Source organism: Pseudomonas sp. AC070 (genome assembly GCF_979258635.1).
Map to the genome: position 1 here is coordinate 5218829 of NZ_OZ409871.1, position 57671 is coordinate 5276499.

A 57671-nucleotide genomic window follows, 5' to 3' on the forward strand; every position below is an offset into this window, starting at 1 on the left:
TTGATCACCTCGTTGCTGATCATCCCGGCGGCCGCTGCGCAGCGTCATTCGCGCACGCCCGAACAAATGGCGGGCGGCGCCAGCGTGTTGGGGTTGGTGGCGGTATGCGCCGGGTTGTCGCTGTCGTGGTTTAAAGACACGCCGGCCGGCCCCTCTATCGTCGTCAGCGCCGCTGCGTTATTTCTGCTCAGCTTCGCCCTTCCCCGTCGCCACGCCTGAAGCGGCCTGTCGCTCAGGCGCGCCCGGCGGTGTAAACTCGCCGGTTTTTGCGCACCCCGAGACTTGCATAGATGAAGCCGTTCGCCTCCCGTTACCTGCCCGTTCTGGCGATTTCTCTGCTGTTAGGCGCATGCCAGAGCCAGGCGCCAAAAGTGGCCAGCCTGCCGCCCGACGAGTTGATCGTGGCCTTCCGCCAGGTTGAACAGAGCCTTAACGACGGTCAGCTTGGCGCTGCTGAAAGCCAGCTCGCCACCATCGCTGCGCGTGCCCAGGGCGACACGCGCCTGGAGCAGTACCAGCGCCAGTTGGCCGATGCTTACCTGAAACAAGGCAACGACGCCCTGCAGCAAGGCGATCTCGATACCGCCACCAAAGCCCTCAGCCACGCCCGCAGCCTGATGCCGCAAGCGCCAGCGCTCACCAAAGGGCTGGATAATTCCATTGCCCAGGCGCGTGCCGCCGAACTCTCGGCCGCTGACCAGGCTCGCGCCCGCGCCGCCGCTCAGACCGCCGCCAAAGAAGCTGCGGAAAAAGCCGAACAAGCACGCCAACAACGCCTGGCCGCCGAGCGTCAGAGCAAAGCCGCCCCGGCCACGGCCGAAATTGCCCCAGCGGCCGAACCGGTGGTTGCTGCGGCCAAGCCCAGCGCGCGCGTCATCAACCCAGGCGCCGCTTCCAGCGTGGTGCCGATGCCCATGCTGGACAACCAGGACAACGAACGCCTGCGCAGTCTGCTCGATGCCGTGGCCGCCGATGTGGTGACCTTCGACTGCGACGTACGCATCGAAGTACGCCAGAACAAGGACTACCCCTGGGTTGCGTCCCTGTTGCTGGCGCGGATCAAGCGCCTGGATCCGAGCTACAGTCCACGCCTGTCCCAAGCCCTCAAGCTGGAGCAAGTGCCGCGCCTGTTGCTCACTCCGCAAGCCAAGGGCTGAGGCCGACGCCCGGCTGTTTGAGTGCCGGCCGGGCGGCACCGCAACATCGTCGACCGCAGCACCTTCTAGACTGTGGCAACGGCTTCGCTCGCTTAGAGCTGAAAGCTATAACCATAGGATTACAAAGATTTTTGCGGTCTATAGAGCGCCGGGTAGACTAGCGCCACTTATGCCTATCCGGCAGACCGCCAAACCCAAAAGGTTTAACGAGTGATCGACTTTCATCACGTCCACAAGGCGTATCGCGTCAACGGCCGCGACATCGCCGCCTTGCAGCCCACCGACCTGCGCATCGCCAGTGGCGAAGTGTTTGGCATCATCGGCCATTCCGGCGCCGGCAAAAGTACCCTGCTGCGTTTGATCAACCGCTTGGAAGAGCCTTCGGGCGGGCGAATCGAGGTAGACGGCGAAGACGTCACCGGCCTCGACGCCAATGGCCTGCGCCGCTTCCGTCAGCAGGTCGGCATGATCTTTCAGCACTTCAACCTGCTGTCCTCGAAAACCGTGGCCGACAACATTGCCCTGCCGCTGAAGCTGGCAGGCGAGCTGTCTTCCAGTGCCATCGAGCAGCGTGTTAACCAATTGCTTGAGCGGGTTGGCCTGACCGACCACGCCAAGAAGTTTCCGGCGCAGCTGTCGGGCGGTCAGAAGCAACGCGTCGGCATTGCCCGCGCCCTGGCGACACAGCCGAAAATTCTGCTTTGCGACGAAGCCACCAGCGCCCTCGACCCGCAAACCACTGCCTCGGTGCTGGACTTGCTGGCGCAGATCAACCGCGAACTGAAGCTGACCATTGTGCTCATCACCCACGAAATGGACGTGATCCGCCGCGTCTGCGACCGCGTTGCGGTCATGGATGCCGGCGTTATCGTCGAACACGGGCCGGTGACGGACGTGTTCCTGCACCCCAAGCACCCGACTACCAAACGGTTCGTAATGGAAGCCGAGCAGATCGACGAAGACGAGCAGCGCGACGACTTCGCCCATGTGAGTGGCCGTATCGTGCGGCTGACATTCCAGGGCGAGGCAACCTACGCGCCGCTGCTGGGCGTAGTCGCGCGGGAAACCGGCGTCGATTACAGCATTCTTGCCGGCCGTATCGACCACATCAAAGACACCCCTTACGGTCAGCTCACTCTCGCCCTGACGGGCGGCGATATCGAGGCTGCCTTAGCGCGCTTCGGCAGCAGTGACGTGCATCTGGAGGTGCTGCGCTAATGGACGCCCTACTCCCCAACGTCGACTGGGCGGAAATCTGGCAAGCGAGCTTGGACACCCTGAGCATGCTCGGCGGTTCGCTGCTGTTTACCGTAGTTCTCGGCCTGCCGCTTGGCGTGCTGCTGTTTCTCACCAGCCCTCGGCAAATGTTCGAACAGAAAGGCTTCTATGCCCTGCTGTCGCTGGTGGTCAACGTGCTGCGCTCGGTGCCCTTCGTCATTCTGCTGATCGTCATGATTCCGCTGACCGTGCTGATTACCGGCACCTCGTTAGGCGTGGCCGGGGCGATTCCGCCTCTGGTGGTCGGCGCTACCCCATTCTTCGCGCGCCTGGTGGAAACCGCGCTGCGTGAAGTCGACCGCGGCATTATCGAAGCCACCCAGGCCATGGGCGCGACGACTCGGCAAATTGTCGTCAACGCCCTGCTGCCAGAAGCGCTGCCGGGCATTGTGGCGGCCATTACCGTGACCGCGATTACCTTGGTCTCCTACACCGCTATGTCCGGCCTGATTGGCGGCGGTGGTTTGGGCGACCTGGCCGTACGTTACGGCTATCAGCGTTACCAGCCGGATGTGATGGTGGTTACCGTCATTTTGCTGCTGGTGTTGGTGCAAGTGCTGCAAACCGTCGGCGACAAGCTGGTGGTGCACTTTTCCCGCAAATAGCGCCGCGAAAAATAACTGCAATTCGTTCGAACAAACCGTCACTAAACGAGTGCGGCCACTAGCCGCCAACACTGCATCCACAAGGAACCCAGAGATGAAAAAACTGCTCGCTGCCCTGGCCACCGTCGCGGCGTTTTCCGCCCACGCCGAAACCCTGACCGTCGCCGCTACCGCCGTGCCCCACGCAGAAATTCTCGAATTCGTGAAGCCAGCCCTGGCCAAAGAAGGCGTAGACCTGCAAGTAAAGGTCTTCACTGACTATGTACAACCGAACGTACAGGTTGCGGAGAAACGTCTGGATGCCAACTTCTTCCAGCACCAACCGTACCTGAACGAATTCAACAAAAGCCGCGGTACCAAGCTGGTCAGCGTGGTGGGCGTTCACGTCGAACCCTTCGGCGCTTACTCGAGCAAATACAAATCGCTCGACGAGCTGCCACAAGGCGCCACCGTGGTCATCCCCAACGACGCCACCAACGGCGGCCGTGCCCTGCTGCTGCTCGACAAAGCTGGCCTGATCAAGCTCAAAGACACCAAGAACATTCTGGCCACCAGCAAAGACATCAGCGAAAACCCGAAAGGCCTGAAATTCCGCGAACTGGAAGCAGCCACCCTGCCGCGCGTACTGAGCCAAGTTGACCTGGCCCTGATCAACACCAACTACGCCCTGGAAGCCAAGCTCGACCCGAAAAAGGACGCGCTGGTTATCGAAGGCAGCGACTCGCCTTACGTCAACAACCTGGTCGCCCGTGAAGACAACAAAGACTCCGACGGCATCCAGAAACTGGCCAAAGCCCTGCGTACTCCGGAAGTGAAGAAATTCATCGAAGAGAAATACAAAGGCGCCATCGTTCCGGCGTTCTGATGCTCCGCAGTTGAGTGTTGAGAAATGAAGAAGCCCGCTCGTGATGAGCGGGCTTTTTTGTGGGAAAGAGATTCTTGGTTGTAGCCCTGGGGCTACGAAAAACGCTATTTTGCTGTTTTCTGTAGCCCCAGGGCTACAGAAACCCAGCAGAGCAATTTGTAGTTTTGTAGCCCTCGGGCTACCATTTTGGCGAAACCACCGTTTTTTGAGGCCCAGGGGCTACAAAATGACTACGTTGCACGAGGTAGCCAATCTACTAAAAGAGGCTCGAAGCGAGGCGGGGCTGAGCCAGGAAGCTCTGGCCGCTCGTGCGGGCGTGGCGCGCTCAACGGTGGCTCGCATGGAGACATTGGCTAAAGGCGACATGAGCGTTTCAGTCTTGGTTCGTTTATTGGAGGCCGCAGGGTATGAGCTGAAAGTCATCAAAGCCGGTCATCAACGAACCCTGGAAGACATATTGGCCGAGCAGCGTTCAGGAGGGCTTGAGCAGTGATTCTAGACGTCCATGTCGGTGCTACGACCGTAGCCACGCTGTTTCGTGAGCGAGACGAATACGTCCTGAAATACCGCCCCGACACAGCACAGGAAGACTTCGTCAGCTTAACGATGCCCGTGCGCGAAGAACCCTGGCGTTGGCCCCGTGATTTGTTCCCGTTCTTCCGGCAGAACTTGCCTGAAGGCTATTTGCTCGGCGTCATCCGTGAAGAGTTTGGTTCGTTATTCGACGGCACCGATCTATCACTGCTGGGCTTGGTTGGCGGTGCCGGCATTGGCCGCGTATCTGTCACGCCGCAGGGTTTTCCGCCAGGAGTGGAATTTGAGCCTTTGGAAATCAGCCACCTGCTAAAAGCTGAAAACACCGCCGAGCATTTCGCCGATTTAGTGCGCCGTTATGCGCGCGTTGCGGTTTCGGGAGTGGTGCCTAAATTCATCGCAGAAGATCGTTTGCCCAACGATATGTCCTTGGGCAAGCCAACCCTGCGTACCGGCTTCCACATCATCAAGGGTTCAGACGAAAAGACGCCTTTTCTAGGCTTCAACGAGTTCTACACCATGCAGGTGTTGGCGCGGCTGAATGTCGTACCGGTTGCTAAGTGCCAGATGTCTGAGGATGGGCAGGTTCTGGTGGTGGATCGCTTCGATGTAGATGCCGACGGTGTATCACGACACGGGCTAGAGGACGCATGCGGGTTGCTCGGTTTGCCGCCCCATGAAAAGTACGCGCCGACCGTAGAAAAGGTATGGAATGCCACACGGGCCTACATTCGGCCCGAATTTCTGCGCGCTCAGCGTGAACATTTGGGCTGGCATCTTTTGACCAATTACGTGGTGCGCAACGCCGACTGCCATTCGAAGAACATCGCGCTGTTTTACACCTCGAGAACGGACGTGGGGTTTTCCCCTGTGTACGATTTGGTCACGACTCAGGCCTATCCCCGGTTCGCTGGCAATCCCCCGGGATTGTCGATTGGAGGGAGACAAACCTGGGCGCCGGGGAAATCGTTAGAGCGTTTTTTCAACGGTGTTCTTGGCATCGCGCCCCGCCAGTACGCAGCGATGGTCGAGCAGCTTTGCGAGTCGGCGGTAGAAGTCGGCCAGCACGTCATCGAAGCGGCGAGAAACGAGCCGGCTTGGCGAGACGTTGCCACTCATATGGTGCATGCATGGAATGCAGGAATGGAGACCTTGCGCAGCGCAAAAACGGCACCGCACTTTCGCGGGCTCCAGGCAGCGATAACCCAAGCCGGTTTGCCTGAACCTCAACAACCCGAGCGAAGCCGGGACGTTATCGGTCGCTCTGAACTGCTGGGTCGAAAAACCTAGTTATCAGCGCCGCACTTGTCGGCATGCTTTCAGGGTAGGCGACAAAAGGCTCCGAAAGCTCGCCAGGATAATCGCCCAACCCTTCAAGGCTTCAACCCATCAAACAACGTCTGCGTCATTTGCCGGATGCGCTGCGCGTGGGCGTCGAAGTCGGGCACATCGGCTTGCACCAGGCGCATGAACAGCATGGAGCTGTAGTCGTTGAGGAAGTAGGCGACGAAGTCGACGTCGACGCTGGCGCTGAGCATGCTTTTACCTTGCAGTTCGCGCAGCAGGTTGGCGATTTCGACGATCAGCCCGGCGTTCATGTCGGTGAATTGGCCGGCAGGTTCGTTGAGCAGCCCCAATGGCAGCAGCTCGCGCCAAATGGCCGGTGGCAATACTTTCAGTTCGTGCCGCACGATTAGCGATTCGAGGTGGCACATGGCGTCCACGGCGTTATCGAAGTCGGGGATCTGTGAGCGAGCGTCGATGATGGCTTGCTTGTCGGCGTGCTCGACCAGGGCCAGAAGAATTTCCTGTTTGCTGCCGAAGTAATTAAACACTGTGGGCGTCGAGACGCCGGCTTGTACCGCTATCTGTTCCACCGTCGTGGCAGCAAAGCCCTGTGTCTCGAAGAGCGCCAACGCCGCCGCGACTATCGCTTCCCTGCGCTGTTCTTTCTGTCGCTGCCGTAATCCCGTCACGCCAAGGTCCCCTGAGCACGCTTTGATAAGTGGCTGATTTTAGGCAAATTTAGATTGCGGTCAATATTTTTAGTTGACTATAAAAATTTATATGAATAAAACATGTCATCGCCAACGACGAGACATGCCCCATGAATAGCGATTTCACCCAGGCCTTATTGGGTGCTTATGAAGACGGAGCGCCGCCCGCTGCGCCCTTGATGCAAGGCTTTCCGCCTGCGGCAGAGCACCGCGTGACGTGGCACAACTTCATGAGCCCGCCGCACAACCGTTGGGCGTTTCACAACCTGGGGCGCATTCGCCCGAGCATCACCGTTGAACGCGGTGCAGCGCCCTGCTCGCCGTTGCCGGTTGCTGCGCAGGCCATCGATGGCTTCCGCTTCGAAAGCGCCGCCGGCCGACCGGTCACGCTGCAAGAACATCTGGAAGCCAGTTGCACCGACGGTTGGTTGGTGATGAAAACTGGCGCTGTGGTGCACGAGCGCTACTTCAACGGCCATGAGCCGCACAAACGCCACATCATGTTTTCGGTGACCAAGTCGCTGATCGGCGTGTTGGCCGAAGCCATGGTCGGCGCGGGGCAACTGCGCGACAGCGCCCTGGCCAGCCACTACGTGCCTGAACTCGCCGGCAGCGCCTTTGGTGACGCCACGGTACGCCAGTTGCTGGATATGGCCGTGGCCATCGATTACGACGAGGTCTATGACGACCCGCTCTCCGGCAGCTCGCAGTTCGGCTACGCCTGCGGGCTAACCGTGCCGCCGCCGGGCCTCAACGCCAGCCAGTCGCTTTACGAATACCTGCCGGCAACGCGCAAGAACGGTGAGCACGGCGGCTTCTTCCATTACGTAACCGCCACCACCGAAGCCCTGGCCTGGGTAATGGAACGAGCCAGCGGTCGCAGCTGCGCTGAGCACCTGCGCGATGTCTGGCAAGGGCTTGGCTGCGAGCGCGATGGCTATTTTGTCGCCGACCCGTGGGGCCGCAACGTCGCCGGCGCCGGCTTCAATGCCACGTTACGGGACATGGCACGCTTCGGTGCGCTGCTGCTGGCCAAGGGCGAGGCGCAGGGACGGCAACTCATTCCGGCGGCCGCTATCGACTCCGTTCTGCAAGGAGGCGACCCGGCGATTTACGCCGCCAATGAAAACTTCGCTCTGTGGAGTCCCGGCGCCACCTACAAAAGCCAGTGGTATGTGTACCCCCAGGAGGCGTTGCTGGCGGTGGGTATTCACGGGCAAATTTTGTATGTCGACTTCGCCCAGCAGGTGGTCATCGTTAAGCAATCGTCCCTGCCCATAGCTGAAAGCGTGCTGGACGTCGACACCCTGCGCCTCATCCGTTCCCTGGCCCGCGCGCTGTAGTCGCTTCGAGGAATTGCCATGAACCACGTGCTGAAACATTGCTTGATCGGGCTGCTGCTCAGCGGCGCCAGTGTGGCCGCCAACGCCGAGAAAATCGGCGGGGAGCTGCGTATCTACAACTGGATCGAATACTTGCCCAAAGACGTGCTGCAAGACTTCAAAGACCAGACCGGCATCAGCGTGCTGTACGACGTATTCGACAGCCCGCAAACCTTGGAGGCGAAGCTGCTCACAGGCTCGGCCGGCTACGACGTTGCCTTTCCCAGCAGCAGCCAGTTGCCCAACCTGATCAATGCCAAGGCGCTGCAGCCACTGGACCGCGAGCAACTGCCCCACTTCCATCAACTGGACCCCGCCTTCATGGCGCAGCGTCAGCAGCTCGACCCGGGTAGCCGCTACGCCGTGCCTTACCTGTGGGGCAGCACGCTGCTCGGCTACAACAAAGCCAAGGTTGAGGCGGTACTCGGCAAAGACGTTGATATGCGCGACTACGACCTGCTGTTCAAACCCGAAAACATCGCCAAGCTCAGCCAGTGCGGTGTGGCGATTCTCGACAGCCCCGACGAAGTGGTGCCCATCGCCCTGTACTACCTGGGCCTGAACCCCAGCAGCGACAAGCCTGAGGATTACGCCAAGGCCGAAGCCTTGATGAAATCCATCCGTCCCTACGTGCGCTATTTCAACTCCGCCAAATACCCGCAAGACCTCGCCAATGGCGATATCTGCCTGGCGCTGGGGTGGTCGGGCGGCATGCTGGCGGCGCGCAACATGGCGCTGGCGGCAGACAACGGCATCGACATTCGCATGGCCTTGCCGCGCCAGGGCACGCTGCAATGGTCGGACGACATGGTCATTCCCGCCACGGCGAAAAACATCAAACAGGCGCATGCGTTTATAGACTTCTTGCTGCAACCAGAAGTGATCGCCCGCGTCACCAACCAGATCGGCTACCCGAACCCGAATCCGGCGAGTACGCCGCTGATTAACCCGCAACTGCTGACCGAGAAAAACCTGTTCGTACCCGAAGCCGACCGCCATTTGTTGTTCCAGATCGAGCCGCCGAAAAAGGCCGCGCAGCGTTTGCTAACCCGACTGTGGAACAGGATTCGCTCAGATGCCTGAGTTCGCGCTGCGCCGACACGCTTCTTAACCTGCAACGGAGAACGCCACCACCCAACACCCGCAACCTCACCTGCAACACCGAGCGACGCCCCTTCGTATAAGAAAAATTTCGACTCGAGCCTTTCGAGCCGGCGGGGTCGTTTTGCCCAAAAAAACATAAAAGCGCCCCACAAAGCGCAGCGATGACCATCGCGAAGCTGCACCCAAAACAACAAGAGCCAGCGGTTTTTTCTGCCACATCAATCACAACAAAACGGAGCAGAAACACATGAACACCCTTATCAAGTGGAGCCTTGCGAGCGCCGCTCTGAGTTTTTCACTCACCAGCCACGCCATCGACCTGACCCCCGAGGTAATGCTGGATTTAACCGTCATCGCCGCGAGCGACTACCGCGTAGGCGGCTTCTCGCTCACCCAGGGCGACCCGGTGCTGCAAACCGTCGCCAATCTGGTTCACAAACCATCCGGCGTGTTTGCCGGCGTGTTCACCAGTAACGTCGATTTCGGTACCGACACCCGCCGTGAATTCGACTACTTCGTCGGAATTGCCCGCCCGCTCAGTGAGAACACACGGTTTTCGCTGGCATACGTCGCCTACGACTACCCGAAAGACAGCTGGGTGAACTTCCACGAATGGGTTGGCACCTTCAGCTACAAAGGCGCCACCGCAGGTTTTAAATACACCAACGACCTGCAAAACCCACCGGCTCTGGAGGCTTTGGCGAAAGAGCTGGCGCCGCTGGGCATCAAAATTCCCGAGCGCGACAACGACCGGATCATCACCTGGGTGGAATACACACAGCCGATGCCCTACCAAACCCTGCTGAACGTGCGTTACGGCTACAGCGATACCCACGATGAAATGGCCTACCGCGACGGCAGCGGCGACTATCGCAGCACCTACTACGACTGGAGCGTGGCCCTCAGCAAGAAGATGTTTGGCCTCGACTGGAAAGCCACCTACATCGACACCGACCTCTCGCAGGCTGAGTGCATGTCCGCCTTCGGCCGCGCCGGCGAGTGTTCGGCCACGGTCGTGGCGTCGGTTTCCAAAAACTTTTAATCACAGCGGGACAGTTTGCTTATGTACTCGACCTATCTAAAACACCCGCTGCGCTGCGGCGCCTTGAGCCTGGCCTTGCTGCTTGGCACCCACGGCCTGGCCATGGCCCAGGCGCCTGAAGATGAAGGCATGCCGCCGTCCGATCGCAGCTTCGAGGCGTTCTGGGGCAAACGCGTGACCGGCTACCTGAAAGCCGCCGACGGCACCGAGCTGCGCTACTCCGTGCTGCTGCCCAAAGCCGAAGGAAAATTCCCGGTGCTGGTGCGCTACAGCGGCTATGACTCCGGCAGCATCGGCGGCCCGGCGTACCTGGGCGACAACGAAACCTTCTCCGTCGCCACGGACAAAGAGCTGGTGGAAAAGGGCTACGCCGTCATGGGCGTGCAAGCTCGCGGCACCGGTTGCTCCCAAGGCACCTTCGATTTTCTCGGCCCGCAATACGGCACCGACGGCCGCGACGCGATTGAATTCGCGGCGAGCCAAAGTTGGTCCGACGGCAACATCGGCATGTTCGGTTGGTCGTGGGCCGGCATGTCGCAACTGATGACCGCCGAAGAGCAGCCCAAACACCTCAAAGCCATCGCCCCCGGCATGGTGCTCGGCGATGCCCGAGGCGACAGCTGGGCGCCTGGCGGCGTGCCGAATCAGGAATTCACCACCACCTGGCACTGGTTCGTCGACCAGCGCTGGCAAGCGGTGAAAGCCAGCGCCGAAGCGGAACATGACCAGCGCTGCCTGGCGCAAGTGGCCGAGAACCAAGCCAAAGTGGTCAGCACCTCGCTGATGTACAACCTGCTCCGCCACCCGCTGCGTGATGAGTGGACTGAGCAACGCAGCAGCCCCCGTGACCGCGCGGCGCAGATCAAGGTGCCGGTGTTATCCATGCAGGCCTGGCAAGACGAAGCCGTGCTGGCGCGTGAGGGTTACTACCAAGAGCGGCTCGCCCCCAAACAGCTGTGGATGGTGCAAGCCAGCGGCGGCCACAACCTGTACGAGTCCGAGCGTTTTCGCAAAAAGCTCGGCGCCTTCCTCGACCATTTCGTCAAAGGCGAGCGCAACGGTTTCGAGAAAACGCCACGTCTGGAAATGTGGCAGGAAACCGTGGCGGACAACCGCAGCGGTCGCCATGAACCCAACGAAACCGCACGGCCAACCTGGACCATCGAACGCGACAGCTACCCGCTCAAACCCAAGCCGGTGACCTTCGCCCTCAGCGAAAAAGGTCAGCTGATTGAAAACGGCAAAGGCAGCGGTGCGCCGGATGGCTACAACTATCCTATCCCCGGGCCAGACGTGAACACCTTCCTCAAAGACAACGCCTGGGGCCCGCAGCACCCGATCTGGCGCGAAGGCAGCCTGGCGTACACCAGCGCGCCGCTGACGCGTGACTTTCTGAGCTACGGCACCGCGAGCGCAGACCTGTGGGTTACCACCTTTCTGGCACCAGATACCGACCTGCAAGTGACCGTCACCGAAGTGCGCCCCGACGGCCAGGAAGTGTATGTGCAGCGCGGTTGGCTGCGCATGTCGGCGCGTAAGCTCGACGATGCGCGCTCCACCCCGCTGCGTCCCTGGCTGCTCGACACGCCGGACTCGGTGCAACCGATGCTGCCGAATGTGCCGACGTTGGGCCGGATGGAAATTCCGCCGTTCTCCCACCCCTTCCGCAAAGGCTCGCAGCTGCGGATCTGGATCGACGCACCGTCGCGCACCGGTGGTTATGGCTTTGACTACTTCTCCATCCCCAGCCGCAACAGCGTGCTGCACGACGACGCGCATCCGTCGCGGCTGGTGCTGGGCGAGCTGACCGGCGTCGACATTCCGAGCGCCCTGCCGGCCTGCGACACCCTGCTCAAACAGCCATGCCGACCTGATCCCCTGAAGTGAACCAAAAGGCTATCGGGCGATGGCGTCCGATGGCTCTAATTTTTGAAATCGAAGGAGCGTAACCCATGAAATTGTCCCGCACATTCCTGCACACCTGCACCGGTCTGGCCCTGCTGCTTGCCGCTACTGCCGGCCACGCTGCAGAGCTCAAAGAGAAGGTCGCCAATCGCCTGACCAACGAGCTGGTGCTGCAAATCAACGTGCAGCTCGGCCCGCGCGAAGAAATGGGTAAAGGCCCGGACGGCACCCGCGTGAACTACCCCATTGCCGGCGGTACTTTTGTGGGCAAAGACATCGACGGCAAACCCATGAAAGGCACCGTGGTGCCCGGCGGCGCCGACATGTCGGTGATGCGCGAAGACGGCGTCACCCGCATCAACGCCCTATACCGGCTGAAAACCGATGACGGCGAAATCATCATCATCGACAACGCCGGCATCTGGCGCCTGAACGAATCTGGCCTGGCCAAACAAGCCAAAGGCCTGGAATTCAAAGACATGAAAGAAACCGACTTCTACTGCCGCACCGTGCCCTCGTTTAAAACCCAACCGGGCAAGCACGCCTGGCTCAACGACTACATTTTCGTTGGCTCCATTGATGGTGTCAGCGAGCATGAGGTCTTGATCAGCGTTTACCGTATGGCCGGGGCTTAATCGCAACGGAAAGAACGCGGTTTCGACCGCGTTCTTTCCCGCTGGAATCGGCATGCAATGGCGAGGATGAGCCGACGGTTTCGGCAACGCCATTGCTTTTCGTCGCATAAAAAAGGGAAAGCGTGCCTGAGGGTACAGAGGCTTTTCCTGCATAGCTTCCTGCAGCAGACACCTAGGCTGGTCCGACTTTTAATCTAGGTCGCGGCCATGAACAAACACTGCTTTCGTCTTATTTTCAGCAAGCCTCTGGGCTTTCTTATCCCCGTCGCCGAAATCTCCACCGCCCAGCGCAAGCCCGGGCAGCAGCGAGCCACCCCGGCCGTTTCAATTCCTTCGATCGCGCCCGTTTATTCGCTTAAACGTCTAGTGCTGTCTTTGCTCTTGGCAGGCTCGCCAAGTTGGGCCGGCGCCGAGATTCTGCTGGATCGCAGCACTGGCGCCACGGTATCCAGCGCCGCGAATGGCGTGCCGGTGATTGAGATCGCGAACCCTAATAGCAACGGTCTTTCCCACAACCGTTTTGGCCAGTTCGACGTGGCCAAACCTGGCGTTATCTTCAACAACAGCATGGTCAACGGCACGAGCCAGATTGGCGGGGCGGTGCTGTTAAATCCGAACTTGAAACGCACAGCGAAAGCGATTCTCACGGAAATCACCGGCAACCAGCCCAGTTCAATCAGCGGCACGTTGGAAGTATTCGGCGATGCGGCGGACTTGCTGATCGCCAACCCCAACGGCCTGACCCTGAACGGCGTGACCACGCTGAACACGTCGCGCCTGACCGTGAGCACCGGGCTTGTGTCCGATGCTGATGGCAGCTTGAAGTTGTTGGTCGATAAACACAGTGGTCAGGTCTTGATCGGCGCCGACGGCGTCAACACTTCGGGCCTGAGTTACTTCGATATCGTCGCCCGTTCGGTGGCCTTAAACGGCGTGATCGGCTCCGAAGCGTTGCAGACGGATCTGAACATCGTGGCCGGCCAAGGCGCCTACACCACAGGCGCCCGCACCTTTACTGCAACCGCTGGTGCGCAAGGTTCTGGCGTCGCTATTGCCGGCTCAGCAGCAGGCGCCATGCACGGCCGGTATATCAACCTGATCAGCAGCGACAGCGGCGCCGGGGTTCGGCACGACGGGCTGATTTTGGCGGCGCGGGATATTCAGATAAGCGCCGATGGCGATGTCGGACTTAAAGACATTGGCGCCGGCGGCAGCATCGCTGTCGGCTCATCGAAGCGGTTTACCAACAGCGGCACGCTGAGCGCCGAGGTTGATTTACGCATTGCGGCTAGCGACCTGATTAACAACAAAGACGCCTCGTTAAGCGCCGTCGATCGGGTACGGATAGACGTCGCCAATAGCCTGAAGAACAGCGGCACGATTCGCGGCAAGAACCTTGGCGTCGCGACTCGGACATTGGAGAACAGCGGGACGTTTGTGGCTGACGAAAAGGCTGAGTTCAAGGCCAGCGGCGATCTTCACAACCTCAACGGCGGTGGCATTTACGCGCAGAAAACCGTGGCGCTGGATGTCGGCGGCAAGCTGCTAAATGCCGGATCAATAGTGGCCGGCAATCAGCTTGTTCTGGACGTCGGCAGCTACCAAAACACCGGCACCATCACCTCGTTAGACACTGCCAGCCTGAGCTTCAAAAACGCTGGCAATGCGGTCATCGACGCCGCGTTCCGCGCCCCGCAAGCAGCCAATCTTTTCACGCTGTCCGCCCACCACGTCACCATCACGCACGAGTTCAGCACTCCCGGTTCGGTACATATTCTGGCCACCGGCGATGTGCGCAACCAAGGCGCGATCATCATCGGCAAAACCTTGGCCATCAGCGCCAAAGGCCTGATCGAAAACGCTCCGGGCAAGCTTATGTGGGCGGGCGAAAACCTCAGCCTGCAGGCCGGCACGCAGTTGCTTAACGGTGTCAAAAGCCAACTCCTGGCCATGGGCGACATGAGCCTGAGTGCGGGCGAAAAAGTACAAAACAACGTCGGCCGTATCGAAGCGCAGGGCAATGTATGGATCGACACGCCGCTGCTGGAAAACCTGAGTAAAAGCACCGGCGGCGTGGTGACCGCGAGCGTGGCCGAAGAAGATGTGTGGCTCTCCAAAGCAGACGGCTTGATCGAGCGCGACTACTGGAACATCAAAATCGATCTGCCGGTTTACGCCTCCGATTTGAGCATCGAGCAGGCGGTGATCAAGGCGGGCGGCAGTTTGCTGCTCAATCAGGATACGGCCAACGGCAGCGGCGCGACCGTGCGTAACGTCGGCGGGCTGATGGCCGCCACGGACGATGTGCTGATTGACGGCAATCTGAAAAACGAGGGCATGTTTACCTCCAAAACCCTGGTCGAGATTTTGAAGGCGGCGCCAACGCAGTATTACTTCAGTAATTCCCTGATCGGCACCCCTACGGGCCAACGGGTTTATCAGGACGGTTTGTATGGCTTGCTCAATGACTTTTTGAGCGCCAAAGGTGGCAGCGGCAATTGGGTGGAGACGCTTAAGTTAGTCAACAAACCTGGCATCGATCAGGTGCTCAGCGCGGTGTTAGGTGCCGATTGGAAAGCCCTCAGCCATGACCAGCTGCGTGGGCGATGGGCGACGTTCAAGACCAGTGCTTCTGACAAATCGCAACACTACTACGCCGACACCCAGGCAGAAATTTCTGCCGGCAAAGTGTTCCTGCAAGAAGGCGGCACCTTTAAGAGCGGCGACGGGGGCACGTGGGTTGGGCAGCGGCCGATCACCGTTCAGGTGGGCAGCGAAACCGTGGAAAGTCTGGACGGCGAACTGGACGCCCAGTACAACCGCGAGCGGGCCGAGAACGCACTGCGCGATCAGCTGAAAAATCCGTTGTTCCGCCCCCGCGATCCGGCTGCCGACGGCGATGCGTTTGCGCGGATCAAACCGCTGTACGAAACCCGCGTGAGCTACATCGACCAAAGCCAGTACATGGGCTCGGACTATTTCCTGACCAAGATTGGCTACGACGCCGACAAAAGCGTGACCGTGCTGGGCGATGCTTATTTTGATCACCAACTGATCCTGCACAGCGTCGAGGAGCGGGTCGGTAATTTCTTCGCACAAACCCAGCGGTTGGGCGGAGCGCAGCTGGTTACTCAGTTGCTGGATAACGGTGCAGCGCTTGCGGGCACAGCAGGTTTTAGCCTTGGCCAGCCCTTAACGGTCGAGCAAATTGCTGGCCTGAAAACCGATGTGGTTTGGTACGAAAACCAATTGGTGGACGGCCAGATGGTGTTGGCGCCGAAGCTGTACTTAAGCCAGGAAACGATCGCGGCGCGGAATCAAGACGCCAACAGTTCGGCCTTGGTAGGCGGCGATACGGTTCTGATTGATGCGGATTCGGTGGCCAACATCAACGGCACCATTCGTGGCAATACCGACGCTTTTGTGTACTCGAAAACCGACGTCAACAACGTCTCGGTCGGCGGCGCGCAGGCCGGCATTTTTGCCGGGCAGGGCGGCGAGGGTAAACCGGCTGGGCAGCTTGTAGTCACCGCTGAAAACAAGGTGCTGAACCAGGGCGGCGTGTTGAGCGGATTCCAGCAAACCGTGGTCGGTGGCAATGGCGTAACCAGTTCAGCCACCACCGGTTATGACGAAAACGGCTACATGGTCGTGCGCGATAACGGGGTGATGGGTGTAGCGCTGACCGAGGACAAGTCGGAGAAGAAGGCGGCTGAGCCAGAGCCTCTGGCGGAGGTGCCTGAGGTAGCCGAAGTTGCTGATGCTGACGCGACAAAACCAGAGAAAAAAGCCGTTGTTGTAGAGCGTCCTGACGTACGCGCCATCTTCGAAGAGCGCCTGGCCGCAGGCCCGGTTGACATCGAACAAGGTTCGTCCCTCAGCGTGATTTCTGGTGGCGATATCGACCTGGTCGGCGCCATCACGCAATCGGACAACGTGCTGCTGCAAACCAGCGGCAACCTCAACATGAACGACTTGCACGAAGCCCGTTCCGCGTTTGATGCCGTGGGCGCCAGCGGCTTTTTATCGCAGGTCGACATCACCGAAATGGCCGCGTCCGCCAACTCGGTGGGCAATACCTTAAACGCCAAAAACCTCACCGTTCAGGCCCAAGGTGACTGGAATATTGTCGGTGGCGAAATCAATGCCGACACCAGCAACGTGCAGGTCGGTGGCGACATGAAAGTGGCCGCCGGTAAAGACCTGGCCTTCCACGAAAAAACCGTGAAAACCACGCAGCTGGTGATCAGCGCGGGGGTCGGTGCCGGCGGCTATGAAGCCAACGGCATGTGGGGCTCGGCAGCGGCAATCGACACACATCTGGCCTCACCGTTTGATGGACTTGGCGAAGATACCCAGGTCAAACCTGGCTTGCGCGGCCAAGCCAGCGCTGGCCGCTCCGCTGCCTCGCAGGCGCTGGCTAGCGAGGGAACCGGCGCTCGCACCGGCGCCAACGCAGGCCGGGGTGCCACCAGTGGGGCCAACCTTAAAGTCGGCATCGAAACGGTGACCACGACCGACACCAGCGAATCGACCACTTTCCGCAATGTTCAACTCAACCTGGGCAGCGGCAGCGTCGATGTCGGCGGCACCTTTGATATGGGTGGTGCGGACATCAATGCCGGTTATCAACTGAGCCCAGAAGAGCGGGCGAAAATGACACCGGAGCAGCGTGTCGCGGCGACGAAAAACATGCCCACGCTAGACGTGATGGCCGGCGACATTAAAACCACCAAGTACGAAAACACCGAGAAAATCACCCACACCCGCGAGGAGTTGTTCCTTGGCGTGACCGCCGAAGGCCACTCCTCGTTAGCGGACGTCGCCACGCAAGCCGCTCAGCTTGCTCATAAAAACCTCGGCACCGATGCCGTCGTCGATCCAAACGCACCGCCTGCCTCGTCGAAAACCCTGGCCACGCAAGACGGCCGCATGGAAGTTGACCCGGCGCTAACCGCGATGATGGCTGCCGGTTTGGCTACCCAAGTGGCGTTTGGCGAAGCCGTAGGGGGTTCGGTTACAGCCGGCATGCAGCACACCATCGAAACCCGCGAAAGCGAACACCGCGCGGAAAACATTAATCAGATTGGCGGCAACATCAGCCTGACCACCACCAAAGGCGACATCGCGCTCAACGGCGTGAACCTGCAAGGCGGCAAAGTCGCCATCAAATCAGCAGGCAACCTGACCCAAACGGCGGCGAAAAGCAGTAGCACCAGCAGCGAGTCGGTGACCACCCACACCTCAGGTCTCACGGCCAGTATCGGTGCGGCGCCCACGGGGGTTGGCATGGGTGTGTCTGCTGGCGCCAGCGGCAGCTATGACGAAACCACCACCAAAACCACCAGCTACACCAACGGCATGATCAGCGGCACCGACATCCGCATCGAAACCGCCGGCGACCACAACCTGATCGGCTCGAACATCAAGGGCAACACTGTCAGCGCCAAAATCGGTGGCAACCAGACCATCACCAGCGTGCAAGACACATCGGAGATGGAACACACGCGCGGCAACTGGAGCGCCAGCGTCGGCGTGGCGATAACCACGGACGGCATCATCCAGGGCACCGCCAGCGCCAGTGCCTCGGGCGGCAAGGATTTCGACAACAGCAAATTGACCGCCGAGCAAGCGGGCATCAGCGCCGACAACCTGGACCTCAAGGTGGCCGGCAACCTCAACCTGACCGGCGCACACATCACCTCAAAACCCGGGCAGGGCAGCGTCGATGTGAGCGGCAAAATCACCGCACAAACCCTGCAAGACAGCCGTGAGAAAGATGGCGGTTACGCAGGCGGTGGCGGCGGTATCAGCAAGAACGGTTTGCCGAGCGTGACGCTGGAATTTGGTCGAGTGGATCAGGTGCATTACACGGCCGAAAACGCGGCGACCATCGACATCGGTGATCCAAGCAAGGTCAGCGCTGCCGGTGGCATCAGTGGTCCGTTGAACACCGATGCCAGCAAACAGCTCACCGTCTCGCAAAACAAACGCGTGGCCGGCACCGACGTAAAAGTGGAAATTTCCATCGGCGATGCGCAGGAAATCAAAGCCGGGGTGAAAAAGCTCTTCACACCGAAGGCTGGCCGAAACGTGCACGTTGCCGATGCGCCAAAAACGCAGCCGCGCAAAGCCGACAGCGCTACCACCAAGGTCGCTCAGGCAGACGCACCGAAAGCAACGCTTCGCAGCCATGCGGACATCGATGCGCCGAAGGTCAAACAAACCTTCGACCAACGCGTTGTGGTCAACACCGACACCACCAATCCTGTCGTCACCCAGGCCGCGCAAAACCTGGCCAATAAACACCCTGACAGCGTAATCGTCACGCCCACCGCCGACGGCGGCCACAAAGTCCTGAGCGGCGCGCTGGCCGATAGCGGCAGCAAAAAAGTGGAAGTGGTGGGGCATAGCGACGGCCTGAAACTCGGCGGCATGGACGCAAAACAAATCACCGATGTGGTGCAAAAGCTAACCAACGATGGCAAGAGCACTGTCGACAAAGTGGCCTTGGTGGGCTGCGGCACGGCATGCGCCAAAAATGGCCCGAGCTTGGTGAGTGAAGTGAGTGGTTTGCTGCAGCAGCAGGGCGCGGCCACGAAAGTTAAAGGCTATGACACGCCGGCGATGGTTGATTCACAAGGCCAAAAACTCCCCACGCTTGACTCTGCGCCAGACGCGTTGGGCAAGTTGCATGTAGGAACCACCGCAACCTATACCAAACCTTCCTTGAAACCTGATACGCCAGATTTACCGCCTATTAATATTAGCAAGGCGGTTTTGCATGAGCGTAATGCGTCGACCGACAATGGGAACGCCCCTGCAAACAGCGGTATGCAAAACGTACCAGACACCCACACGGGCGGAATGCCAATTGCAAGTGAAGCAGTAAATACCTCTAAATCGGCTTTGCCGGTAGGCGAAAGTGCAGAATACCGTCCAACTCTACCGCCACCCAAAGGGCCCAAGATTGAGGTAGACAACTATTTGGTTGTTAATTTGCAGGTGGGCGACAGCATCATAGATAACCTTGAGAGGCGGGTTGCGAATCGACATCCGGAAAATACAGTAGTGGCGCACTATAATCCAAATGATGGGCTCTCCATACAGTCTGGCGATATTGAGTCGATTGCTGGAAAGAGAGTGGGCTACGTACTAGCGGGGCACGGTGATATTACGGTACCGGCTAACCCAAAAATAGGCAACTTAACTCATACGGACATAATGGACCTTCTTCAAAAAATTGAAGTAAAGGCGCCAGAGCACGAACTTAAAAAATTGAAATTGTTCGGCTGCACCACCAATTGCGAGTCCAACAGTTTGACTAAACAAGTCCAGGCCGACCTAGTCGGTGCGGGCAAAAATATTCCGGTCAAAGGTTTTGATGCGGAAATCGTTGTCGAAGAAGACGGTTCGGGCCGAAGGATGGTGAAGCAAAGAATTGAGCCGGATATTTTGCTGGATAGCTCATGGACTCGGTTAGATGACCGATCCCCTAACGGACTGGGCGACTTTTATAAGGACCGCGATGGCATTCCTTGGCTATTAACACCCGTCTCCGACGAGCATTACCGACGAGCAACTAACGAAGCATTTGTATCGAAGTTATATGCTTATACGGGTGTAGATGTACGCACCAAAGACCTGATTTGGGATAAAAGTAACGATAAAATATATTTGGGTGAAAGATACAAAAATAATTTGTCTAGGCCCTTCTTCACTGGACACGATATTGGAAAAGGTCTTGCCATGGACCTATTGATGGGCAATTGGTCTATATTGAGGCCAAAAAGCAATGACGAGCAATTACTCGCTAGAACCACGAATGAAACGTTGGAATACAGGAAAGGTGATAGCGAGGCCCGCGAGGCTTTTCCAAAAGAACTCAGCGAGGATTTTCGCCAGCTATTAATTCCAGGCAGTGGGCCGGCGGCAAATATATGGGCGGCGATGTCACCTCAGGAGAAACTTATTTCACTAAAGAAAATAGATAAAATGTCCGAAGAGTTGCTTTGCGGCGCATGTAGTATCTGGGGGCCAGGAACCTTTGACGAGCGTGAAGAGCTAGGTCAAAAACTCCTTTATCGTAAGGTACTGCTCGAGGCAGTACGTGACATGTTAGTTGGGGATGCCGATGCCGATGCCGATGTTGAATGAGCTTGTGAGCTTTCTGACTAACAGGTAGTGCATTTACTCCAGCTGCAATTCCACACCCAGTTGCTGCGAAAAACACGGCCACTTTTTCCAAGCAGCATGGGTGATGGGGTTGCTAAGGCGGCTGCGGTAAGCCTGCACCGACTCCTGTTCGAAAATGCTCGCTTCGAGCATGCCGTCCACTGCGTGGTGAACCACTTCATCCAACTCGTTGGCGAAGGGTTCGCCGATCAGTTGGTGGGCGATTACGTTGGCCAGGGTCGTGTCTAGCGGAATCAGTGGCTGGCCTAAATGGGTGATGTAACGGTCGTTCACTTCTTCAACCAGACGGTGGGCCAGGTAGGCCTCGTCGAGCATGCCGTCCAATCCTTCGTGGCCGTCCATTAGCGCTGATGGTTCGAGGAAAAACGCTTCGGCGACTTTCAGCACCGGTTTGATCTGCCCCTCTATGCCTGCATCCCGCGCCACTTGGTTGGCGGCGTCCAAAATGTCTGGCACCTGATCGATATAAGCCTTCACAAAACGCACCAGCGCCTGTTTGCCATCACCTTCGGGTAATCGAATGGTGTGGTGCAGCTCGGGTATTTTTTGTTCCAGCAGGTTGGCAAGGTTGGCGCTATCGGCTTCGTGTTGATGGGCGCGCTGGATCAGCTCGCGCAGTGCGGCGGTTTTCATGACTGCTCCCAAACAAAGGACATGGGTAAATGGACAGCCCCGTTCACGGATGAAACAGGTCGAAGACAGAGACATTAGCTGCCAGCACGGCGCCGCTAAGACCGGATTGTCATAATTACGAAACTTTTATGCTAGCCCGTTATAACGCTGGCGTTACACCTTTCTCCGAGCCAATAGAACCGGGGGCTTTAGCACAAGGCCTGGCCGGTCGCGGCGATTTTTGCCTCGACATTGCGAGGTGCAAGTCGCTGTCTATACTCCGAATCGAAAGGCTGATTCGAAACACATGACCTGATGAACCCGGACTGAGCCACGGCAAGGCGAGGGTGCGACAGCTAAGTCAGTTTTCTAGCAGACGCTCCCTTGGCCGCAGGCATAGCCGGCGGGATAACAAGAACGATAAGGGGAACCCGCAATGATGCGACATCCACGAGTTTGGATGGGCCTCCTGCTGTGGTCGGTATTCAGCCAGGCGAACGCTGCCTGGACCATGAATATGACGCAGGGTGCAACGGCAACCAGTAATGCCGTGTTCGATCTGCACATGACAATCTTCCTGATCTGCGCCGTCATCGGCGTGCTGGTATTCGGCGCGATGTTTTGGTCGATGCTGGTCCACCGCCGCTCCACCGGCCAGGTCGCTGCCCACTTCCATGAAAGTACGACGGTCGAGATTCTCTGGACCGTGGTGCCGTTCGTGATTCTGGTGGCGATGGCGGTTCCGGCCACCCGAACCCTGATCAAAATCTACGACAGCAGCGAGTCGGAGCTGGATATCCAGGTCACCGGCTACCAGTGGAAGTGGAACTACAAATACCTCGGGCAAGAGGTGGAGTTCTTCAGCAACCTGGCCACGCCCAACGAGCAGATCCATAACCAGGCGCCCAAAGACGAGCACTACCTGCTGGAAGTCGATCAGCCCTTGGTGATTCCTGCCAACACCAAAGTTCGCTTCCTCATCACCGCCGCCGACGTTATCCACTCCTGGTGGGTGCCGGCCCTCGCGGTGAAGCGCGATGCCATTCCGGGCTTCGTCAACGAAGCGTGGACCAAGGTCGACAAGCCTGGCATTTACCGTGGCCAATGCGCCGAGCTGTGCGGCAAAGACCACGGCTTTATGCCCATCGTGGTCGAGGTCAAATCCAAAGAAGATTTCGCCAAGTGGCTCGATGAGCGCAAGCAGGAAGCCCTGGCGCTCAAAGAGCTGACCAGCAAGGAATGGACGCGCGAAGAATTGGTTGAGCGCGGCGACAAGGTCTATCACACCACCTGCGCCTCCTGTCACCAGCCTGAGGGCCAGGGCCTGCCGCCCATGTTCCCGGCACTCAAGGGCTCCAAGGTGGCCACCGGGCCAAAAGAAGACCACCTGCACACGGTGTTCTTCGGCCGCCCAGGCACGGCCATGGCCGCGTTCGGCAAGCAATTGTCGGAAGTGGATATCGCCGCGGTCATCACCTACGAACGTAACGCGTGGGGCAACAACGTCGGTGACATGGTCACCCCCAAAGACGTGCTGGCCCTGAAACAGGCGAAGGAATAGGAGACCCACCATGAGTGCAGTGATTGAGCCTGGCCATGCTGGGCACGCAGACCACGACCACGGTCACCACGGCCCCGCCAAGGGCCTGATGCGCTGGGTGCTGACCACCAACCACAAAGACATCGGCACCATGTACCTGTGGTTCAGCTTTGCCATGTTTCTGATCGGTGGCTCGTTCGCCATGGTGATTCGCGCCGAGTTGTTCCAGCCGGGGCTGCAAATTGTCGAGCCGGCGTTCTTCAACCAAATGACCACCATGCACGGCCTGGTGATGGTATTTGGCGCGGTGATGCCGGCGTTTGTCGGCTTGGCCAACTGGATGATTCCGCTGATGGTTGGGGCGCCAGACATGGCCCTGCCGCGCATGAACAACTTCAGCTTCTGGCTGCTGCCGGCCGCCTTTGGCTTGCTGATCAGCACGCTGTTCACCGCCGGTGGTGGCCCGAACTTTGGCTGGACGTTCTACGCGCCGCTGTCCACCACCTACGCGCCGGAAAGCGTGACGTTCTTTATCTTCGCCATTCACCTGATGGGCATCAGCTCGATCATGGGCGCGATCAACGTGATCGCCACCATCCTCAACCTGCGCGCCCCCGGCATGACGCTGATGAAGATGCCGCTGTTCGTCTGGACCTGGCTGATTACCGCGTTTCTGCTGATCGCAGTAATGCCTGTACTGGCCGGCTGCGTGACCATGATGCTGATGGACATTCACTTCGGCACCAGCTTCTTCAGCGCCGCTGGTGGCGGTGACCCGGTGCTGTTCCAGCACGTGTTCTGGTTCTTCGGTCACCCCGAGGTGTACATCATGATTCTGCCGGCCTTCGGTGCCGTCAGCTCGATCATCCCGGCGTTCTCGCGCAAGCCGCTGTTTGGCTACACCTCGATGGTGTACGCCACGGCCTCGATTGCCTTCCTGTCGTTTATCGTCTGGGCGCACCACATGTTTGTGGTCGGCATTCCGCTGGTGGGTGAACTGTTCTTTATGTACGCCACGCTGCTGATCGCCGTGCCCACGGGGGTGAAGGTGTTCAACTGGGTGACCACCATGTGGCAGGGCTCGCTCACCTTCGAGACGCCCATGCTGTTTGCCGTCGCCTTCGTGATTCTGTTCACCATCGGCGGCTTCTCCGGCCTGATGCTGGCCATCGCCCCGGCCGACTTCCAGTACCACGACACCTACTTCGTGGTGGCGCACTTCCACTACGTTCTGGTGCCCGGCGCAATCTTCGGCATCTTCGCCTCGGCTTACTACTGGCTGCCGAAATGGACCGGCCACATGTACGACGAAACCCTGGGCAAGCTGCATTTCTGGTTGTCTTTCGTGGGCATGAACATGGCGTTCTTCCCGATGCACTTTGTAGGGCTGGCCGGGATGCCGCGACGGATTCCGGACTACAACCTGCAGTTCGCCGACTTCAACATGGTCTCGTCCATCGGTGCGTTCAGCTTCGGTGCCACGCAGTTCCTGTTCCTGTTCATCGTCATCAAGTGCATCCGCGGCGGCAAACCCGCGCCGGCCAAACCGTGGGACGGTGCCGATGGGCTGGAGTGGACCATTCCGTCGCCCGCGCCGTACCACACCTTCACCACGCCACCGCAAGTGAAGTGAGCCTGCAATGAGCGACGGCTTGCCGACTAAAACCCTGGTCACCCGCCTGCTGATATTGGTGGTGGTGATGTTCGCCTTCGGCTTTGCCCTGGTGCCGATCTACGACGTGATGTGCAAAGCGTTCGGCATCAACGGCAAAACCTCCGGGCAGTACGCCGGCGCGCAGCAACAGGTGGATGAAAACCGGCAGGTGAAAGTGCAGTTCATGGCCACCAACGCGGCCGACATGGTGTGGGAGTTCCGCCCGGTGTCGAGCGATTTGGTAGTGCATCCGGGGGCGGTCAACGAGATGACATTTATCGCCCAGAACCCCACGGACAAACCCATGGCGGCGCAGGCCATTCCCAGTATTTCGCCGTCCGAGGCAGCGGCCTATTTCCACAAAACCGCCTGCTTCTGCTTTAACCAGCAAGTGCTGCAACCCGGTGAACGCGTAGAAATGAAGGTGCGCTTCATCGTCGACCGTGATCTGCCCAAGGATGTCTTCCACCTGACCCTCGGTTACACGCTGTTCGACATCACTGCTCGCCATGCGCCGATAGCGGCCAAGTAAGCGGTGTAAAACAAGGAGAACAATAAAATGGCGACGCACGACGAGGCCCTGCCAAAGAGCCCCAACTCCACCTACGAGCACTACTACGTTCCGGCGCAGAGCAAGTGGCCGATCATTGCCACCATCGGCATGCTCACCACCATGTACGGCCTGGGCACCTGGTTCAACGACCTCAAGGCCGCCCGACCGGAATCCCACGGCCCGCTGATTTTCAGCATCGGTGGTTTGCTGGTGGCGTACATGCTGTTCGGCTGGTTTAGCGCGGTGATCAAAGAAAGCCGCTCGGGGCTCTACAGCGCGCAAATGGACCGCTCGTTCCGCTGGGGCATGAGCTGGTTCATCTTCTCGGAAGTGATGTTTTTCATCGCCTTTTTTGGCGCGTTGTTCTACGTGCGTTACTGGTCCGGCCCGTGGCTGGGCGGTGAAGGCGCGAAGGGCATCGCCAACATGCTGTGGCCGAATTTCGAATACACCTGGCCGATGCTCAACACGCCGGATCCCAAGCTGTACCCGGCCCCCAAAGCGGTTATCGACCCGTGGCATTTGCCGCTGATCAACACCATTTTGCTGATCAGCTCCAGCGTCACCGTCACCCTCGCCCACCACGCGTTACGGCACGGCAAACGCGCCGCGCTGAAGGGGTGGCTGGGGCTGACGATTTTGCTCGGCGTGTGCTTTCTGGCGCTGCAAGTTACCGAATACGTTGAGGCCTATCACGAGCTGGGGCTGACGCTGGGCTCGGGTATTTATGGCGCTACGTTCTTCATGCTCACCGGCTTTCACGGTGCCCACGTCACCATCGGCACGCTGATGCTGACCATCATGCTGCTGCGCATCATGAAAGGGCATCTGGACGAGAAACAGCACTTCGGTTTCGAAGCGGCCAGCTGGTATTGGCACTTCGTCGACGTGGTGTGGGTGGGGCTGTTTATTTTCGTGTACGTGCTCTGAGGCGGGCGTTACCAGCGCGCGTGGCTCACCAGTTGGCCGCTGTAAAAGCCCCAGGTGATCAAGGCCACGGTCAACGCCGCCAACACCACGCGAACGGTGAGCGCGTTGACCACACGAGACGATTGCCCCTGGTCTTTGACCAGAAAGAACAGACCGCTGAACAGGCTGACGATGGTGGCCAGCAACATGAGCACGATTGCCGCTTTGAGCATGGTGTGAGTCTCGCCAATGGGGAAGGGGAATGCCGTGGAGTATAGCCAGTCACCTGCCGCTGTCCGGGCACGCCGGTTGAGGCGGTTTCGCCCTGGCTGGCTGCCGACGCTGGTGGTGGCCGCGCTACTGCCGGTGCTGGTGTGGCTGGGCTTTTGGCAACTGGCTCGCGCCGAAGAAAAGCGTCACTTGCTCGCCAGCTACGAGGCACGTCGCACTGCCGCCGCCATTGGCATTCTTGAACTGGAAACCACCCCCGATGCGGCCTATCGCCGGGTGCGTTTGAGCGGTCATTTCGACGAGCAACACAGCGTGCTGCTCGACAACCGCACCCGCGCGGGCAAGGTCGGCGTCGAGCTGCTGCAACCGTTTTACGACCAGGCCAGCGATTTGTGGGTGCTGGTCAATCGTGGCTGGCTGCCCTGGCCGGACCGGCGCAACGCCGCACAATTCGCCACGCCTGCAGCCGTACAAAACCTTGATGCCTGGGTGTACGTGCCGCCCGGTGAAACCTTCCAACTGCAAGCCGACGCGCCGAGTAACCAATGGCCGCTGCTGGTCAATGCCGTGCACCCGCAAGCGCTGTGGACGCAGCTGGGCCGCGCCGGGCTGGCCTACGAAGTGCGCCTGGAACCGAGCGCTGCCGCCTACCAAGCCGACTGGCCCGTGGTCGCCATGGGCCCCGAGCGGCACCAGGCGTACGCCGTGCAATGGTTCGCCCTGGCGGCGGCGCTGTTGGGTTTATTTGTCTACTTCGGCTTTCACGCCGCCGCCAAACACGAGCCTGTTCTGGGAGAACAACAACCATGAATCCAGCCATGCCAATGCCCCATGCACCTGTGCGCCGTCGCGGTCGCCTGCAACTGATTTTGCTACTGGCCCTGACCGTGGGGCCGATGGTGCTCGCCACGGCCATGTACCAGTTTCGCTTCTGGGTGCCTGAAGGGCGCAACTACAGCGGCGAACTGATTGGTAACGGCCAGAACCGCACCGACCTCGGTGTGCTCGGCAGCGATGTCACCACCTGGCAAATTCTGGTGACGGCGCCAGCCAGCTGCGAAGACGACTGCCGGCAACTGGTGTACCTGGCGCGGCAAATTCAGATCGGCCTCGGCCGTGAAGCGTCGCGCGCCACCCATGGCCTGGCCACGGCACAACCTGTCAGCGAGGCCTATAACGCCGAGCTGGCGCGCGACTACCCGCGTCTGGATCGCTACGGCCTCGACACTCAGGCCTACAGCAAAGCCAGCCCGGCCACCGGCAACGCGCCGCAGCTTTGGCTGGTCGATCCCCACGGCAATCTGGTGCTGCGTTACGACGCCAAAACCAAAGGCAAGGCGATTCTCAACGACCTACGCCTGCTGCTGAAACTGTCGAATATTGGTTGAGCTAAGGACCTTCCCATGGCCAAACCCGGATTTCGCCTCGCCCTGCTCGCCACTGTTCTGGCCGTGGTCGTGGTGCTGCTCGGCGCCTACACGCGGTTGACCCACGCCGGCCTTGGTTGCCCGGACTGGCCCGGTTGCTACGGCTTTATCAGCGTGCCTGCCAGCGAGGCGCAGTTGGCCCACGCCGAGGCCAATTTCCCCCACGCGCCGGTTGAGGCACACAAGGGCTGGAACGAGATGATTCACCGCTACTTCGCCGGCAGCCTGGGTCTGGTGATTCTCGCCCTGGCGGTGCTCGCGGTTCGTCGGCGCGGCGAGTCTCAGCAGCCGCTGAAACTGCCGTTACTGCTGCTTGGCGTGGTGGTGGCGCAGGCCGCGTTTGGCATGTGGACCGTGACCCTGAAACTCTGGCCGCAAGTGGTGACCGCCCATTTGCTCGGCGGCTTTACCACCCTGGCGCTGCTGTTTTTGCTAACGCTGCGGTTGTCGGGCCGCCTGCCGAGCCTGCCCGCTATTCCCGCCCGGCTGCGGCAGTTGGCGGCGTTGGGCTTGCTGGTGGTGATTGGCCAAATCGCCCTTGGCGGCTGGGTCAGCTCCAACTACGCGGCGGTGGCCTGCATCGACCTGCCCACCTGCCACGGCCAATGGTGGCCGGCCATGGATTTTGCCAACGGCTTTCACCTCAGCCAGCACATCGGCCCGAACTACCTCGGCGGCCAGCTCGACAGCGACGCCCGCACCGCCATCCATTTCACCCACCGCCTCGGCGCCCTGCTGGTTACCGTGGTGTTGCTGATACTCGCCTGGCGGCTGCAACGCAGCGGTCAGGGTCGCCTGGCCGGTTTGTTGGTGCTGGCCTTGGGCGTGCAAATCAGCCTGGGCGTGAGCAACGTGTTGCTGCACCTGCCGCTTGCAGTGGCAGTGGCCCATAACGCCGGCGGCGCGCTGTTGCTGCTCACGCTGGTACTGGTGAATTACCGGCTGCGTGCGGTCGTCGACCCGGCGCGCGCAGCGGCAAAAAATTGGGTTAGCCAGTCGGCGGCCTGACCGATAAAAACAAGAAGGAGAGACGCCATGGCCACTCTACTCAGCCAAGCCCACAGCCAAGCGCTTTGGCGCGACTACCTGGAGCTGACCAAGCCCAAGGTCGTGGTGCTGATGCTCATCACCTCGCTGGTCGGCATGTTCCTGGCCACGCGTGCCGGCGTGCCGTGGACGGTGCTGGTGTTCGGCAACCTGGGCATCGCCTTGTGTGCGGGTGGCGCGGCGGCGGTCAACCATGTGGTGGATCGGCGTATCGATGCGGTAATGGCGCGCACCCATAAACGGCCGCTGGCCGAGGGCCGGGTTTCGCCCTTCGCCGCGCTGAGTTTTGCCATGGCGCTGTCGGTGGGCGGGCTGGTGATTTTGCTCGCCTTCACCAACGAGCTGACCGCCTGGCTGACCCTGGCCTCGCTGCTCGGTTATGCCGTGCTGTACACCGGCTTTCTCAAACGTGCCACGCCGCAAAATATCGTCATCGGCGGCCTGGCCGGCGCCGCGCCGCCGCTGTTGGGCTGGGTCGCGGTCACCGGCCATATCAGCGCCGAACCGCTGCTGTTGGTGCTGATTATTTTCGCCTGGACGCCGCCGCACTTCTGGGCCCTGGCCATCCACCGCAAAGCCGAATACGCCAAGGCCGACATCCCCATGCTGCCCGTCACTCATGGCGAGCACTACACCAAAGTGCATATCGTGCTGTACACCTTGGTGCTGCTGGCGGTGAGCCTGATGCCCTACGTGATTCACATGAGCGGCTTGCTCTACCTGGCCTGCGCCGTGGTGCTGGGCGCGCGCTTTCTGCAATGGAGCTGGGTGCTGTACCACGACAGCAAACCGCACGCCGCCATCAACACGTTCAAATACAGCATCTACTACCTGTTCCTACTGTTTATCGCCTTGCTCGTGGACCACTACTTCTTGCTTGAGCGGTAACAGCGGGCGGGGGCGATGCAGTTCGTTGCCGCCCTGGAGGGTGTGGTGCTGGACGCCGAGCAGGAGCGCCAGGCCGAAGCTGCTGCCCTCGCCGCCTTGGGCATGGGGTGTGGCGCGGCGTGGCTGTGGTCGCGCCCGGAACAGCGCAAACCCTGAAACGCTTGGCGGTTTCGGTGACAGGGCCGGATGGGGTACCGTTTGTCTTTCGATCTGCCGAGCTGCCCCTATGAACCGCAAGCACATCACCGTCGCAATTCTCGTCGCCGTCGTGGCCTTGGTATTTGGCCTCACCGTCAACCGCGTGCTCAGTGGCAAAGGCCACGCCGACCCCGCTGCGATGATCGACGCTGGCATCATTCTGCTGCCGCAAAGCCGCAACCTGCCGGACCTGAGCCTGACCAACCAGCTTGGCGAAGCGGTGCCGGTTAACGAATTGAAAGGGAAATGGAGCCTGCTGTTCTTCGGCTACACCTTCTGCCCCGACATCTGCCCGACCACCCTGGCGCAACTGCGTGAACTGAAAACCAAGCTGCCAGAAGAGGCTCGCAACAACCTGCAAGTGGTGCTGGTGAGCGTCGACCCCAACCGTGACACGCCGGAACAACTGAAGAAATACCTCGGCTATTTCGACCCGCAGTTTCTCGGCCTGACCGGCGAGCTGGCGAACATCCAGAAACTGGCCAATGCCGTGAGCATTCCGTTTATTCCCGGTGACACCAGCAAAGAAAACTACACCGTCGACCACAGCGGCAACCTGGTCATCCTCGGCCCGGACGGCACCCAGCGCGGCTTTATTCGGGCGCCGTTGAACAACACCAAGTTGGCGGTACAGATTCCTGAGTTGGTGAAGCAATAGCCGCCAAGCTTCGCGGTCCGTAGGAGCCAGCTTGCTGGCGAAGCTTTGAAGATTTGAGAGCTTCGCCAGCAAGCTGGCTCCTACGAGCGTTTCCCGGTCACTCCGCCCACTTACGCCCCTGCAACTCCAACAAACTCTGCGCCTGCTCCGGCCCATTGCTGCCGGCGGCGTAAGGCCGTGGATCCTGGTAATTGTCTTGCCAGCCTTTGAGAATGGGGTCGACCCATTTCCACGCCGCTTCCACCTCGTCGCGGCGCATAAATAGCGTCGAGTCGCCCTCGATCACATCCAGCAGCAAGCGTTCGTAAGCGTCCCAGCGGCGCTTCTGGCGGAAGGCTTGCGCCAGGTTCAAGTCCAGCTCAACGGGCGCCAGGCGCATGCCTTTGCCCGGCGTTTTGCCCATCAGTTGCAGGCTGATGCGCTCCTCGGGTTGCAGGCGAATGATCAGGCGGTTGGGTTGGGTGTTATCGAACAGCAGGTGGGGCACCTGCTTGAAGTGGATGACGATCTCCGAGGTCTTTCTCGCCAGGCGTTTGCCGGTGCGCAAGTAGAACGGCACGCCGGCCCAGCGCCAGGTATTAATGGCCACTTGCAGCGCCACGAAGGTCTCGGTGTCGCTGTCGTTATCGACGTTTTTTTCGAAGTAATACGCTGGCACTTCCTGGCCGCCGATTTTGCCGGCGGTGTACTGGCCGCGCACGGTTTTGTCGTGCACGTCCATGCCTTGAATCGGTTTCAGGGCCTGGAGAATTTTCAGTTTTTCATCGCGCACCGACTCGGCATCAAAGCGCGCCGGGGCTTCCATCGCCACCAGGCAGAGCAACTGCAACAAGTGGTTTTGCACCATGTCGCGCATCGCCCCGGAGCGGTCGTAGTAGGCGCCACGGTTCTCTACACCGAGGGTTTCGCACACGCTGATTTGCACATGATCGATATGCCCGCTGCGCCACAGCGGCTCGAACAGCATGTTGGCGAAACGCAGCGCCATCAGGTTTTGCACCGTCTCTTTGCCCAGGTAGTGATCGATGCGAAATACCCGCGACTCATCGAACACCGCGCCAATGGCCGCGTTAATCGCCCGCGCCGAATCGAGGGAATGGCCGATGGGTTTTTCCAACACAATGCGCGCGTTGGGCCCGGCCAGGCCGGCGACTTTCAGGTGGCGAGCGATGTCTTCAAACAGATTCGGCGCGGTGGCCAGGTAATACACCTGCACGCGTTCGCCAGCCGGGCCGAGGTGACGGGCCAGGCGGCCGAAATCGGCGCTTTGTGAGGCATCGATGGGGAAATAATCCAGGCGCTCGGCGAAGCTCGCCCAGGTGCCCGCGTCGAAATCGGCACGCGCCACCTGCGCCCGGCAGCGGCGTTCGGCCAGTGCCTGATACGCCACGCGCGCCATGGGGCTGCGGGCGAGGGCGAGAATGCGCGTGCCCTCGTGCAGGCGGCCGTCGCGGTGCAGGTGATAGAGCGCCGGCAGAAGCTTGTGCAGCGCGAGGTCGCCGGTGCCGCCGAATACCAGCATGTCGCAAGGAATGGAAAGCAAAACATCCTCCGGGGAGCAGGCCGTGTGAGAGTCGCCGCGCTAGGTTAGGCAGCCTGAGCCTAAAAAGCGCTTTTTGCCCGCCGCGTATGGTTTGGCTGGGCGTCGGGAAGGTCATGTAGTATAACTACACGCGCGCTACAACCCGGCGTCGGCCGATCATAACTCATCAAAAGAGCCAATCCCTTGAACCTCTTGCAACACATTGCCCAGTCGCGTCACCTGTTACGAAAATCGGAGCTGAAAGTCGCCGATCACGTGCTGCTCGACCCGGCAGCCGTGATGCACAGCTCCATGGCAGATCTGGCCCACAGCGTTGGCATCAGCGAACCCACCATCGTGCGTTTTTGCCGCGCCATCGGCTGTACCGGCTTTCAGGACTTGAAGTTGAAGCTGGCGCAAAGCCTGGCCGCCGGTGCCAGCTTCGGCCAGTTCGCCATTCACGAAGATGACTCGGTCGCCGACTTCAGCCTGAAAATTTTCGACACCACGCTGCACACGCTCATCGAAGTGCGCGAGAAGCTCGACCCCAAAGCCTTGCAACACGCCATCGCCGCCTGCTCGCAAGCGCAGCGCGTGGAGTTCTACGGCTTTGGTGCGTCCGGTGCGGTGGCCGCCGATGCCCAGCACAAATTCTTCCGCCTGCTGCTCACCGCTGCGGCCTATTCCGACCCGCACATGCAGGCGATGTCGGCGGTCACGCTGAAGCCTACCGACGTGGCCATCTGCATCTCGCAATCGGGGCGCTCAAAAGACCTGCTGATCACCGCCAACCTGGTGCGCGAAACCGGCGCCACGCTGATCACCCTGTGCCCAAGCCAAACGCCGTTGGCCGAACTGTCCACCGTCAACCTCGCCATCGACGTGCAGGAAGACACCGAAATCTACACGCCGCTCACCTCACGCATCGCCCACCTGGTGGTGATCGACGTGCTGGCCATGGGCGTTGCCATGGCGCGTGGCCCGACCTTGGTTAATCACCTCAAGAGCGTGAAGCGCAGTCTGCGCAGCTTGCGCTTGTCGCCCAAGTCGCTGAAATCGGCGGACGATGCGCGGGCTGACTGATCGGTAGCTTTTAGGAAAAAGCATCGCGGCTAATGCCGCTCCCACACGTTTTTGAAGTGCGCCCCAAAAGTTGGACACGTACTGGTTAAGCCATGACGGCCTTTGCTCTGTAAGCAACAGGGCTGAGGCCGCCTAGCTTCATCTTGATCCGATCATGGTTGTAGTAACGGATGTATTCGTCCAGCCCGGCTTGCAGCTGAGCGACGTTATCGAAACGCTCGCGGTAGAAGTACTCCGACTTAAGCGTGCCAAAAAAGCTCTCCATTGTGGCGTTGTCCAGGCAGTTGCCTTTGCGTGACATGCTTTGCTTCAGGCCTGCTTTTTCCAAGCGCTCCCGGTAGTCAGGATATTGGTAGTGCCAGCCCTGATCTGAGTGCAGCAGCGGTTTTGCCGTCTCGGGCAGACCTTCAAGCGCTTGCTCCAGCATGCGGCCTACCAAGGCGTAACGTGGTCGGGTGTCGGTTTGATAGGCAACGATTTCGCCGTTGAACAGGTCCAGCACCGGGGACAGGTAAAGCTTTTCGCCGGCCACTTTGAACTCGGTTACGTCCGTGACCCACTTCTGGTTTGGCTGGTCCGCTTCAAACTGACGGGCCAAAACATTAGGCGAAGCCTTGCCGACCAAGCCCCGATACGAGCGGTACTTTTTCGGTCGCACCGTGCATTTGAGATTTAGATCGCCCATGAGGCGCCGCACCGTTTTGCTGTTAACCATCTGGCCAGCATTACGCAGCGCAGCGGTCATTCGGCGATAGCCATAGCGCCCCATATGCTCCTCCTGAACGCTCTGGATAGAGGCTTTCAGAGGCGCGAACCGATCTCCGGTGTTCATCAGATTGAGCTGGTAGTAATACGTGCTGCGCGCCAACTGCGCGACTTCAAGCAGTTCTTCGAGCGAGAAATGATCACGCAGCTCGGTGATCAACTTCGTTTTTTCTTTGCTGCTTTCTCCTGCCTTTTCTTCTCCTCCCTGTGCTCCTTGAGCTTTTTTAGCCAGGCGTTCTCCACTTGGAGCTTGCGTAGCTTGAGCAGCAACTCAGCATGCGAAAGATCTTCATCGCTTGTGGTTTCAGGTGCAAAGGGCTTGGCGGGAGGTAGTGTCATAACGGCGGGCGGTCCTTTCCTGGCTGACTCCAGGGCTTCAAAGCCGCCACTGTAATACTGCTGCTGCCATATGCCCACTTGGGTTGAATTACCCAAATTGAAAGCCGCAGCCACGCAACGAAAAGAAAGATTTTCACGCCACATCTGCTGAAGAACAGCGAGCTTGAACTCTGCGCTATAGCTGACTGGCCGGGCCCGCAGGCTGGCATCGCCATGCAACCGGTAGGCTTCTACCCAACGCCGAAGCAGGGTGGGATCTAGCTGGAATTGCTCAGCAATAAAGCGAAAGCCTCGGCCTCGCTCAAGGAAGGCGGTGATAACAGACAGCTTGAACTGCGTTGTGTACTTGCTCATGGAAGAAGCCCCAAAGGTTGGATGGGTGTCCAACTTTTGGGGCGCACTTCATTTTGTAGGAGCGGCTTTAGCCGCGATGCTTTTCACCCGCCGTCACACGAAATTCATCCCGCCTGCACACAACTGTCGCTTTCCCCGCCCAGTCTGGTACTCCCGAATCCAACGATGGGAGCACGCACATGACTCGTTATCTGGATGAAGCACAGCCTTACGCCTCCTCTGCCGCGAAAACCAAACGCCAGCTTGAAGACCAGCGCCGCATGGCTTATCGCCGCGCCATCGAAGACTTCACCGAAGAGCGTCGCCTGCAACTGGAGCTGTCGGATTATCCCGATCTGGTCGCCGCCAATTACCTGGCCGCTAGCCAGGCACCGCGCCGAAGCGGGCCGCCAAGCCACTGATTTGCGCACGCTCGGCGCGAATAAAGGCGAAGAAGGTTTGCGCCACCGGTGACAGGTATTTGCCGCGCGGGTGCACCAGGCACCAGCTGCGCATCAACGGCAGTTCAGTCACCGGCAGTTCACGCAGTGCGCCGCTTTCCAGCTCGCGGCGCACGGCGTGGCGCGAGAGCAGCGCAATGCCCAGTCCGGCGATCACGCCTTCGCGTTGCGACTCCATCGAGCCCAGCTCAATGGTTTGCTGAAAGTGCGCGCGCTTTTGGTGGCAGTAATCTTCGATGGATTTTCGCGTGCCCGAGCCCGGCTCGCGCACCAGCAGCGGCCACGCACACAGGTCTTGCAGCTTGAGGCTGGCGTGCTTGAGCAGCGGATGGTCCGGCGGCGCGACGGCGACGATGGGGTTGTCGAGAAACGGGTAAAACTCCAACGACATGTCTTGCGGCACCTGCGACATGATCAGCAAGTCATCGCGATTGGCGCTCAGGCGGCGGATGGTTTGCGCGTGGTTAACCACCACCAGCTGCAAATTCACTTCCGGGTACTGGCGCTTGAACGCGGCGAACAGGTGCGGCACGAAATACTTCGCGCTCGACTCCACCGCCAGGTTGAGTTGCCCCTGCAGCGAGCCCTGCAAATCCGAAAGCTGCATATCCAGACTTTCCAGTCGGCCGAAAATGTCGCTGCTGGCGCGCAACAGCGCTTCAGCGGCTTCGGTCAGGTAGAGCTTTTTGCCGATGTAGTCGAAGAGAGGCTGGCCTATCAGCGCCTCCAGCTGACGAATTTGTAGGGAAACGGCCGGCTGTGTCAGAGAAATTTCCTCGGCGGCGCGGCTATAAGACTTGCTTTCGCACACTGCCTGGAAGACTTGCAGCTGGCGTAATGTCATACGCAGCAATGACTTACGCATGGCGTCTGGCCTTTTTGGGGTTGTCTGGTCGGCCAACTATAAGCCGTTACTTATGCCTAACCCAATAATTAATCATTTTGGGTAATCGCTGCGCGGGGCTAGGGTGTCGGGACGTTGACGCTTCAGGCGTTGCCCCGTTCAACCGGCTGAGGGCCAGCTCCGTGATCAAGAAAATTTTGATCGCTAACCGTGGCGAGATTGCCGTCCGTATCGTGCGTGCTTGCGCCGAGATGGGCATTCGCTCGGTGGCGATTTATTCCGATGCCGACCGCATGGCGCTGCACGTTAAGCGCGCCGACGAGGCCCACAGCATTGGCGAGGAGCCGCTGGCCGGTTACCTCAACCCGCGCAAGCTGGTGAACCTGGCAGTAGAAACCGGCTGCGATGCGCTGCATCCCGGCTACGGTTTTCTTTCCGAAAACGCCGAGCTGGCCGATATTTGCGCCGAGCGCGGCATCAAATTTATCGGCCCGTCTGCCGAAGTGATTCGCCGCATGGGCGACAAAACCGAAGCGCGGCGCAGCATGATCAAGGCCGGCGTGCCGGTAACCCCCGGCACCGAAGGCAACGTGGCGGACATTCACGAAGCGCTCACCGAAGGCGACCGCATCGGTTACCCGGTCATGCTCAAGGCCACCTCCGGTGGCGGCGGACGCGGTATTCGCCGGTGCAATAGCCGCGAAGAGCTTGAGCAATCCTTCCCCCGGGTTATTTCCGAAGCCACCAAGGCATTCGGCTCGGCCGAAGTGTTCTTGGAAAAGTGCATTGTCAATCCCAAGCACATCGAAGCGCAGATTCTCGCCGACAGCTTTGGCAACACCGTGCACCTGTACGAGCGCGACTGTTCGATTCAGCGCCGCAACCAGAAGCTGATTGAAATCGCCCCCAGCCCGCAACTAACGCCCGAACAGCGCGCCTACATCGGCGACCTCGCCGTGCGCGCCGCCCAAGCCGTGGGCTACGAGAACGCTGGCACCGTGGAGTTTCTGCTCGCCGAGGGCGAGGTGTACTTCATGGAGATGAACACGCGCGTGCAGGTCGAGCACACCATCACCGAAGAGATCACCGGCATCGACATCGTGCGCGAGCAAATTCGCATCGCCTCGGGCTTGCCGCTTTCGGTTAAGCAGGAAGACATTCAATACCGCGGTTTCGCCCTGCAATTTCGGATTAACGCCGAAGACCCGAAGAACAACTTCCTGCCCTCCTTCGGCAAGATCACCCGCTACTACGCGCCCGGCGGCCCCGGCGTGCGCACCGACACGGCGATCTACACCGGCTACACCATTCCGCCGTACTACGACTCCATGTGCCTAAAGCTGGTGGTCTGGGCGCTGACCTGGGAAGAGGCCATGGACCGTGGCCTGCGCGCCCTCGACGACATGCGCTTGCAAGGGGTGAAAACCACCGCGGCGTACTACCAGGAAATTCTGCGTAACGCGGAATTTCGCAGCGGCCAGTTCAACACCAGTTTCGTGGAAAGCCACCCGGAACTGACCAACTACTCCGTTAAGCGCAAACCCGAAGAGCTGGCCCTGGCCATCGCCGCCGCCATCGCCGCCCACGCAGGCCTGTGAGGAACACATCCATGTCCAAGAAAATCCATGTAACCGACACCATCCTGCGTGACGCCCACCAGTCGCTGCTGGCCACTCGCATGCGCACCGAAGACATGCTGCCCATCTGCGACAAGCTCGACAAAGTCGGCTACTGGTCGCTGGAAGTCTGGGGCGGCGCCACTTTTGACGCCTGCGTGCGCTTCCTCAAAGAAGACCCTTGGGAGCGCCTGCGTCAACTGCGGGCCGCCTTGCCCAGCACGCGCCTGCAAATGCTCCTGCGCGGCCAGAACCTGCTCGGCTACCGCCATTACAGCGACGACGTGGTCAAGGCGTTCGTGGCCAAGGCGGCGGTCAACGGCATCGACGTGTTCCGCATCTTCGACGCCATGAACGACGTGCGTAACCTGCGCGTGGCCATCGAGGCGGTGAAGGCGGCGGGCAAACACGCCCAAGGCACCATCGCGTACACCACCAGCCCGGTGCACACCATCGAGGCGTTCGTGGCCCAGGCCAAACAGATGGAAGCCATGGGCTGCGACTCGGTAGCGATCAAAGACATGGCCGGCCTGCTCACGCCCTACGCCACGGGCGAGTTGGTGAAAGCGCTGAAAGCCGAGCAATCGCTGCCGGTGTTTATCCACTCCCACGACACCGCTGGCCTGGCTGCCATGTGCCAGCTCAAAGCCATCGAAAACGGCGCCGACCACATCGACACCGCCATCTCCAGCTTCGCCTGGGGCACCAGCCATCCAGGCACCGAGTCGATGGTCGCGGCGCTGAAAGGCAGTGAATACGACACCGGCCTGAACCTGGAATTGCTGCAGGAAATCGGTTTGTACTTCTACGCCGTGCGCAAGAAGTACCACCAGTTCGAAAGCGAATTCACCGCCGTGGACACCCGCGTGCAGGTCAACCAAGTGCCGGGCGGCATGATCTCCAACCTGGCCAACCAGCTCAAAGAGCAGGGCGCGCTGAACCGCATGAACGAAGTGCTGGCCGAGATTCCTCGCGTGCGCAAAGACCTCGGCTACCCGCCGCTGGTGACCCCGACTTCGCAAATTGTCGGCACCCAGGCGTTCTTCAACGTGCTGGCCGGCGAACGCTACAAAACCATCACCAATGAAGTGAAGCTGTACCTGCAAGGCGGCTACGGCAAAGCGCCGGGCCAGGTCGACGAGAAACTACGCCGCCAAGCCATCGGCAACGAAGAACTGATCGACGTTCGCCCGGCCGACCTGCTCAAGCCGGAAATGGACAAACTGCGCGCGGAAATCGGTGCGGTGGCCAAGTCGGCAGAAGACGTGCTGACCTACGCCATGTTCCCCGACATCGGCCGCAAATTCCTCGAAGAACGCGCCGCCGGCACCCTGATTCCCGAAGTGCTGTTGCCAATTCCCGAAGCTGGCAGCGTGGCCAGCGTGGGCGGCGAAGGCGTGCCGACTGAATTCGTCATCGACGTACACGGCGAGAGCTACCGCGTGGACATCACCGGCGTCGGCGTGAAAACCGACGGCAAGCGCCACTTCTACCTGTCTATCGACGGCATGCCGGAAGAAGTGGTGTTCGAACCGCTGAACGACTTCGTCGGCGGTGGCAGCGGCAGCAAACGCAAAAACGCCAGCGCACCGGGCGATGTGAGCACCACCATGCCGGGCAACATTGTTGATGTGCTGGTGAAAGAAGGCGACGCGGTCAAAGCCGGCCAGGCCGTGCTGATCACCGAAGCGATGAAAATGGAAACCGAAGTGCAGGCGCCGATTGCTGGCACCGTTAAAGCCATTCACGTGGCCAAGGGCGACCGCGTGAATCCGGGTGAGGTGCTGGTGGAGATTGAGGCTTGATCGGCTAGTAAAGAGCACGTCCCATTGGGGGAGCCGCAGGGCTCCCCTTTTTTGTGGGGGTACGGCGCGCGTGAAACCAACCACTGTTCCCGCGAAAGCGGGAATCCAGGCGCGGTGATTGTTCAGGCAACCCCGCTCTCCTGCACAATTCTGGATTCCGAATCGTCGGACCGCCGCCTTCGCGGGAATGACGGTGGAGGGGCGGATGACGGCGTTGGAGCGATGTCGGTGTAGCAGTTTTAAGAAACCCGCTCCCCACACAAATCCAACCCAAACCACTGCTCCACATCCCGCTGCCCCAACCCCGCCCCCAGCAAGCCAAACAACTTGCCCAGCGCCGCCTCGCGCGTCATGCCACCGGCCGAAATCAGCCCGGTACTGACCAACGCGCTCCCCGCCGCGTACACGCCAAACTCCACATGCCCCTGCGGACACTGACTAATCGCCGCCAGCACCACGCCACGCTCATGCGCCGCCTTCAGCACAGCCAGCAGTTCAGCATTGTCCGAAGGCCCGGTGCCCACGCCATAGCACTCCAGCAACAACGCCTGGGCGCCGGTACTGAGCAAGGCTTGCGCATGGCTGGCGAGTACGCCGGGGTACAGCGGCAGCACGGCGATATTCACAGGCTGGCGCTTTACGTCATAAGCCAACAGCGCCGCAGGCGCATCGGCCCGTTCGCCGACGCGGTGGCGGGGCTGTTCGGTGAAGGCATCGAACGCCTCGCTGCGCAGTTTGCTCACCCGCGCGCCGTGCATCAGCTTGCCGTTGAAGTACAAATGCACGCCCGGTTTCGCGCCGGCCTGCAGTGCCTGCATGGCGCCGAGCAGATTGCCCCAGGCATCGCTGCCCTCGGCGCCGGCCGGCAGCATGGAGCCGGTAAGCACCACCGGCACGTTCAGGCCCAGCAGTAGAAAGCTCAATGCAGCGGCGCTGTAGGCCAGGGTGTCGGTGCCATGCAGCACCAGCACGCCATCGAACCCGCCACCGCTGACGGCCTCAACGATCACGTCGCGCATGGCCAGCCAGTTGGCCTGGCTCATATTGGCGCTGTCGAGCAGCGGCAGCAGTTCGTGGAACTGCCAGTCGATGTCTACACGCGGCGACAAGCTGCGCAGGTGTTCGCTCATGCGCGCCTCGAAGCCACTGGCCGGTGCCAGCCCTTGAGCGGTTTGCAGCATGCCGATGGTGCCGCCGGTATAGAGCACGAAAAGCTTCATGCCGGATTCCTTTGTTGTTATTGGAAAAGCATCTCGGCTAACGCCGCTCCTACGGTACGCACACGCTGTAGGAGCGGCGTTAGCCGCGATAAGTCGGTCGCAGCATAACGCGCTGAGCCCAGAGACAAGAATGCCGCGCCAGCATTCACGGGCGCGGCATTCAGTTAAACAATTACAGCAAATTAACGGTGGCTGGCAGCCAGGTGACCGTCAACGGCTTCGCTGCTGGCAGCGGCCTGTGGCGTGGTCGGCCAGGCGTCGCGGTCCAGGTCCAGATCAGCGAATTTACGGGCATCGAACACCGGCGTGGCGACGCCGGCTTTGCGCTGCTCGTCGTAGTCGCGCATTACCCGCAGGCCGACTTTGATCAACATCGCCAAGGCGATCAGGTTAACGAAGGCCAGGCAGGTCATGGTGATGTCGGCAAAGGCGAACACGGTCGAGAGGTTTTGCATCGAGCCCCAGCAGATCAGCGCCAGCACCAGGCCGCGATAGATCAGCAAGGCTGCGCGGCTTTTGCCGAGCAGGAACTGCAGGGCGTTTTCGCCGAGGTAGTAGTTGTAGAGGATGCAGGTGAACACGAACAGGCTCAGCGCCACGCTGACGAAAATACGGCCCCAGTCACCGACCACCGCGGCCAGCGAGTTCTGGGTCAGCACAATGCCGTCGCCTTCAAAGCCCGGGGTGTAGAAACCGGAGAGCAGAATCAGCAAAGCGGTGCAGGTGCAGATGACGAAGGTGTCGAGGAACACGCTAAACGCTTGCACCACGCCTTGCGCGACCGGGTGCTGAACGCTGGCCACGGCGGCCACGTTTGGCGCACTGCCCAAGCCGGCTTCGTTGGCGAACACGCCGCGTTTCACGCCCATCACGATCGCGCTGCCCAGCAGGCCGGCGAACGCAGGTTCGAGGCCGAAGGCGCTTTTCACGATGGTGACCAACATGCCAGGCACCAGGTCGATCTGGGTGAAGATCACGTACAAGGTCACGCCGATATAGGCGAGGGTTTTCACCGGCACCAGCAGGTCGGACACCGAGGCGATGCGCTTGATACCGCCAATGAACACCAGGCCCAGCAACACCGCCAGACCAATGCCGGTGTACTGCACCGGGAAGCCGAAGGCGTTTTGCAGCGAGTGGGTCACGGTGAACGATTGCAGGCCGTTGAAGGCGAAGCCGTAGGTCACCAGCAGTAACACGGCAAACACCATCGCCATCCAGCGCAGCTTGAGGCCGTGTTGAATGTAGTAAGCCGGGCCGCCGCGATACAGGCCGTCACCGTCCGAGCGCTTGTAGAGCTGCGCCAGGGAGCATTCGAAGAAGCTGCTGGACATGCCGACCAGTGCGGTCACCCACATCCAGAACACCGCGCCGGGGCCGCCGAGGGTCACGGCAATGCCGACACCAGCGATGTTGCCCGCGCCCACACGGCCAGCGAGGCTGAGCATCAGGGCTTGGAACGAGCTGAGTTGACCGCCGCTGCTGCGCAACGACTGCTTGAACACGCTGAACATGTGGCCGAAATGGCGGAACTGAACGAAGCGCGAGCGAATGGTGAAGTAACTGCCCAGGCCGACGATCAGTACGATCAGCAGCTTGCCGGACAGGAAGTCATTGAGCATTTCAAGCATGGGAGGTTTCCTCGACTCTTATTGTTCGAATGCAGCGGCGGGTTGTGGGCAACCCTGCGCAGTGGAAAAAGGTGCAGCGAAACAGGCACACGTTTCTGGATAGGCGGGCAGCAAAAAAACGTGTCGCGCATGGTTGGCCACTGCTTGGCGTGGAGGCAATTTCGCGGGTCGACTCGATGTGGCGCGAGTTGATGCTACAATCGCGCCGCTCGCATCACCGGAGGGCCGCGTTGTGTCGGACAATTTGGGCACTAATCTTAAACTGCTGTGCAGCCACTACCGCTCTATTGCCGAGGTTTGCCGGCTGCTGTCGATTAACCGCGCGCAGTTCAACAAGTACCTCAGCGGGCAAAGCCAGCCGACGAGTTACAACCGCAAACGCATCGGAGATTTCTTCGGCGTTGAAGAGTACGAACTGAGCCTGCCGCCGGAGCAATTTGCTCGCCTGGTCGGCGCCCGCCTGGCCGACAGCCACAACACGCCCCTCAACGATCCGTTGGCCAACCTGCTGCAACCGCTGCGCGAGCACGCCACCAGCCTGTCGCGCTATTGCGGTTACTACTTCGAATACTCCAACTGCATGTCGGTGCCGGGCTCGATCCTGCTGTCGCTGGTGCATTTGCGTGAGGAGCGCGGCACGTTTCTGTTCGAGCGCCAGGAGCGTCAGGAACGCTCGGCCAGTGCCAATGTGCAGGCCGAAGACTGGGTGCGCTGCCGTTATTTGGGCGCCGCGTTTCACCTGCAAGACCGCGTGTTTCTCATCGATTACGAGTCGCTGACGCTCAATGAAATGAGCCAGACCATTCTGATTCCCAGCTACAAAAGCCGCATCACCCGGCTCAACGGTTTGAAAACCGGCGTGTCCAGCGGCGACCGACGCACCCCGGCCTGCACCCGCGTTGTATGGGAATTCCTGGGCGAGGAAATAAACCGCGTGAGCGCCTATCGCCAAGTGATGTTGTATCGCCCGGACGACCCGCGCATCGACGAAGACATTCGCCAGCGGCTCACGGTGGGGCCGATCAGCAATGGTTTGTTCGAGATCGAATAAGGCAGGAAAACCTAAAATCCCGCACCGGCTGGATAAGCCGGCGCAGGGCACCGAAGTGCTCTAGGGAAAGCGCGCGTCGCTGGGCGGGTAGCCCTCGCAAATGGATGCGCCGCGCGTGACGTTGGCGACGGCTCGGTGAGCGCCGCTTCAGTCGGGGTCAGGCCCTTAGAGCAAAGGCCTGGGTGCGGCCAGAAGGCCGCGGGGTTCAAGCGTGAATTTTGCTGAAAGCAGCTTTCGCCTTGCTTTCAGCGCCACCCACTTTTTCACTTAACCAATGGTCATCAACGACGCGTTGCCGCCGGCCGCTGCGGTGTTGATGCTCAGCGCGTGCTCGATCAGCAGGCGTTCCAGCGGAATATCCGTCTCGCCTTTATTCAAGCCGTGCACGCCGACGATGGCGCCTTTGCGCTGCGCTGCCGCTTCGCATACGGCGCGCAGCTGGTCGGAGTCGCCGTGGTGCAGGATGGCGTCGAAGCTGGCGTCGCTGGTGCTCCAGTCGCTGACCAGACGGATGCGTTTTTGCACCTCTTTGGGCAAACCGTTGAACAGTTCCTTGGTCAGCGGCTGCTCCTGCCAGATCACCTGGCTGCCCACGGCCAGCGCGGCGGCCAGTTGAACCAGCAAATCGGTGCTGTCTTCTGCCAGGCACAGCACGTGTTCGCGCGGCAGCAAGCTGTAGGTGTTGCGCTCACCGGTCGGGCCAGGCAACACGTGCACGCTGCCGCTTTGCGCCAGTTCGTTGTATTGCTGGTTAACGGCAACCAGGCTCGGCTCTTTTTGCGCCAGCCATTCGCCAAACGCTTGGGCGGCTTTGCTCTGCCCGGCCGGGCGCTGCGGTGCGCTGGCAGCCTGGCCGAGTTGCTTGGCCACCGCGTCTTGCGGGCGGGTGGAGAGCAGGCGGTACATGTACAGCGGGCCTCCGGCTTTCGGTCCGGTGCCCGACAGGCCTTCACCGCCGAACGGCTGCACGCCAACCACAGCGCCAACGATATTGCGGTTCACATACAGGTTGCCGACCTTGGCGGTGTTCACCACCTGGGCAATCGTCTCGTCGATGCGCGTGTGCACGCCGAGGGTTAGGCCATAACCGCTGGCATTGATCTGTTCCAGCAAGCTGGCGAGGTTGGCGCGCTGGTAGCGAACCACGTGCAGCACCGGGCCGAAGATCTCCCGTTGCAGTTCGCTGAAGCTGTCCAGCTCGATCAGCGTCGGCATCACAAAGGTGCCGCGTTTGATCTCGTCGCCTTTGGCGCGGGCGGCCTGGAAGACCTTGCGGCCTTTTTCACGCATGTTCTCGATATGCGCTTCGATGCCGGCCTTGGCTTCGGCGTCGATTACCGGGCCAACGTCAGTGCTCAGGCGCTCGGAGTTGCCCAGGGCGTATTCGGCCATGGCGCCTTTGAGCATATCGATCACGCGATCGGCCACGTCTTCCTGCACGCATAGCACGCGCAGGGCCGAGCAACGCTGTCCGGCGCTGTCAAACGCCGAGCTGACCACATCGACCACCACCTGCTCGGTGAGCGCGGAAGAGTCGACAATCATGGTGTTCAGGCCGCCGGTTTCGGCGATCAGCGGAATGGTGCGGCCCTGCGCGTCGAGGCGCCCGGCGATGTTGCGCTGGATAATGCCCGCCACTTCGGTGGAGCCGGTGAACATCACACCGCGCACGCGCTCATCTGCAATCAGCCGCGCGCCTACGGTTTCACCACGGCCCGGCAGCAACTGCACGGCACCGCCGGGTACACCGGCTTCGAGCAGAATGCGCACGGCTTGGGCTGCGATCAGCGGGGTTTGTTCGGCCGGTTTGGCCAGCACGGTGTTGCCGGCAGCCAAAGCCGCCGCCACCTGCCCGGAGAAAATCGCCAGCGGAAAGTTCCACGGGCTGATGCACACCACCGGGCCCAGCGGGCGGTGGCTGTCATTGCTGAAGAAGTCGCGCGCCTGGGCGGCGTAGTAGCGCAGGAAATCCACCGCTTCGCGCACTTCGGCGATCGCGTTGGCAAAGGTCTTGCCGGCCTCGCGAACCAGCAAGCCCATCAGTTGCTGCATCTCGGCTTCCATTTGGTCTGCCGCACGTTCCAGTACGGCGGCGCGTTCGTCAGGCGTGGTGGCTTGCCAAATTTGCCCGCTTGAAACGGCGCAGAGCACGGCGCTCTTGATATCGGCTTCGCTGGCTTCGCTGACGTGGCCCACGGTGTCGCGATGGTCAGACGGGTTTTTCACCGCCTCGGCCTCACTCGGCGCCGGGGTGTCGCAGCCCAGCATCGGCAGCGCCACATAGCGATTATTAGTGCTGCTCAGCAGCGCCGACGACAACGAACCCAGGCGGTGTTCGTTGGCCAGGTCGATGCCCTCGGAGTTCAGGCGCGCTTCGCCATACAGGGCACGCGGCAAGGCGATGCGAGGGTGCGGCAGGCCCAAGCCACCTTCGGCAGCGGCCATTTGCTCGATCTGCACCACCGGGTCGAGCACCAGCTCTTTAATGGAGATGCTGTGGTCGGCGATGCGGTTTACAAACGAGGTGTTCGCGCCGTTTTCCAGCAGGCGGCGAACCAGATACGCCAGCAAAGTTTCATGGCTGCCCACCGGCGCATAGATGCGGCACGGTCGGTTCAGCTTGCCATCGGCCACCTTGCCCACAACCTGCTCGTACAAGGGCTCGCCCATGCCGTGCAGGCACTGGAACTCGTACTGGCCGGGGTAATAATTTTGCCCGGCAATGGTGTAAATGGCCGACAGCGAATGGGCGTTGTGGGTGGCGAACTGCGGATAAATCGCCTCCGGAACCGCGAGCAATTTGCGCGCGCAGGCAATGTAGGAAACGTCGGTATACGGCTTGCGGGTGTACACCGGATAGCCTTCCAGACCGTCGACCTGGGCGCGCTTGATTTCGCTGTCCCAATAGGCGCCTTTCACCAAACGAATCATCAGGCGGTGGCGGCTGCGCTTGGCCAGGTCGATGACGTAATCGATCACATACGGGCAGCGCTTCTGGTACGCCTGAATCACGAAGCCAATGCCGTTCCAGCCGGCCAGGCTCGGGTCGAAACACAGGCGCTCGAGAAGGTCGAGCGACAGCTCCAGGCGGTCGGCTTCTTCGGCGTCGATATTCAGGCCAATGTCGTACTGCTTGGCCAGTTGCGTGAGGCTCAACAGAATCGGATACAGCTCATCCATCACCCGCTCGTACTGCGCGCGGCTGTAGCGCGGGTGCAGCGCCGAGAGCTTGATGGAAATGCCCGGCCCTTCATAAATGCCACGCCCATGAGAGGCCTTGCCGATGGCGTGAATGGCCTGCTCGTACGAGGCCAGATAACGCTTGGCATCGGCGTCGGTGAGCGCGGCTTCACCGAGCATGTCGTAGGAATAACGGAAGCCTTTGCTTTCCATGTTGGTGGCGTTGGCCAGCGCTTCGGCGATGGTTTCGCCGGTCACAAACTGCTCGCCCATCAGGCGCATGGACATGTCCACGCCCTTGCGAATCAGCGGCTCGCCGCCTTTGCCGATCAGGCGATTCAGCGACGTAGCCAGGCCGGCTTCGTTGTGCGTGGCCACCAGCTTGCCGGTAATCAGCAAGCCCCACGAAGCGGCGTTGACGAACATCGACGGGCTGTTGCCCAGGTGCTGACTCCAGTTGCCGTTGCTGATCTTGTCGCGGATCAGCGCGTCACGGGTGGCTTTGTCCGGAATGCGCAGCAGTGCTTCGGCCAGGCACATCAGCGCCACACCTTCTTGCGACGACAGCGAAAACTCCTGCAGCAAGCCCTGCACCAGTCCTTGACGGCCGCCAGCGCTTTTCTGGTTACGCAGCTTTTCCGCAATACCCATGGCCAGCTTGTTGGTGGCCTCAGCCTGCTCCTTCGGCAAGCGCGCTTGCTCCAGCAGCATGGCCAGCGCTTCAGGCTCAGGGCGGCGATAGGCTGAGGTGATGGCGGCGCGCAGTACCGACTGCGGCAAAATGCTTTCGGCGAAATCCAGGAAGCACTGCAAACCTTGTTCGGTCAGCGCTTCGAGCGGCTCTTCACCCAGGGCGGCAGCAACACCGGACAGCTCGGGCGGGGTCAGACCGCCTTCGACCTGCTCCAGATAATTGAAGATCGCCTGCTTGATCAGCCAATGCGGCGTGCGGTCGATCGACTGTGCTGCCAGCTTGAGGCGCTCGCGGGTGGCGTCATCAAGTTTTACGCCAAGGGTGGTGGTGGCCATTGGTTATTTCCTAAAAGGTGCGTGCCCGAGAAAGGCAACCGAAGCGCTGGGTCGGGCGGCGCGGTGTGCAAAAATTCAGCGTGGATTAAACCCGCTGGAAGTCAAAGGTGCAACCAGGCGCAACCTTTTTCTCTTAAAGCCGTGTAGGCCTTTGCTGGCGCTGCGTGGCGGTGCGTTACCTTTATGCACTTATGCGGTGCGCCGCGGGCTGAACACGGATTGCGCTGCTACAAAACGGATCGTTTTTGCGGCGTTTCGGCAAAAGGTGCAACCCGAATTCCCGCCCTGAAGCCGACGAACGATCCCGCATTTCTTCCGCCCCGCCTGTAATCAGCCGAACCGCTGGTCGCGCTGCTTGTCTTCACTGCGGCGCCGCCTATTACTTAATCGACCCACCGTTGCCAAGGCCATCTCCATGCTCCGATCCCTGCCGTTTGCCCAATGGCCTCGTGCTGACTGGCTCTTGCTGCTGGCCGCGCTCGCGCTCACCGGCTGCGGTTCGCGCGCCGTGCAACCGCCGCAACCCAGCCCCAGCGAAATCCAGGCCAAGGTCGTGAAGCTGATGCCCGCCACAGTGGATGATCGCCAAGGCTGGGCCACCGACATTCAGGTGGCGTTCACCACCCAGAAGCTGGACGCCAATAACAGCAACCTGTGCTCGGTGCTGGCGGTAACCGAGCAGGAATCCACCTATCAGGCGGACCCGCCTGTACCGGGCCTGGGCAAAATCGCCCGCCAGGAAATCGACCGCCGCGCCTCGCGCCTGCATATTCCGGGCTTCGTCGTCAGCGCCGCGCTGCAACTCAAATCGCCCACCGGCAAGAGCTACAGCGAACGTCTGGCTGGCGCCCGCAGCGAAAAACAGCTGAGCGCCATCTTTGATGACTTCATCGACATGGTGCCCCTGGGCGCGCAACTGTTCGGCACCTTCAACCCCGTGCACACCGGGGGGCCGATGCAAGTCAGTATCGCCTTTGCCGACGAACACGCACGCGGCTACCCCTACTCCCATAGCGGCACGTTGCGCCAGGAAGTCTTCACCCGTCGCGGCGGCATGTACTTCGGCATCGCCCACTTGCTCGGCTACCCGGCCAACTACCCCGAACCGCTGTACCGCTTCGCCGACTTCAACGCCGGCTGGTACGCCAGCCGCAACGCCGCGTTTCAGCGCGCCGTGAGTCAACTGACCGGCATTGAACTGGAACTGGACGGCGACCTGCTGGTGGCCGGCTCGCTGCTGCCCAGCTCCACCGAAAAAGCCGTGCGCACGCTAGGCAAGCAACTGGACAGCAGCGACACCGCCATCCGCCGCGCCCTGGAAAAAGGCGACAGCCTCGCCTTCGAAGACACCGACCTCTACGCCGACCTGTTCGCCCTGGCAGACAAACGCGCCGGCAGACCGGTGCCCCGCGCGGTGCTGCCGGGCATCACCCTCAAAAGCCCAAAAATCACGCGCAAGCTCACCACCGCCTGGTTTGCCAAGCGGGTGGATGAGCGGTATCGGAAGTGTTTGACGCGGGCGCGGTAGAGCTGCGGCTAATAGGGGAAACGACCTATCCAGCCAGGCTGATTACTGAGTAATCACCGGCAATTCAGGCGGCGATACCTTCAGCTCTTTCTCGATGCTGTTAACCCGCTCTGGCAAGGTGGGTACGCCCTTGGGGATTTCTTCGTCGGCGTAGCGCAACTGACGCTCGCGGATAAAGTTGTATTTACCCTCGGTCAGCTCGTTGGCGTGGTCGAAGTCGTTAATGATGGTGGGCTTGATAAACACCATCAGGTTTTTCTTCGCCACTTCCTTGCGGTCGCTGCGGAACAGGCGGCCGATCAGAGGAATTTTCGACAGGAACGGCACCTTGTCACCCGAGTCGCGAACCTCGTCCGAGATCAGCCCGCCGAGCACCAGGGTCATGTTGTCTTTGATCAGCACGCGGGTTTCGATGGAGCGCTTGTTGGTCACGATGTCAGCAGCGCTTGTGTCGTTGGTGACGCTGGAGATTTCCTGGTAGACGTTGAGCGTGACTGAGTCGCCCTCGTTGATCTGCGGCTTGATTTTCAGCGTGATCCCCACGTCCTGACGCTCGATGGTCTGGAACGGGTTGGTCGATGGGTTCGAGGCGCTGGTCGAGCTGCCGGTTACGAACGGCACGTTCTGGCCAACGACGATCTTGCCTTCTTCGTTGTCCAGGGTGACCAGGTTGGGCGTCGACAGAATATTCATCGAGTCGTCTGTCGACAGCGCGCGCACCAGGGCTTGCAGCGAACCGTTGCTATAAAAGCCGAGGCTCAGGCCGGCGTCGAGCTTGATCGGGTTGGTCGGAAAACTGTCGATGGTGTTGCCCTTGAGCGACGACTTGAAGCCGCCGAACAGGCCGTCGCCGCCAAGCGCCGCTTCCGAGGTTTTCCACTGCACGCCGAGTTCGTTGACCTTGTTATCCGACACCTCAACGATCACCGCTTCGACCAGCACCTGGGCGCGACGGATATCCAGGCGTTTCACCACGCCTTCGATGGTTTTCATAATGGCCGGCGGCGCGCTGATGATCAGGGCGTTGGTGGTGTCGTTGGCCTGGATCGAGATGTCGGCGGTGCTGATGCCCACATCTTTGTCCTGTTTCTGCAGGCTGGTGGCGACGTTCTGCAGAATCTGCGCGAGCTCGGATGCCTTCAGGTAGTGCAGGTACATCACCTGCGTATCGCGAATGATGTTGCCGGGTCGGTCGAGGTTGGCCAGTACCGAGCGCAGTTGCTGGCGTTTGCTCGGGTCGCCAGAAATCAGAATGCTGTTGGTGCGTTCATCCACCGACACGCTCATTTTCGACGCGCCTTCCTGCCCGGCCGTCTGCGGCACCAGCGTGCCGAGCATGGCCGACAATTCTTTGGCGTTGGCGAACTTCAGCGGAATGACGTCGATCTCGAACTGACCGGCACGGTCTATTTCTGCCACCAGCTTAAGCAACTGGTTAATGTTTGACGCCCGGTCGGAAATGATCAGCGCGTTGCTGTCGGGGTAAGCGGCCAAGTGACCGACCTGCGGCACCATTGGCCGAAGAATGTTGACCAATTGCGTGGCGGGCACGTGCTCGGTACGAATGACCCGAACCACGAGCTGGTCGTCGTTGAGGTCGTTGTCGTCTACCAGGGGCACGCCGGTCTGTTTGGCGTTGGCGTCGGGAATCACCTTCACCGCGTCGGCCGATTCAATTGCCGAAAAACCATGCACTTGCAGCACCGAAAGAAAGACGCGGTATGCCTCTTCGGGCGCCATGGCTTCATTGGAAATGACCGTAACTTTGCCGGTAACCCGCGGATCAATAATGAAGTTTTTGCCGGTGGCTTTGGCAATCCACTCAATAAACGAGCGGATATTGGTGTCCTGCATATTAATCCGCACTTCGTTGCCAGGTTCTGGCGCGGCTTCCTCTGCCCAGGCAAATGGGCTGGCGCATACACAGACGAGCAACAGCAGTTTCAGAACGGCTCGGATCGACACGTTGGGCACTCTACTACTTGGCTTGCGCGAGTTTGCGCTGGATATATTGTTGATAGGCAGTGGGTGAGTTCTGCTCTACGGCGGCAGGTGGTGCAGGGGGTATTTCCACGGGCGCCTGAGCAACCATGTCGGTGTTATCGGGTTGTATATCGGGCAGTGCCGCGCTGACTTGCGCGGCCGCCGGTTCAGACGTTGTCGCTGGCGCTGCGCCCGGCATCTCGCCGTAACCCTTGAAACTGATTTGTTCGAGTTTTCCGTTACGTTTCAAGGTGATGCGATGGCTTTCGATGTTCTGCACAACAATGCCGGGCCGGGCTTCTTCGCCGCGTTTAAGCATTAACGTGCGGTCGCCGTCTTCCAGAATCACCGAACTTTGCTCAGCGCGGGCCATAAAAAAGATCGCCGAGACTTGCAGGTTAAGATTACTTTCCGGAAGTTTTTCAAGTGTTTGCGCGGTTAAATCGGCGTCTGCGTTTTTAGCGCCAAATAAACTTAACAGCGAACTTCCGGGTTTTACCGGAGCGCTTTCGTTAGTTGCCTCACTATTTTCCGTGCTGGCAACTCGCGCTTGCGTGTTCACGCCGCGAATAAATTGGCTAGTTTGCCAGCCGAGCGTCGCCAACATGGCAATAGCCAGCGCCAGCAGTGCACTCAAGCGAATTGAGCGGACGGCGAGAAGTTGGTTAAGGCGGGCAACTAAGGTGGCCATGAAATCGTCCCTGTAATGGCGCGGCAATACTATCGGCACAATGTTTACGTGCAAAGACAGCGGATAACTCCGTTGGTCGCTTCGCTATTTTCCATGCGCTGGTTCACATTTTCTCTGGCTATGCGATTTAGGTATTTGTATCGGGCTTGAAATACCCAAAGCGCCTGTATAGCATCTCGCCATCGTAAAGGCTGAGTCTATCAACAGCCTTGTGCTAGATGCACAAATTAAATGGAACTTATCGACGAATATGCTGCACGGATGCCGCTTCTACGGGTTTCGCCGATTGCTTGTCGCGCTTTTTGCGCTGGCAACGCCGGACGCGTTTGCCTCGGTAGAAGTCGATATTCGTAGCGCCACCGCCCTCGGTTCGGCGGGTAGCGCCAGCGACTATGTGCTGGCCGTTACCGATTGTCGGCAGCTCGCCGAAGTCTCCATTGTCGCCACCTCCCAACGCCTGTTGCCGATCGACGCGGCTCGCGAAAGCGATGCCCCGAACAGCTGCGCCTTCACCTTCCGCATCGACGGCGCCGGCGCGCTGCAACCGGCCGTTAAGCTCAAGTTCGCCGACGGCACCACGCAGGATTACAGCGAAAGCTTCCAGCAAGAGCGTGTGGCGCCGAGCCTGGAGCTGACGCAATTGGCCATCGAATCCAGTGGCGACGATCAGTTTCTGGTCGCCAGTTTCGACGCCGCCGACGACATCGACCTCAGTTACGTCAGCTTCACCCTCACGGGCCTGCGCGCCTCCGATTTGCGCGCCGCTGGCGGCGTGGTCAGTCGCGCCGAAGCCACTGCGTTTCTGCGTATGCCCCAGGGCACACGGGTATTCCCGCGCACGGACGGGCAGAGTTCTTACACGCTGCGCCAACGCCTCGATCAGGGCTTGTCGGCCGATGAAGTGGCGCGAAACGCACTGGTGATGGTGCAGGCCGTGGCGGTGGATGCCTCCGGCAACCAGAACAGCTATTCCGATATCCGCTTTATCGGCGACAACGTCGACGAAGCCGCCCGCTCCATCGCCGTACACCCCGACCGTTTGCTATTCAGCGATGCCTTGCAATCGGCGCGATTGGTGCCGGAAGTGGACTTCGAATTTCGCGGCGTCACCCCACTGGCCGGGCTCGGTAGCGGCATCAGTTACCGCTCCGGCGACCCGGACAAAGTCTGGGTCAGCGCTGAAGGGGTTGTGTACCCCTTGCAAGAAACCGCCGGCCAGGCGGTTTCTGTCTATGTGAGCTACCCCGGTCTCGCGGAAATCAGCCTGCCGGTCACCGTCGACTTCAGCCGTCAGCTAACCGCCCTGCGCTACGAAGGCCAAACCGCCGGTCAGCCGCTGGTGCTGCCGCGTTTGAACGGTTTCCAAAGCCTGCCGGCGCTGATTGCCGTGTTTGACGACGGCAGTGAAGCACCGCTGGCAGACAGCCTGGCCGTTGAGCTGAAATTGCCTGTCGGCAGCGAAGGCGTGCTGGAGCGCAACGAACAAAGCCAGCTGCTGGCGCGTGCGCAAATCCCGACCACCAGCCCGCTGACCTTGCATGCCAATCTGCAGCGCTACCCGCTAATCGGTGTCGACCTGCCGGTTGCCGCCGAAGACGCCGCGCCAACGGTCGAGCTGCAACCCGAGGCCACCATCGCCGTGGGTTCGGTGCTGGAACTCAGCGCGGCCGCCAGCGATGACGTCGGCGTGAAAAGCGTGGAGTTCTGGCTCGACGATGCCCTGGTCGGTCGCCGACTCGCGCCACCGTTTGCCCTCAGCCTGCCGGTTGAGCAGGAACTGGAAGGCCGCACCCTGCGCCTGCGCGCGGTGGCCTTCGACGCCACTGGCAAAAGCACCAGCACGCCTGAACGCCCGGTGAAAGTGGTCGCTAAAAGCAATCCGCAGGTGCCGGCGTTCCTCTTTGAAAACCCGGTCGACGCCCAGCGCGTCATCGAGAACAGTCCGCTGCGCGCGGTAATCGCGGTAAACCTCGGCATTCTGCCGGACGTGGAATACCAGAGCGGCATAAGCCTGGTTGAGTACTTCTTCGATGGCAGGAAGGTCGGCGAAACCTCATTCCCGGCGTTCGAGCAGCGGCCGCTGGAAAGCGACCCGAATACCAAGCAGCTGTTCGAAATCTGGCAGGTCACCCTGCAAGTGCCGGAAATTTCCGTGCGTGAAACCAGCCTTGGTTTGTCGGCCCGCGTACACGCCTCCAACGGCGGCGTCACCGATGCGCCGGCGCGCCTGATTCGCGTACTGGAAAATCAGCGCCCCATTGCCCGCATCACTCAACCGGCGGTCGGGAGCATTGCTACCGTCGGCCAGACCTTGTCGGTCACCGTGGAAGCCAGCGACGACACGCTCGACGGCGGCACCGACATGTTCCTGCTGGTGAACGGCGAGGAGGTCGGCTCCTATCGTCACGTGGTCGACAACTACGACGGCAACGCCTTTGGCCTGCGCAGCACCACACACACCTTCCAGTTGCCGATCAAGGCCGACTGGCTTGGCCGTACCCTGGAGCTGCGCGCGCAAGCGGTTGACCTGCACCAACAAAGCAACCAGTCCGAGCCGCTGCTGATTCCAGTCAAAGGCGATCAGGCGCCGACAGTCGCCATGAGTTACCCGGTGGAAGGCGCCCATTTGGTTTCCGGCCAGCCGGTGGAATTTCGCGCCAATGCCACGGACGACCTGGGCCTGCGCCAGGTGGATTTCTATGTGAACGACAAGCTGGTCGGCAGCGACCTGCGCGCCCCGTACAGCGTGGTGTACCAGGCGCCGCCGGGTGTTGAGAGCGAAACGCCGCTGGTGCTGCATGTGGTAGCCACCGACTCCGCCAACCAGACCGCGCGCAGCCCGGCGGTGAACGTCACCCTCGGCAAGGACGAAGAAGACCCGGTGCTCAACCTGGCCTCGCCGGCCATCAGCGTCAGCGACGCCGGCCAGGATCTGGCGCCCGTGGTAGAAAACAGCACCTTCGTGCTCAAGCTCACCGGCTATGACAACGTCGGCGTCGAGCGTCTGGAACTGTTCGGCGTCGCCAAGCAGGCCGGCGTCGGTTACTACCTCACCGGCAACCTCAACGACCGCCTCAGCAGCGTTGATGGCGACCTTACCGTGCAGCAGATTCCGGGCGCGCTGAAGGCCTACTCCAGCATCAAAGTGGTCGCCGCGCCTGCGTTCAAGCACCTTGATGGCGTGCGCTACGACCGCTACCCGATTCGCGCCGTGGCCACTGACGGCACCGGCAACGACAGCGAGCTGCAAGTGCTGATCGGCGTTGGCGACGACAACAAGCCCGAAGTGCGCGCCCTCAGCCCAACCCAAGGCAGCATCTACAGCCAGGACACCCTGAATGTCGATGTGGTGGCCCGCGACGACCGCGCCGTGCATGCCCTCGAAGCCAGCCTGTGGGCCGCAAACGGCAGCGCGCCGCTGTGGCAAAAACGCGTCGACCAGGCCGGCGGCCTTACGCCCGGCCCGGAAACCGTCAACCGCCTGAGCATCGACCTCAAGCCATTGAACCTCGGCAATCAGCCGCGTCAGCTGCGCCTGAAAGTGGCCGCCGTGGACGACGGCGGCCAGACCGGCGACAGCAAAGAGCTGGCCGTGAATATCCTTGCCGACACCCTCGGCCCTCGCCTGGCTGTGACCTCGCCGATTCAGGGCGCACCCCTGTATGCCGGCAACAAGGTAACGGTGAAAGTGCGCGGTGTAGACGACACCAAACTGATCAGCCTGCGCGCCCTCAGTGGCAGCACGGTGCTGCACAGCCGCACCCTTACCGTCGAGCAACAAGCCGCCAGCGTTGATGATCAATTCGAGCTCACCGTGCCGAGCGACGGCGAAGAGTTAGTGATCGAGTTGCAAGGTAAAGACCAGTACAACAACGAAGCAGCGCCAACGCTGTGGCGCTTCCCGCTGAGCAAAGACTTGCCTCCGGTCGTCAGCGTGCGAGCGCCGGCGCCGGGTGCGCGGCTGTATGAGGGCGAGGCCTTCACCGCCCAGGTACTGGCCACCGACGACCGCAAAGTAGCCAAGTTGGAGTTCTTCCAGCGCCAGGGTGGGCAAACTCAGGTGCTGAAAACCGTGACCGGCACCGAGCTTGAGAAAGGCGCGGGCGGCTACATCGGCGCGGCCTTGCGTGTGCCGAACAAAGCCGGCGCCGACACGCAGATGGGCGCACGCGCCACGGACAGCGCCGGGCAGGTGACCGAAGCGTCGTTCGAGCTGGACATCATTGACGACACCGAAGCGCCGACCCTGCAACTGAACAAGCCGGCCGGCGAGTTCAGCCTGCAACCGGGCGCCAGCTTCGAGCTGCAAGGCAGTGCCGGCGACAACCAATACGTCGACGGCATCGACGCGGTGTTTATCGACCCGATCAGCAAAGAAGAACACGCCGTGGCCTGGACCTTGTTCAGCCGCATGGACCGCGTCGAAACCGTCAAAGTGCCCAACCCCGGCACGCTGGGCGCGGTGCTGGTAGGCCAACGCTTCTACGCCGACTTCGAAGCGCGCTTGCGCCTAACCCCGGAGCTCAGCCGCCGCTACGCCGGCAAAGTGCTGCAACTGGTGCTGCGCGCCCGCGACCGTGGCGTCAACGAAACCCGCTCGCCGCCGATCAACGTGAAAGTGCTGGCCGACGAAGCCGGCCCGCTGATCAATATTCAGGAACCCGCCGAGCGCCTGTTCGACCGGCAGGAAACCAGGCTGCAAGTCAGCCTCAAAGACGACACCGCCGTTGCCTCCTATGAAGTGCGTCTGCTCGACGACGAGGGCCGTAACGAAGTGCTGGCCAAGGCCAGTGGCCTGAGCGACACCGACGTCAACGTGCCGGTCGCCGGTCAGCAAACCCTGATCGACATCCAGCGCTACCGCCCGCAAGCCGAACCGATTGCGCTGACGCTGACCGTCACTGCCACCGATCTGCTGGGCAACGCCAGCGTGCAAACCCGCCGGCTGCTGATTCAAGCCGACCAGCCGCCGAAACTGGCGTGGCGTGACAGCTCGCCATCGACCCAGCAAGAGCGCGGCCAGCCGCTGCGCGGCAGCCTCAACGTCAGCGACGACGTAAATAAGAACGCCATTCGCCACCTGCTCCTTATCAGCTCCCTGCGTGAGCTCACCGGCAGCCGCGCCGCCAAGGGCCTTACGCTGCGTAACGAGCGCGATGAAAACCTCGCGCAAATCGCCTTCGCCTATCCCGAGGCGGGCAGCTGGCAGGGCGCGTTGCTGTACAACGAGAAGCCGTTCCTTACCCTCGCCAATGGCCGCCTTATTGCTCAGGGCGGCGAAGAATCCAACGCGCCGCGCAGCCTGAAAATCGGCAGCCAAACGAGCCTGTGGGAAGCTGAAACCTTCTCGCGCAACCTCTGCCAGGTGCGCCCAGCCAGCCGCGAAGTGCAGGCGGTCAATGGCCTGCTCGACCTGAAAGCTCTGGTCACCGACGACACCACTCGCCTGGTGCTGCGCCCACGCGGCGGCGCGCCGACGTTTATTCGTGAGCTGCAATTTATTGCCCAGGAATCGGCCGCCGCCGACGTCGCCATGGCCAGCGGCACGCGCGTTCCGGGCCGTTTTGCCCTGACGCTGTTGCTGCAAGACGGCACCGATGCCGCCGCGCAAACCGCCTTCCTGCAACTGGCACGCAGCGGTTCGCAAAACGATACCGAGGCGAACTTCGCCGCATTGATGCCGATTCCGGTGGAAGCCCAAGGCACCAGCGTGACCCTACTGGGCCACGCCGCCGATCGCCTCTCCCACGAACGCAGCGAACAAACCCTGAGCGCGTTGCTGCAACAGGCGCTGATTGTCGACGAGCAAGCGCCAACGGCCCGTCTGATCAGTCCGGTGGCCGGCAGCGTGGCCATTCCCATGCAGCAGCTGGATCTCAAGTTGGGCTTCAGCGACGACAGCCTCGCGCTGAAAAGCCTGCGCCTGCTGGAGAACCGCAGCCGCACCGTGCACGACCTGGGCGTCAGCTATGGCCAGACCACCTGGCAAGTGCCGTACAGCGTGCCGAAGAATTTCAGCAGTGGTGAGCTGGAGCTGACCCTGATCGCCGAAGACTTCAGCGGCCGCAGTAGCGAGCACAGCCTGGTCTACCCGCTGCAAGCCAACGAAAAACCGCAGCTGAGCTTCACCGGCTTCAACACCTATTGGGTTAACGGCCACTACGAAAAAGCCC

General features: G+C 60.5%; 41 protein-coding genes (2 of these 41 running past the window's edge). 30 read left to right on the forward strand and 11 right to left on the reverse strand.

Annotated features, from left to right (window positions below; genetic code table 11):
- From znuB to ACZZ0Q_RS23510, 7 genes are all read left to right on the forward strand, one after another.
- Positions 1-219: the end of a zinc ABC transporter permease subunit ZnuB gene (znuB, locus tag ACZZ0Q_RS23480; protein ID WP_463540573.1), read on the forward strand. 570 nt of this gene lie to the left of the window's left edge; only the last 219 of its 789 coding nucleotides appear in the window; its start codon lies off the left edge, out of view; its stop codon occupies positions 217-219.
- Positions 220-290: 71 nt separating this feature from the next.
- Positions 291-1157 (forward strand): PA5502 family lipoprotein, encoded by an 867-nt coding sequence (locus tag ACZZ0Q_RS23485; RefSeq protein WP_463540572.1) that lies wholly within the window; start codon positions 291-293, stop codon positions 1155-1157.
- A gap of 210 nt (positions 1158-1367) precedes the next feature.
- On the forward strand, positions 1368-2375 hold the full coding sequence (locus ACZZ0Q_RS23490; protein WP_463540571.1) for a methionine ABC transporter ATP-binding protein: 1008 nt from the start codon (positions 1368-1370) through the stop codon (positions 2373-2375).
- Complete coding sequence (locus ACZZ0Q_RS23495) at positions 2375-3040, forward strand: methionine ABC transporter permease (RefSeq protein WP_463540570.1); 666 nt, start codon at positions 2375-2377, stop codon at positions 3038-3040. The genes ACZZ0Q_RS23490 and ACZZ0Q_RS23495 overlap by 1 nt, the downstream gene beginning before the upstream one ends.
- A gap of 94 nt (positions 3041-3134) precedes the next feature.
- Positions 3135-3905 (forward strand): MetQ/NlpA family ABC transporter substrate-binding protein, encoded by a 771-nt coding sequence (locus ACZZ0Q_RS23500; protein ID WP_463540569.1) that lies wholly within the window; start codon positions 3135-3137, stop codon positions 3903-3905.
- Positions 3906-4131: 226 nt separating this feature from the next.
- Positions 4132-4398 carry a helix-turn-helix transcriptional regulator gene (locus ACZZ0Q_RS23505; protein ID WP_463540568.1) on the forward strand — a complete coding sequence of 89 codons (267 nt, stop codon included), beginning with the start codon at positions 4132-4134 and terminating at the stop codon, positions 4396-4398.
- A complete protein-coding gene (locus ACZZ0Q_RS23510; protein ID WP_463560973.1) occupies positions 4395-5729 on the forward strand; it encodes a type II toxin-antitoxin system HipA family toxin in 1335 nt (444 codons plus the stop codon). The genes ACZZ0Q_RS23505 and ACZZ0Q_RS23510 overlap by 4 nt, the downstream gene beginning before the upstream one ends.
- 83 nt (positions 5730-5812) lie before the next feature.
- Here ACZZ0Q_RS23510 and ACZZ0Q_RS23515 read toward each other — a convergent pair whose 3' ends face one another.
- Positions 5813-6316: a TetR/AcrR family transcriptional regulator gene (locus tag ACZZ0Q_RS23515; RefSeq protein ID WP_463561049.1), complete on the reverse strand. Its 504-nt coding sequence runs from the start codon at positions 6314-6316 to the stop codon at positions 5813-5815.
- Positions 6317-6546: 230 nt separating this feature from the next.
- Between ACZZ0Q_RS23515 and ACZZ0Q_RS23520 the strand changes: the two genes are divergently transcribed.
- The 6 genes from ACZZ0Q_RS23520 to ACZZ0Q_RS23545 all read left to right on the forward strand — a co-directional run bounded on the left by ACZZ0Q_RS23520 (position 6547) and on the right by ACZZ0Q_RS23545 (position 20661).
- The gene (locus ACZZ0Q_RS23520) at positions 6547-7779 is read left to right on the forward strand and encodes a serine hydrolase domain-containing protein (RefSeq protein ID WP_463540564.1); all 1233 of its coding nucleotides are present in this window, start codon (positions 6547-6549) and stop codon (positions 7777-7779) included.
- 18 nt (positions 7780-7797) lie between these two features.
- Entirely contained in the window at positions 7798-8901 is a 1104-nt protein-coding gene (locus ACZZ0Q_RS23525; protein WP_463540563.1) for an extracellular solute-binding protein, read from the forward strand.
- Positions 8902-9169: 268 nt separating this feature from the next.
- Positions 9170-9964, forward strand: coding sequence for a TorF family putative porin (locus ACZZ0Q_RS23530; RefSeq protein ID WP_463540562.1), 795 nt, complete (start codon positions 9170-9172; stop codon positions 9962-9964).
- Between the two features lie 21 nt (positions 9965-9985).
- Positions 9986-11851 carry a CocE/NonD family hydrolase gene (locus ACZZ0Q_RS23535; RefSeq protein ID WP_463540561.1) on the forward strand — a complete coding sequence of 622 codons (1866 nt, stop codon included), beginning with the start codon at positions 9986-9988 and terminating at the stop codon, positions 11849-11851.
- Between the two features lie 65 nt (positions 11852-11916).
- The gene (locus tag ACZZ0Q_RS23540; protein WP_463540560.1) at positions 11917-12504 is read left to right on the forward strand and encodes a DUF3237 domain-containing protein; all 588 of its coding nucleotides are present in this window, start codon (positions 11917-11919) and stop codon (positions 12502-12504) included.
- A 207-nt stretch (positions 12505-12711) separates the two neighbouring features.
- On the forward strand, positions 12712-20661 hold the full coding sequence (locus ACZZ0Q_RS23545) for a two-partner secretion domain-containing protein (protein WP_463560974.1): 7950 nt from the start codon (positions 12712-12714) through the stop codon (positions 20659-20661).
- Positions 20662-20694: 33 nt separating this feature from the next.
- Here ACZZ0Q_RS23545 and ACZZ0Q_RS23550 read toward each other — a convergent pair whose 3' ends face one another.
- Positions 20695-21333 (reverse strand): hypothetical protein, encoded by a 639-nt coding sequence (locus ACZZ0Q_RS23550; protein WP_463560976.1) that lies wholly within the window; start codon positions 21331-21333, stop codon positions 20695-20697.
- 415 nt (positions 21334-21748) lie between these two features.
- Between ACZZ0Q_RS23550 and coxB the strand changes: the two genes are divergently transcribed.
- From coxB to ACZZ0Q_RS23570, 4 genes are read left to right on the forward strand one after another with little or no spacing between them, the layout of a single operon-like run.
- A complete protein-coding gene (gene coxB, locus ACZZ0Q_RS23555; protein ID WP_463560977.1) occupies positions 21749-22873 on the forward strand; it encodes a cytochrome c oxidase subunit II in 1125 nt (374 codons plus the stop codon).
- Between the two features lie 10 nt (positions 22874-22883).
- A complete protein-coding gene (gene ctaD, locus ACZZ0Q_RS23560; protein ID WP_463540558.1) occupies positions 22884-24485 on the forward strand; it encodes a cytochrome c oxidase subunit I in 1602 nt (533 codons plus the stop codon).
- Positions 24486-24492: 7 nt separating this feature from the next.
- Positions 24493-25038, forward strand: a complete 546-nt coding sequence (locus ACZZ0Q_RS23565) for a cytochrome c oxidase assembly protein (protein ID WP_463540557.1) — start codon at positions 24493-24495, stop codon at positions 25036-25038.
- Positions 25039-25065: 27 nt separating this feature from the next.
- Positions 25066-25989 carry a cytochrome c oxidase subunit 3 gene (locus ACZZ0Q_RS23570; protein ID WP_463540556.1) on the forward strand — a complete coding sequence of 308 codons (924 nt, stop codon included), beginning with the start codon at positions 25066-25068 and terminating at the stop codon, positions 25987-25989.
- 8 nt (positions 25990-25997) lie between these two features.
- Here the strand turns inward: ACZZ0Q_RS23570 and ACZZ0Q_RS23575 are convergent, their stop codons facing one another.
- Entirely contained in the window at positions 25998-26201 is a 204-nt protein-coding gene (locus tag ACZZ0Q_RS23575) for a twin transmembrane helix small protein (RefSeq protein WP_463540555.1), read from the reverse strand.
- Between the two features lie 76 nt (positions 26202-26277).
- Here ACZZ0Q_RS23575 and ACZZ0Q_RS23580 point away from each other — a divergent pair, with 76 nt between their 5' ends.
- From ACZZ0Q_RS23580 to ACZZ0Q_RS23605, 6 genes are all read left to right on the forward strand, one after another.
- Complete coding sequence (locus ACZZ0Q_RS23580) at positions 26278-27009, forward strand: SURF1 family protein (protein ID WP_463540554.1); 732 nt, start codon at positions 26278-26280, stop codon at positions 27007-27009.
- Entirely contained in the window at positions 27006-27587 is a 582-nt protein-coding gene (locus tag ACZZ0Q_RS23585; RefSeq protein ID WP_463540553.1) for a hypothetical protein, read from the forward strand. The genes ACZZ0Q_RS23580 and ACZZ0Q_RS23585 overlap by 4 nt, the downstream gene beginning before the upstream one ends.
- A 15-nt stretch (positions 27588-27602) precedes the next feature.
- Positions 27603-28634 carry a COX15/CtaA family protein gene (locus tag ACZZ0Q_RS23590; RefSeq protein ID WP_463560979.1) on the forward strand — a complete coding sequence of 344 codons (1032 nt, stop codon included), beginning with the start codon at positions 27603-27605 and terminating at the stop codon, positions 28632-28634.
- Between the two features lie 27 nt (positions 28635-28661).
- Complete coding sequence (gene cyoE, locus ACZZ0Q_RS23595) at positions 28662-29561, forward strand: heme o synthase (RefSeq protein WP_463540551.1); 900 nt, start codon at positions 28662-28664, stop codon at positions 29559-29561.
- A gap of 15 nt (positions 29562-29576) precedes the next feature.
- Positions 29577-29717 carry a hypothetical protein gene (locus tag ACZZ0Q_RS23600; protein WP_463540550.1) on the forward strand — a complete coding sequence of 47 codons (141 nt, stop codon included), beginning with the start codon at positions 29577-29579 and terminating at the stop codon, positions 29715-29717.
- Between the two features lie 70 nt (positions 29718-29787).
- Positions 29788-30417 (forward strand): SCO family protein, encoded by a 630-nt coding sequence (locus tag ACZZ0Q_RS23605; RefSeq protein WP_463540549.1) that lies wholly within the window; start codon positions 29788-29790, stop codon positions 30415-30417.
- Between the two features lie 97 nt (positions 30418-30514).
- On the opposite strand, the gene zwf is transcribed toward ACZZ0Q_RS23605, so the two are convergent.
- Positions 30515-31939 (reverse strand): glucose-6-phosphate dehydrogenase, encoded by a 1425-nt coding sequence (zwf, locus tag ACZZ0Q_RS23610; RefSeq protein ID WP_463542264.1) that lies wholly within the window; start codon positions 31937-31939, stop codon positions 30515-30517.
- Positions 31940-32143: 204 nt separating this feature from the next.
- Between zwf and hexR the strand changes: the two genes are divergently transcribed.
- Positions 32144-33022 (forward strand): transcriptional regulator HexR, encoded by an 879-nt coding sequence (hexR, locus tag ACZZ0Q_RS23615; protein WP_122492212.1) that lies wholly within the window; start codon positions 32144-32146, stop codon positions 33020-33022.
- A gap of 85 nt (positions 33023-33107) precedes the next feature.
- On the opposite strand, the gene ACZZ0Q_RS23620 is transcribed toward hexR, so the two are convergent.
- Positions 33108-34480 (reverse strand): IS3 family transposase gene (locus tag ACZZ0Q_RS23620; protein ID WP_463560981.1). Its coding sequence is split into 2 segments (ribosomal slippage): positions 33108-33998 and positions 34001-34480, totalling 1371 coding nucleotides; the frame shifts between segments, so codons are not numbered across the junction.
- Between the two features lie 179 nt (positions 34481-34659).
- Between ACZZ0Q_RS23620 and ACZZ0Q_RS23625 the strand changes: the two genes are divergently transcribed.
- Positions 34660-34881, forward strand: coding sequence for a PA3496 family putative envelope integrity protein (locus ACZZ0Q_RS23625; protein WP_122449843.1), 222 nt, complete (start codon positions 34660-34662; stop codon positions 34879-34881).
- On the opposite strand, the gene ACZZ0Q_RS23630 is transcribed toward ACZZ0Q_RS23625, so the two are convergent.
- Entirely contained in the window at positions 34841-35785 is a 945-nt protein-coding gene (locus ACZZ0Q_RS23630; protein ID WP_463540547.1) for a LysR family transcriptional regulator, read from the reverse strand. The two genes, ACZZ0Q_RS23625 and ACZZ0Q_RS23630, sit on opposite strands and share 41 nt — an antisense overlap.
- A gap of 161 nt (positions 35786-35946) precedes the next feature.
- Between ACZZ0Q_RS23630 and ACZZ0Q_RS23635 the strand changes: the two genes are divergently transcribed.
- Positions 35947-37362 carry an acetyl-CoA carboxylase biotin carboxylase subunit gene (locus ACZZ0Q_RS23635; RefSeq protein WP_463540546.1) on the forward strand — a complete coding sequence of 472 codons (1416 nt, stop codon included), beginning with the start codon at positions 35947-35949 and terminating at the stop codon, positions 37360-37362.
- A gap of 11 nt (positions 37363-37373) precedes the next feature.
- Positions 37374-39185, forward strand: a complete 1812-nt coding sequence (gene oadA, locus ACZZ0Q_RS23640) for a sodium-extruding oxaloacetate decarboxylase subunit alpha (RefSeq protein WP_463540545.1) — start codon at positions 37374-37376, stop codon at positions 39183-39185.
- Between the two features lie 239 nt (positions 39186-39424).
- Here oadA and ACZZ0Q_RS23645 read toward each other — a convergent pair whose 3' ends face one another.
- On the reverse strand, positions 39425-40405 hold the full coding sequence (locus tag ACZZ0Q_RS23645) for an asparaginase (RefSeq protein WP_463540544.1): 981 nt from the start codon (positions 40403-40405) through the stop codon (positions 39425-39427).
- A gap of 182 nt (positions 40406-40587) precedes the next feature.
- Positions 40588-42036: an alanine/glycine:cation symporter family protein gene (locus ACZZ0Q_RS23650; protein ID WP_463540543.1), complete on the reverse strand. Its 1449-nt coding sequence runs from the start codon at positions 42034-42036 to the stop codon at positions 40588-40590.
- Between the two features lie 232 nt (positions 42037-42268).
- Between ACZZ0Q_RS23650 and ACZZ0Q_RS23655 the strand changes: the two genes are divergently transcribed.
- Positions 42269-43087 carry an XRE family transcriptional regulator gene (locus tag ACZZ0Q_RS23655; RefSeq protein WP_463540542.1) on the forward strand — a complete coding sequence of 273 codons (819 nt, stop codon included), beginning with the start codon at positions 42269-42271 and terminating at the stop codon, positions 43085-43087.
- A gap of 267 nt (positions 43088-43354) precedes the next feature.
- Here ACZZ0Q_RS23655 and putA read toward each other — a convergent pair whose 3' ends face one another.
- Positions 43355-47296: a trifunctional transcriptional regulator/proline dehydrogenase/L-glutamate gamma-semialdehyde dehydrogenase gene (gene putA / locus ACZZ0Q_RS23660; RefSeq protein WP_463540541.1), complete on the reverse strand. Its 3942-nt coding sequence runs from the start codon at positions 47294-47296 to the stop codon at positions 43355-43357.
- A 415-nt stretch (positions 47297-47711) separates the two neighbouring features.
- Here putA and ACZZ0Q_RS23665 point away from each other — a divergent pair, with 415 nt between their 5' ends.
- On the forward strand, positions 47712-48824 hold the full coding sequence (locus tag ACZZ0Q_RS23665; protein WP_463540540.1) for a DUF1615 domain-containing protein: 1113 nt from the start codon (positions 47712-47714) through the stop codon (positions 48822-48824).
- Between the two features lie 42 nt (positions 48825-48866).
- On the opposite strand, the gene gspD is transcribed toward ACZZ0Q_RS23665, so the two are convergent.
- Together gspD and ACZZ0Q_RS23675 are read right to left on the reverse strand one after the other, a co-directional pair.
- Positions 48867-50789, reverse strand: coding sequence for a type II secretion system secretin GspD (gene gspD / locus ACZZ0Q_RS23670; RefSeq protein WP_463384265.1), 1923 nt, complete (start codon positions 50787-50789; stop codon positions 48867-48869).
- A gap of 13 nt (positions 50790-50802) precedes the next feature.
- Positions 50803-51498: a type II secretion system protein N gene (locus ACZZ0Q_RS23675; RefSeq protein WP_463540539.1), complete on the reverse strand. Its 696-nt coding sequence runs from the start codon at positions 51496-51498 to the stop codon at positions 50803-50805.
- A 286-nt stretch (positions 51499-51784) separates the two neighbouring features.
- On the opposite strand from ACZZ0Q_RS23675, the gene ACZZ0Q_RS23680 reads away from it, so the two are divergent.
- On the forward strand, positions 51785-57671 hold the 5' portion of the coding sequence (locus tag ACZZ0Q_RS23680; protein WP_463560984.1) for an Ig-like domain-containing protein. The gene runs 36860 nt beyond the window's last position; only the first 5887 of its 42747 coding nucleotides appear in the window; it begins with the start codon at positions 51785-51787; the stop codon falls past the right edge of the window.

What these genes read in the sequence shown, in the direction of transcription:
- ACZZ0Q_RS23485 (WP_463540572.1), top strand. Translation starts at nt 291, where the DNA reads ATGAAGCCGTTCGCCTCCCGTTACCTGCCCGTTCTGGCGATTTCTCTG.
- ACZZ0Q_RS23495 (WP_463540570.1), top strand. Translation starts at nt 2,375, where the DNA reads ATGGACGCCCTACTCCCCAACGTCGACTGGGCGGAAATCTGGCAAGCG.
- ACZZ0Q_RS23500 (WP_463540569.1), top strand. Translation starts at nt 3,135, where the DNA reads ATGAAAAAACTGCTCGCTGCCCTGGCCACCGTCGCGGCGTTTTCCGCC.
- ACZZ0Q_RS23505 (WP_463540568.1), top strand. Translation starts at nt 4,132, where the DNA reads ATGACTACGTTGCACGAGGTAGCCAATCTACTAAAAGAGGCTCGAAGC.
- ACZZ0Q_RS23520 (WP_463540564.1), top strand. Translation starts at nt 6,547, where the DNA reads ATGAATAGCGATTTCACCCAGGCCTTATTGGGTGCTTATGAAGACGGA.
- ACZZ0Q_RS23525 (WP_463540563.1), top strand. Translation starts at nt 7,798, where the DNA reads ATGAACCACGTGCTGAAACATTGCTTGATCGGGCTGCTGCTCAGCGGC.
- ACZZ0Q_RS23530 (WP_463540562.1), top strand. Translation starts at nt 9,170, where the DNA reads ATGAACACCCTTATCAAGTGGAGCCTTGCGAGCGCCGCTCTGAGTTTT.
- ACZZ0Q_RS23535 (WP_463540561.1), top strand. Translation starts at nt 9,986, where the DNA reads ATGTACTCGACCTATCTAAAACACCCGCTGCGCTGCGGCGCCTTGAGC.
- ACZZ0Q_RS23540 (WP_463540560.1), top strand. Translation starts at nt 11,917, where the DNA reads ATGAAATTGTCCCGCACATTCCTGCACACCTGCACCGGTCTGGCCCTG.
- ACZZ0Q_RS23545 (WP_463560974.1), top strand. Translation starts at nt 12,712, where the DNA reads ATGAACAAACACTGCTTTCGTCTTATTTTCAGCAAGCCTCTGGGCTTT.
- ACZZ0Q_RS23550 (WP_463560976.1), bottom strand. Translation starts at nt 21,333, where the DNA reads ATGAAAACCGCCGCACTGCGCGAGCTGATCCAGCGCGCCCATCAACAC.
- coxB (WP_463560977.1), top strand. Translation starts at nt 21,749, where the DNA reads ATGATGCGACATCCACGAGTTTGGATGGGCCTCCTGCTGTGGTCGGTA.
- ctaD (WP_463540558.1), top strand. Translation starts at nt 22,884, where the DNA reads ATGAGTGCAGTGATTGAGCCTGGCCATGCTGGGCACGCAGACCACGAC.
- ACZZ0Q_RS23565 (WP_463540557.1), top strand. Translation starts at nt 24,493, where the DNA reads ATGAGCGACGGCTTGCCGACTAAAACCCTGGTCACCCGCCTGCTGATA.
- ACZZ0Q_RS23570 (WP_463540556.1), top strand. Translation starts at nt 25,066, where the DNA reads ATGGCGACGCACGACGAGGCCCTGCCAAAGAGCCCCAACTCCACCTAC.
- ACZZ0Q_RS23575 (WP_463540555.1), bottom strand. Translation starts at nt 26,201, where the DNA reads ATGCTCAAAGCGGCAATCGTGCTCATGTTGCTGGCCACCATCGTCAGC.
- ACZZ0Q_RS23585 (WP_463540553.1), top strand. Translation starts at nt 27,006, where the DNA reads ATGAATCCAGCCATGCCAATGCCCCATGCACCTGTGCGCCGTCGCGGT.
- ACZZ0Q_RS23590 (WP_463560979.1), top strand. Translation starts at nt 27,603, where the DNA reads ATGGCCAAACCCGGATTTCGCCTCGCCCTGCTCGCCACTGTTCTGGCC.
- cyoE (WP_463540551.1), top strand. Translation starts at nt 28,662, where the DNA reads ATGGCCACTCTACTCAGCCAAGCCCACAGCCAAGCGCTTTGGCGCGAC.
- ACZZ0Q_RS23600 (WP_463540550.1), top strand. Translation starts at nt 29,577, where the DNA reads ATGCAGTTCGTTGCCGCCCTGGAGGGTGTGGTGCTGGACGCCGAGCAG.
- ACZZ0Q_RS23605 (WP_463540549.1), top strand. Translation starts at nt 29,788, where the DNA reads ATGAACCGCAAGCACATCACCGTCGCAATTCTCGTCGCCGTCGTGGCC.
- zwf (WP_463542264.1), bottom strand. Translation starts at nt 31,939, where the DNA reads ATGCTGGTATTCGGCGGCACCGGCGACCTCGCGCTGCACAAGCTTCTG.
- ACZZ0Q_RS23625 (WP_122449843.1), top strand. Translation starts at nt 34,660, where the DNA reads ATGACTCGTTATCTGGATGAAGCACAGCCTTACGCCTCCTCTGCCGCG.
- ACZZ0Q_RS23630 (WP_463540547.1), bottom strand. Translation starts at nt 35,785, where the DNA reads ATGCGTAAGTCATTGCTGCGTATGACATTACGCCAGCTGCAAGTCTTC.
- oadA (WP_463540545.1), top strand. Translation starts at nt 37,374, where the DNA reads ATGTCCAAGAAAATCCATGTAACCGACACCATCCTGCGTGACGCCCAC.
- ACZZ0Q_RS23645 (WP_463540544.1), bottom strand. Translation starts at nt 40,405, where the DNA reads ATGAAGCTTTTCGTGCTCTATACCGGCGGCACCATCGGCATGCTGCAA.
- ACZZ0Q_RS23650 (WP_463540543.1), bottom strand. Translation starts at nt 42,036, where the DNA reads ATGCTTGAAATGCTCAATGACTTCCTGTCCGGCAAGCTGCTGATCGTA.
- putA (WP_463540541.1), bottom strand. Translation starts at nt 47,296, where the DNA reads ATGGCCACCACCACCCTTGGCGTAAAACTTGATGACGCCACCCGCGAG.
- ACZZ0Q_RS23665 (WP_463540540.1), top strand. Translation starts at nt 47,712, where the DNA reads ATGCTCCGATCCCTGCCGTTTGCCCAATGGCCTCGTGCTGACTGGCTC.
- ACZZ0Q_RS23675 (WP_463540539.1), bottom strand. Translation starts at nt 51,498, where the DNA reads ATGGCCACCTTAGTTGCCCGCCTTAACCAACTTCTCGCCGTCCGCTCA.